This is a genomic window from Polaribacter sp. Hel_I_88, assembly GCF_000687935.1.
GTDB lineage: Bacteria > Bacteroidota > Bacteroidia > Flavobacteriales > Flavobacteriaceae > Polaribacter.
Map to the genome: position 1 here is coordinate 1,730,142 of NZ_JHZZ01000001.1, position 57,671 is coordinate 1,787,812.

The following is a 57,671-nucleotide window of genomic DNA, read 5'->3' on the forward strand; positions in this document are numbered from 1 at the left end:
GCTGGAATTTATTCGTTTAAAAATTTAAATAGTGGCTTTTTACCTATCAATTTTTCATCAAATTATAGAAATCCTGAAACCACAATTACACAAGAAAAACTAGACGAATTTATTGAAGAATTAAAAAGTTACCTTAAAGAAATATATGATTTAGAAACTCCTTTTATAGAACCTGCAGATTTAAAGTATTAAGGTTTTAGTTTTATTTATACACTTCTAACATACTATCTATTTTTGGTCTCCAATAATCGATTTTTGCTTTTCTTGATGAATGGAAATTATAAATACTATCATCAATTTTCAGTAATTCTACGTAAATTCTGTCTCCAATTTTTTCTAAATCAGCATATGATTTGTCATCATTATATTTGACTTTATTGATTTCATGATTAAATTTTCTTGCAAAACTTTCAAATAAATCAAATCGTAATTTTTGTAATTTCATCAGATCTTTAAAATTTGTAGTATCCTTTATCCATGATTTATTTTGGTCAAACAAAGCTCTAACTTCAGCATCTTTTAAATTTGTAGTTTTAAGATAAAATCCATGAAACCATGATTCGTTTAAATCAGAATTTAAATTTGGTTTTGCTTTAAAATCAGATGGTTTTATTTCCAAATTTTCAGACCAAAATATTACATGTTTTTTAAGAAAATAATATTGAATTTGAATCCGTGTATTCCAATAAGTAAATCCAATTATGATAACTGAAATTATGGTTATAATAATTTTTCGGGTTTTGGTCATAATTATACACAACTGATATCTGAGTAGAAAACAAAAAACCACAAACTTTACTGTTTGTGGTTTTTTAAAATTTAATTATTGGTTTAAATCTTTTTCTTCACTTTCTTGAGGAAAAATATGATTAAACAGGCCAAGTGTTTTATTATATTCTTCTTGTATTTCTATGACAAATTCTCGGTCATTATCATATTGCCTAACTTGGTCTACAATACCTCTGTATAAATATCTAAACGTTAAATCGAACTCTTCATAAACCATCTCAAAATCTTCTTCATCAAAAGTGCTAAACCAAACTAACTTCTCTTTAAATAAGCGAATTAAATCTTCGGCAGTTTCTCTTCCTTTTTTCTGATCGCCCAACATGTAATACATTTCTGGGTATTCCATTGATAAACTATAATGATCAAAATCTTCAATTGGCATTTTGTCTATAGATAAATCTAAAATTTCCAAAGCTTTAATAGTATCGCCTTCCATTGCAAAAGCAGATGATAAACGCATTAAACTATTTCTTAAAGAAATGGCATTTCTTTTGGTTTGTTCATCTAAATAAATCTTACCATCGTTAATGTTTCTCCAATTCCATTTTTGAACATTATTGTACATTTTTTCGGTATCAATTCTACCAATATCAAACAAACTTAATTCGCGAATTACCTGTCCATTTTCGTTATAAATTTTGGTTGGAGTTTTAATTGGTACAAATTTAAAAGCAACACCATCTAATTGTAAATAATCTTTTAGCCAAATATATTCGCTATCTGTATTTGAACCACCTGTAAAATAAATTGGTTGTTTCCAATCGAAATTATTTAAAATATCGAGCATTAAAATGGTATTTTTACCAAGAGCTCTATCAATAGTAATATCAATATAAGGCACAATTAAATCTGCATCTTTTTGAGCCACAATTCCATATTTTAAAGCATTTTCTTTATTTACAGGAATTCTTATTTTATTGGTTGGTAATATTTTCTCTGGATTTCCATCTTCATCTAAATCATAGAAAGTACGTTTGCTATCACTTCTAATCCACTTCATAAAATTATCTAATTCTAAAACAGAATCTTTTAACTGAGGAAATATTTCAGGAAAATAATAAGCAACATCTAAGGTTCCATATTTATATTCATCATGTGTTAATTGTGATGGAATTGGAGCTGCTTTATACGTTTTTCGTTTCATTTGGTCTATGTACCAATCTGTTTGAAAAAGACTTGTATTGATCAACTTAACATCGGTTCTAACACCTTCTACCTCTTGCATATACCAAAGAGGAAATGTATCATTATCGCCAATGGTAAACATAATTGCATTAGGATCTGTACTTTCTAAATAGGCTTGCGCATTTAAGTGTGTTGTATATCTGTTAGATCTATCATGATCATCCCAATTTTGATACGCCATTAAAGTTGGTACTGCAAGCAAGCAAGCAATGCTAACTGTCATTGCCATTTGCTTTCTAGAAGCCATATACTTTAAATATTCATACAAGGCAAGTACACCAAAACCAACCCAAATTGCAAAAATGTAAAAACTACCTACCACAGCATAATCACGTTCTCTTGGCTCAAAAGGTTTTGGGTTTGTGTAAAATATAATGGCAAAACCTGTAAAGGCAAAGAATAAAAAGAGTGTAAAAAAGTTCTTTTTATCCCATTTTATCTGAAAGAACAAGCCAATAAGTCCTAATATTAAGGGAAGAAAATAATAGGTGTTTCGCCCTTTATTTAATAAAGCTTGCCAAGGTAGCATTTTTTGTGAACCTAATCTTGCTTCATCAACAACATCAATTCCACTGATCCAGTTTCCATTATAAATGTCTAAATTTCCTTGAATATCATTTTGACGCCCAACAAAATTCCACATAAAATAACGTCCATACATGTAGCCAAATTGATAGCTCATCATAAACTTTATGTTTTCTGCAAACGTTGGTCTTCTTTGGCTATTTTCTGGAATTCCTGCAATTCTTTTGTACATTTTTTCTGATGCAGGGTTCACCATTCTTGGTATAAAACCTTTGTGTTTATCAGAATAATTAGGCAAAACATCTTTGTAAACATTTACAATTACATATTTACCATCTTTTTTCTCATATTTTGGTTTATCATCTCTTGTAGGGTTATTTCTGTTTCTTTCATCACTATACTTATTAGAGTAATAAGTATCATAAAAAACATTGGCATCTCCATATTGTTCACGCTCATAATATGCAAGTAATTCACGCGCACTTGAAGGATTGTTTTCGTTGATGGTTGTGTTGGCATTTGCTCTAATTGGTAACATCATCCAAGAAGAAAAACCAATCATAATAAATAGTAAAGAAAGAATTAAAGTATTTGCAGTTAATTTGTTCTTTTTTCGGGTGTATTTTAATCCGAAGAAAAATAAGGCAACCAAAATAATGGCAGCAATAATACTTCCTGAATTATAAGGTAAACCAACTGTATTTATAAAGAATAATTCTGATGCACTAAAGAATTTTAGTGTAAAAGGAAAAATGAACTTAAAGACCAATACCAATACTAAAACTGAAAATACAGTAGCAATTGCAGAAGTTGTAAAGTTGATGTTTTTATACGTTTTAAAGAAGTACAACATTACTATTGCAGGAATTACCAACAATGAAAGTATGTGAACTCCAAACGATAAACCAACTACAAAACTAATTAAAACCAGCCATTTGTTGCCTCTAGCTGTATATATTTCTCTTTCCCATTTTAAGGCTAACCAAAATAATAATGCCATTAAAAATGATGACATTGCATACACTTCACCTTCTACAGCACTAAACCAAAAACTATCTGAAAATGTATAGGTTAAAGAACCAACCAAGCTACTACCTAAAATAGCAAGTCTCTTTCCTTTAGAAATATTACCAGTTTTAGCGGCTAATTTAGCAGCTAAATTGCTAATGGTCCAAAACATAAATAAAATGGTAAATGCACTAGCCAACGCAGACATGAAGTTAACCATTTTACCAATTTCTGTTACATCTGTTGTAAACATTGCAAAAAATGCACCTAACATTTGAAAAAGAGGTGCTCCTGGAGGATGCCCAACTTCTAACTTTACAGAGGTCGCAATATATTCTCCTACATCCCAAGCACTAACAGTAGGCTCTATTGTAAGCGAGTAGGTAATTAAGGCAATAGCAAATGTAATCCACCCTAAGATGATATTCCATTTTTTAAATTTTTGTGGCGTCATAGAATTAGGTAATAATCTTTGGGCGAATTTACTAATAAATATGATTAAAATTAAGTACTATCTGTTTTTCTAACAATTTATAACTTCATAAATCTTTGTTAACTATAAAATTTGTAAAAAAATGTTTGCAAATTTAAAAGAATGTATTAAATTTGCATCCGCTAAGAAGCACTGGCCCATGGTGTAATTGGTAACACACCGGTTTTTGGTACCGACATTCAAGGTTCGAGTCCTTGTGGGCCAACAAAAGTCCCTTTTAAACATTGATGTTTGAAAGGGATTGTTTTTTAAACACCACTTGTTTATTCCTTATTGGACTTCCTCTAAAGGAAAAATATAACTTTAAAGTTTGTTAAAAAAACAAATATATTGGGTAGATAATTTCTTCTTTTTTCTTCTTTATTATTTTAAAAATCAAATTTATAACCTCAATTTTAAATCTAAATTTTGGGCTTAGATAATGGATATTTAAACTCTCTTTTAAAGAGTTATTATTTGTTAACTTTGTGAAATACGTTTTTATTAGCATAATTAGTTGTTTAAAAATATTAGGACATCTAATTTTAAATAAAAGCATTGTGAATTTTATTTCCACTAAAATTGCGAAGTACCCCAGATTATTATAAACCTAGAAAATTCACTTCAAATAAACAAAGTTCTTTTTAAAAAGAAGCTAAAAATAAAATATCTTAAATGACGGCACAAGTTATAGTATATGAAATAAAAAGCGATGCAGCAAAAAATGCAGAAAAACTTTTTAGTCATAACGATAAATACTTTTATTGGAATGAAGGAAAATTTAAAAACCTCTCTTTAAATGATTATGTTTTTATTGTAAATAAACCTAGTGGATGGGTTTTATTTACAAAATCTAATACTCAAGAAATAGAAACAAATACCCAACAAGGAGATACAATTTTTAAGGATAACATTGATGGTAAGTGGAATTCCATTACCCGATTTGAAATTTTAGAAATACTAAAAATACCACATAATTGGGAATGGAAATCTATCAAAACCAATCAAGCAAAATGTATATATGCGAATGATTTACATATAGCTGATAAAAAAAATGTACTATTAAAGATTAACCAGCTTAAAACACTAAGTAATAAAGAATCTTTTACTAAAATACTTGATACATGTAAGTCAAATATTGAAAGGGAAATAACTGAATTTATCGATAGTAATCAAACTTCTAATACTTTTTTAAATGTAAAAGCTAATTTAGAGCATATAGAAACTTATATAGAACAAAAGGGTTTCAACTTTAAAAAAAGTGAAATCATCAATTTTTATCTATCATTAAAAACCAAACCTTTTGTAATTTTAGCAGGGATATCAGGAACTGGTAAAACACAGCTTCCAAGACTCTTTGCAGAAGCCATTGGTATGCGTAAAGATCAAGTAATTCAAATTCCTGTAAGACCAGATTGGACAGACGCTTCAGATTTAATTGGGTACACCTCTTTAAAAGGAAGTTTTATTTCTAAACCCCTTACAGAAGCCATTATAAAAGCAAAAGAAAATATTACTAAGCCTCATTTTTTTATTCTTGATGAAATGAATTTAGCAAGAGTAGAACATTATTTTGCAGATTTTTTAAGTATTATAGAAACCCGTTTTAGAACAAAAACCAGTGAAGTTAAAACCGATTTTTTACTTTTAAAAAATCAATTAAAAGAAGCCAACAACGCAAATTTATATGATGCGATTTATTGGCCAGAAAACCTATACTTAATAGGAACTGTAAATATGGATGAAACTACCTATCCATTTTCAAGAAAAGTGCTTGATAGAGCAAATTCAATTGAAATGAACACTGTAGAATTAGACTGGATTGACACACAAAAACAAAAAGTTGAAAAGCTTACAGATTTTACAAATGCCAATTTAAAAAGTGAATATATTGCAAGTATAGAACTTACTGAAACAGACAAAGAGCAGGTAGAAGAACCACTTGAAATGTTGAAAAAAATAAATAAAATACTCAAAATTGCAAACCTGCATTTTGCATATAGAGTTAGAGATGAGATTATTTTTTATGTACTTTATGCAAAAAAAGAGCAGTTGCTAACACAAGAAAAAGCTATAGATTTTCAAATTATGCAGAAAATTTTACCTAGAGTTCATGGCAGTTCTAACCGAACTCAAAAAGTAATTATTAGCTTATTAAACCTACTTACTAACGAGGATATAGCAACTTCATATCCAGATTTAGAATACTTAGAGAACAATAAAAAATCAATTCTTAAAAAATCAAGTTATCCGAAATCTACAGAAAAGTTACTATTTATGCTAGAACGTTTTGATGAAGATCGATTTACTTCTTTTTGGGTATGATAAATAATCAAACTAAAAAATATAGTTATGCTGTTAAAAATCATGGAACCTTTGATATTATTACATCCGAAAATGAAAGACTACAAGATTTTAAGACAGTAACAAAAAACTTCGAACTTCGCATTTTAGGACAAAAACAATCTGTTAATAATTCTGAAAAAGTTTATGTATTCGATTGGCAAGAGGTTACTTTTAATGCTATTATAGATCCTCTAAATCATGCAAAAGAATATTCTCTTTGGCTTGATAATAAACTAGTAGCACATTCTAAAACATTAAACAAACAACTACACTCTATAAGAACTCTTAAAACGAAGCTGTCGTTTACGGAAGAAATAGGATGTCATGTAATTAAAATTTTATCTCCTAATGACAAAGTAGTTTTAGAATTAACTTTTGAGGTTTTTCCTGAAAATATACAGTATAAGCAAGAATATAAATTGCTACAACAGGATTGTGTTAGAATAGTTAACAACCTAAGTTTTAAACTGCTTACAAGCTACTATAAAAAAATAAAAAATAAATCTAGTGGTACTACTTCTAATACGAAATGGTGGTTTGTTTTAGATGCTTTATTTGAAGATTTGATAAAAAGTTTAGAGCTCATTCAACGAAACCCAAAACACACTATTATCACAGATGAAGAGGTGAAACAAATAGATAAGGTAAGAAAACCTTCATCAAAAAATAAAATATGGCTCACCAAAAATACTCAGTATATTTCAAATAATAAAGACGAGGGAATTGAATTGATTTCTGGCCACTATTTTTCTCATGCTTTAACACTTAAAAAAAAGATAAGCTACGATAATTATGAGAATAGATTTGTAAAATATATGGCCAATCAAATAATAAGTAGATTAACCGACTTAAAAAAAGATTTGCATAAAAACAGTGTATCTGATAATGAAAATATAGTTCAAAAAATAAAAACGTATACGAGTAGATTACATGGTTTTTTAAATAAAATACCATTTAGTAAAGTTGGTGATTTTGAAAAAGAAACCTACTTTTCTTCAACCTTAACCAAAGCAGCAGGGTATAAAGATTTGTTACAAATTTATTCACTACTAGAAAATGGTTTTGAAATTTTAGAGGATGATTTTAGTTATGTAGATTACAAAAAAATTGATAATCTCTATGGTTATTGGTGTTTTATTAAGATGTTCGATATCATTCAAAATTCTTTAAATTTTACAATAACAAACCAAAATATTTTGGGCTTGCATAATGGAAAATTTAAAGCTAATGTAGGTGTTAATGATCTTACTACTATAAAATTGGCAAGTAAAGAACATAAAGAAATTTCTTTAGAATATAACAAAGAAAAATCTTTAATAACAATGGAGCTTATCACTAAAAAAGAGAACCTTTCTTTATTTCAATTTTATCCAAATTATCAAATTACAAACAATAATAAATACAGTGAAAATTCAAATTATACAGACAGTTCTCTTTTGCTTTTTAAGGAGAATATTGAACAAGAGGAAATTAAAAATGAGATAAAACAAAACAACCCAAAAGATTTAAAATCGATAATTTTATATCCTTCAAATGCAGAAAACACGAATTTTAAAAAATTAAAAAAAGAAGATACTGCTACTAAATACTTTCCATTATTGCCATCAACATCAGGCTTATTGGAAAAATATATAAGAAATATTATTGTCGATGAAACAACAAATAATGTGCAAGCTATTGTTGGAATGCAGTATCAACAATATATAAGTGAAAGAGAAACTTTTGATAAAGGAATACTAATTGGGCGTTTAAAAAAAGAAGCACTTCAAAAACGTTTGACCTATTTAGAGAATGAGAATAGGTATTATTTCCCTTTTGTAAAAAGCAAAAACAGTCGTATTTATAAGGTTTCTTATTTGTTACTTACCAAACCTGAAAGTTCTAAAGCACTATTAAAAAAAGTAAAAAGATGGGAAATACTTAGTAAGAAAGATCTTATAGATACAGGTATAAATTGGAAATTAAACTCAGAACACTACCTTGTTTTTAATTTAGAAAATAAAACAGAAAAAATTGATACTAAAATTGAAATTCCGATTTTTAGTTTTAGATATACCACATTAAGAGGCTTGTATTTTTTTAAAAATCAACTAGAAAATAATGCTTTGTATATTGCAAATGAAACTAGCTACTTATTGTATAAATTTTTAATTAAAAAGAATATAGAATTTACAATTTCGTGGTCTAAAGACGAAAAATATTTTACTAATGTAGTTTTTAAACTATCTAACAATTTAAAGTTAATTTGTTCAAATCGTTTTCCTTATCAACATTATATGGTAAAAAACAAAATAAAACCTTTATCATCTCTCATTGATCAATTTCACTAACTTTTGTGAAGTAAAAACTCATTTTTTAGGGATACAGTTATCATAAATATGTTTTCAGCAAAAAAAAACATACATCATTATTTAGTTTTGTAAAAGAAATAGTAACTTAAAACAAAAAATGATGAAGATACAAGCCTATTTAGCATTTAATGGAAATTGTCAAGAAGCCTTAAATTTTTACGCAGATTTATTTGATGCGCAAGTAGAAAATAGAATTTTCTATAAAGATCAAAAAATAGATGTTCCCAATTCTTATAGAGATAAGTTGCAGCATGCAGAGTTAAAAGGAAAAGGTGTGCATTTTATGGCCTATGATGCTTCTCCAGATACACCCATAAATTCAGGAAACCAAGTGCATATGAGTGTAGATGTGCATGATGAACATAAAGCTAAAGAAGTTTTTAAAACATTAAGCAATCAAGGAATTACACATCATGAATTTAGAGAAAGAGAATGGGGAATGTTTGGTAGATGTACAGATAAATTTGGAATTCATTGGATGGTAAATGCTAAAAAATAATTTCTAAAAAAAATATTAAACTTTATAAAAATGGATTGCATTAGATTGTAATCCATTATTTTTATAAAAAACTTTTAATTCAATTTGAAACTTGTAAAATTCACAAAAAAAGGTATTTATTGTATTCCAGGAAAATTTTATTTAGATCCATGGTATCCTGTGGATTATGCCATTATTTCTCATGGACATGCAGATCATTCAAGGTCAGGAAATAAGCATTATTTGTGTCAGAATGATTCGAAAGCAATTATAAAACATAGACTTGGGCAAGAAATTTCTATTGAAAGTTTAGGCTATAATCAACCTAAAAACATAAATGGAGTTCAAGTAAGTTTTTTTCCAGCAGGTCATGTCATTGGTTCTGCTCAAATTCGTTTGGAGTACAAAGGTTATGTAGTTGTTTTTTCTGGGGATTATAAAACACAACCCGATTTTATTTCCACACCTTATGAACCTGTAAAATGCCACGAATTTATTACAGAAAGTACTTTTGGTTTGCCAATTTACAAGTGGAAAACTGAAGAAGAATTACAAACAGAATTGACAAATTGGGTTTTACAAAATCAAGCAAATAATAGAACCAGTGTTTTTTTAGGGTATAGTTTAGGCAAAGCGCAACGAATTATGAAATTGATTGAAGGTGTAAATGACATTTACGTGCATTCAGCAATCAATAATTTAAACAATGCAATTTCTGGTTCTGGCATTGATTTACCAAAAACAACTTTATTAAATTACGATTTCAAAAAAGCCGATATTCAAAATAAAATTGTCATTTTACCTCCAGCTTTATTAGGCTCAAGAATGATAAAAAAAATACCAAATGCTGCAACTGCAATTTGCTCTGGTTGGATGCACATTCGTGGAAACAGAAGATGGAAAGGTGTTGATGCTGGCTTTTCAATTAGCGATCATGCAGATTGGGATGGATTATTAGAAGCTGTAAAAGCAACTGGAGCAGAAAAAGTGCATGTAACTCATGGTTCGCAAGCAGTTTTTTCTAAATATTTAAATGAAATTGGCATTGAAGCGTATGAATTAAAAACCGAATTTGGTGAAGATGAATTTGCAAAAGATGAAGAAACCAAAACTGAAACTGCGGATTTATGAAAGACTTTTCCAACTTAATTAGCGCTATTGAAATCACCAATAAAACCACTGCAAAAATTGATGCTTTAGTTGAGTATTTTAAAGTTGCCCCAGACAAAGATAAATTATGGTTGATTGCCTTATTCACAGGAAAAAGACCAAGCAGACCTGTAAAATCTAACTTAATGAAAAGTTGGGTGATGGAAATTACACAACTTCCTGAGTGGCTATTTTTAGAAAGTTATTCATCAGTGGGAGATTTAGGAGAAACTATTGCACTTTTATTGCCAAATCCAGAAAATGAAATCGAAAAGCCACTGCATATTTGGATTGATGAGCTCATCAACCTAAAACCAAAAACAGACGAAGAAAAAAAGGAATATGTCTTAGAAGCTTGGAATGGTTTGCAAGCTCAAGAACGTTTAATTTTTAATAAATTAATTGGTGGAAGTTTTAGAATTGGAGTTTCCAAAAAAACCTTGGTAAATGCACTCGCAAAATTATCTGGAATTGATGCAAATCAACTAATGCACAGTATTATTGGAAATTGGACACCAAATTCCATTTCTTTTGATGATTTATTGGGTGGTGAACATATTAATTACGATAATTCAAAACCATATCCTTTTTGCTTGGCATATTCTTTGGAAAAAGAATTGCAAGATTTGGGTGATGAAAAAGATTGGCAAATTGAGTATAAATGGGATGGAATTCGTGGGCAAATCATCAAAAGAAAAGAAGAGGTTTTTATTTGGAGTAGAGGAGAAGAGTTGGTTACAGAACAATTTCCAGAATTGGTGGAATCAGTTTCAAAATTAGAAGGAAGTTTTGTAATTGATGGCGAGATTTTAGCCATAAAAGATAGTGCAGTTCTACTTTTTAACGATTTACAAAAACGCTTAAATCGAAAAAATGTAACCAAAAAATTGTTAGAAGATGTACCTGTTGGTTTGTACATTTATGATATTTTAGAAATTGATGATGAAGATTTACGAGAACAATCGATGGAAATTCGTCGTGAAAAATTAGAACAATTATTTGCTAAAAATACAGCAACAAATTTACATTTATCAGAAGTGATTAAATTTGAGAATTGGAACGAATTAGATGCTTTAAGAAACGCAGCCAGAAGTTTTAATTCTGAAGGTTTAATGTTGAAGAAAAAATCGTCTATATATCATGTTGGAAGAAAAAAAGGCGATTGGTGGAAATGGAAAGTAGATCCTTTAACAATTGATGCTGTAATGATTTATGCTCAGAAAGGAAGTGGAAGAAGAAGTTCTAAATACACAGATTACACGTTTGCAGTTAAAAATGACGATCAATTAGTAACAGTTGCCAAAGCTTATTCAGGTTTAACAGATAAAGAAATTACGGAAATTTCACGTTGGGTAAATAAAAATGCTATCGAAAAATTTGGTCCTGTAAGAACTGTAAAAGCAGAATTGGTTTTCGAAATCGCTTTTGAAGGAATTGCCTACAGCAAACGTCATAAAAGTGGAGTTGCCTTGCGTTTTCCAAGAATGAAGCGTTGGCGAAAAGATAAAACCGTAAAAGATATTGATACGATTGAATCAGTGAAAGCATTAATACAAAATTAGGTTCAAAATTCAATGTTCTAAATTCAAGATTCCAATCTTGAATTTTAAACTTTAAACCCGAAATTAAAGTTGAGCAATTTTAAACAAACCCAAGGCTATCAAATCATCCAAAATTGGATGGCAGAAAAAGGGCACACACCTTTTAGTTTTCAAGATCAAACTTGGGAACGTTACCACAATAATTTTAGTGGAATGGTGGTTGCTCCAACAGGATTTGGTAAAACATTTTCGGTTTTTTTAGGAGTTGTCATTGATTATTTTAATCACCCAGAAAGATATAAAAAAGGATTAAAATTAATATGGATTAGTCCTTTGCGTTCTTTAGCAAAAGATTTGGCAAAAGCCATGAATGAAGTTGTAGATGAAATTGGTTTGGATTGGGAAGTTGCTGTGAGAAATGGAGATACACCAACCAACATCCGAAGAAAACAAGAGCGATTAATGCCAGACGTTTTGCTCACAACTCCAGAAACATTGCACCTTTTATTTTCTCAAAAGAAAAATTCACGTTGGTTTAAAAATGTAAACTGTATTGCTGTTGATGAGTGGCATGAATTGTTAGGTTCTAAAAGAGGTGTTTTAGTAGAATTGGCAATTGCAAGAATTAGAAATTTATCAAAAAAAACCAGTGTTTGGGGAATTACAGCAACCATTGGTAATTTAGAAGAAGCAAAAAATGTTTTGATTCCTTATGATGGTGTAAAAACCACGATGATAAAAGCGAAGGAAAAAAAGAAGATAGAAATTGTTTCGGTTTTACCAGATGAAGTTGAAGAATTGTCTTGGGCAGGACATTTGGGTAAAAAAATGAGCTCAAAAATAATTCCGATTATTTATGAAAATAACACCACTTTAATTTTTACAAATACTAGAAATCAAAGCGAATTATGGTATCAAATTCTCATTGAAGAAGCACCAGATTTAATTGGGCAAATTGCCATTCATCATGGATCTATTGCAAAAGTACAGCGTAATTTTATTGAAGAGGCTATTTCTCAAGGCATTTTAAAAGCAGTCGTTTGTACATCCTCTTTAGATCTGGGAGTCGATTTTAAACCTGTAGATTGTGTGATACAAATTGGTTCAGCTAAAGGAATTGCACGTTTTTTACAAAGAGCAGGTAGAAGTGGACATTCGCCTTTTGAAACCTCAAAAATGTACGCAGTTCCTACACATTCTTTACAATTGATAGAAGTTGCAGCAGTAAAAGAAGCTGTAAAACAAAACGAAATCGAAGCAAGATATCCTTATGTATTAACCTATGATATTTTAGTGCAGTTTTTAGTAACCTTAGCAGTTGGTGAAGGTTTTAAAGCTGATGAAACTTTTGAATTTATCAAAGAAATTCACGCTTTTCATTATTTAACCAAAGAAGATTTTGACTGGTGCATTCATTTTATCACACAAGGTGGAAATACCTTAAAATCTTATGAGGAATTCCACAAAGTGGTTTTAGATGAAGAAGATGGTCTTTACAAAGTAAAAAGCAGGCGAATTGCAATGATGCACAGAATGAATATTGGTGTAATTGTTGGCGAAGTTATGTTGTATGTAAAATTCTTTTCTGGTGGTTATATTGGCATGGTTGAAGAGTATTTTATATCGAAATTAAAAAAAGGTGATGCCTTTGTAATTGGTGGTAGAGTTGTAGAAATGAAACAGATTAAAGATATGACTGTTTTGGTAAAAGCCAGCAAATCTAAAAAAGCAATTACGCCAAGTTGGAATGGTGGACGATTGCCTTTAACCTCTTACTTAACGCATTTTTTACGTTTAAAATTAAGTGATGCTATTGATGCCAATAATAGAGAAAGAGAACTAAAATTTTTACATCCGCTTTTAAAACGTCAACAAGAAAAATCTCACATTCCAAGACATGATGAATTTTTAACAGAACTCATAGAAACCAAAGACGGTTTTCATTTATTTATGTATCCTTTTGAAGGACGATTGGTGCACGAAATTATGGCGTCTTTAATTGCTTATAGAATTAGTCAAATAAAACCCATAACGTTTACAATAGCACAAAATGATTATGGTTTTGAATTGCTTTCTGATCAAGAAATTCCGTTAAACGAAGATAATATAGAACAGATTTTATCCAAAGAAAATTTAATGAAAGACATAATTGCAAGCATCAACGCAAGTGAAATGGCTTCCAGAAAATTTAGAGATATTGCTGTGGTTGCAGGTTTGGTTATTCAATCTCAACCAGGAAACAAAAAATCGAATAAGAGTTTGCAATCTTCCTCTGGTTTAATTTTTAGAGTGCTGAATGATTATGAACCCACCAATTTATTATTAAAACAAGCGTATGATGAGGTTTTTAATTATCAACTAGAAAAAGTGCGTTTACAGAAGGCTTTTGAGCGAATTACAGAGAGTAAAATAATTTTGAAAAGAGCAAAAGATTTTACACCTTTGAGCTTTCCTTTAAAAGTAGATAGTTTGCGAGGCACAATGACTAATGAGGAATTGAGCAAACGAATTCAACGTATTCAAAAACAGGCAGTAAAATGATAAAAACCGTTTCGATTGTAACTCATAAAATAAATTGTAATGATCAAATTTTAGAGTTAACCAATCAACGAGTTATTTTTTGGGAAGCACAAGAAAGCCTTATTTTAAGCGATTTACATATTGGTAAATCTGCCCATTTTCAAAAAAGTGGCATTCCAATTCCCTCTTCAGTTTTAGATGATGATTTAGCAAGATTAAAACAATTAATTACCCATTTTAAAGCCAAAAATTTAATTATTGTGGGCGATTTATTTCATGCAGAATACAACAAAGATTTAGATCAATTTAAGGCTTGGCTTTCCAATTTCGATGAATTAAATTTAAAGCTCATCAAAGGAAATCATGATCGTTTAAAACATACAATTTACGATCAATTTAATATAGAAGTGCATCAACCTTCCTTGGATATAGATTGCGTAAAATTTGTGCACGATTCCATAAAACCCACCGAAAATTGCTTTACCATTTCTGGACATTTGCATCCTGGAGTTTCCATCAAAGGAAAAGGTAGACAGCGAATTAAATTGCCTTGTTTTCAAGTAGCTGAAAATCAACTAATTTTACCTGCTTTTAGTTTATTTACAGGTTTAAATACACAGAAAAACTTTGATAAATGCCAAAATTTCTGTTTTACAGAAGATGGTATTTTTGAAGTATAGAAAAAGTGGTTTTTGAAGCTATTTCCTGCTTTGAATTTATCTTGAGCGAAGTCGAAAGACTATATCTTTTTGCTGAGTTCTCGATACAAATTTGCAAAAAGCAAATTCACTCGAACTAAGCAAAAAGGATGTCGTTTCAATCAGGGCTAAACTTGTTTGTAAGTTTTCAGCCTAAAAAATCTTTTGGAAAGTTTGTTGAATACAATGCAAAGACCTCACAGGTTTTAAAAACCTGTGAGGTCTGAAATAAATTTTATTCGTGAATTCGTAGCAATTTTATTCCATTAAAAAAGCTTTCAAATCTTCATAAGAACTCGCTTTTAAAGCGACTTTCTTATTATTCATTACTTTTTGAATCTGTTCAGGAATTTCCACTTTTACAGGCAACGTTTCTTCAACAACATCTAAAAATTTAACAGGATGTGCAGTTTCTAAAAACACACCAAATTCGTTTTCTTTTAAACCGTATTTTTTCAGTCCTAAATAACCAACTGCTCCATGAGGATCTGCAACATAACCAGAATTTTCGTAGATTTTCTGCATGGTTTCACGAGTTTCATCATCTGTAAAACTGTAAGAAGAAAAAGCGCTTTTTAAAGTTGCTAAATCGTTGTTAAACAATTCTCTAATTCTAATAAAATTACTTGGGTTTCCAACATCCATAGCATTAGAAATAGTTGCTTTCGATGGTTTTGGTGTATAAATCCCATCAACTAAATAATTAGGAACAGTATCATTTACATTGGTAGCAGCTACAAAATGTTTGATGGGTAAACCTAATTTTTGCGCCATAATTCCTGCACAAATATTTCCGAAATTTCCACTTGGCACAGAAAAAACCAATTCTTTATTTTTTGATTTTAATGCTTTATATGCAAAGAAAAAATAGAACATCTGTGGCAACCAACGTGCAACATTAATTGAATTTGCAGAGGTTAATTTCTTGATAATTTCCTCATCTAAAAAAGCTGTTTTTACCATTTCTTGGCAATCGTCAAAAACACCATCAACTTCTAAAGCTGTTATGTTTTGCCCTAAAGTTGTGAGTTGTTTTTCTTGAATATCGCTCACTTTTCCTGAAGGATATAAAATAACTACATTCACACCTTTTGCGCCTAAAAATCCATTGGCAACTGCACCTCCAGTATCTCCAGAAGTGGCTACTAAAACTGTAACTTCTTCCTTATTATCTCTATTAAAATACTCTAAACATTTAGCCATAAATTTTGCACCAACATCTTTAAAAGCCATTGTTGGTCCATGAAACAATTCTAAAGAAGCAATGTTTTCATCAACTTTTACCAAGGGAAAATCGAAAGAAACTGTTTTTTCAATAATTTCTTTTAGTATTTCAGTCGGAATTTCATCACCTACAAATTGTTTTATGGCTTCAAAAGCAATTTCATGATTTGTATAATTTTCTATATTCTTAATAAAATCTTGTGATAATGGCGTAATATTTTCTGGGAAATAAATTCCTCTATCTTTTGCTAAACCTTCTACAACTGCATTTTTAAAAGTTGTGTTAGGCGATTTATGGTGTAAACTGTAGTAGTTCATTTTTTTAGACTTTAGTTTTTGGTTTTTAGACTGTAGTTTTAAGGTCGCTGTAAAACCAACGACTACAAACTAACAACTACTGACTTATAAAATTTTCATTCCTTCTGCATTCACTTTAGATGTAAACATTTCAAAGTCAATTCCAGTATTTTTGTAAGCTTCTTCAATAGCTTTATGTACTTTTTTAGCAATTTTATTGCCTTTGCAAAGCGCAAAAATTGTTGGACCTGAACCAGAAATCCCTGCTCCTAAAGCTCCAGCATTTAGGGCTGCATTTTTTACATCATCAAAATGTGGAATTAATTTTTTACGATGAGGTTCTACAATAATATCAACCAATGAGTTGCTAATTAGCTCGTAATTTTCTGTATATAAACCCGCAATTAATCCACCAACATTTGCCCATTGAGTAACTGCATCTTTTAACGGAATTTCAGTTGGTAAAACAGCTCTTGCATCTTTTGTTTTAACTTCTATTTGAGGATGAATTGCAACAACTCTCAACTTTTTTGGAACAGGTAATTTTACAATTTCTAAAGGATTGTAGCTTCTTACTAAAACAAATCCGCCATAAATTGCTGCTGCAACATTATCTGCAATTTGAGAACCACAAGCAACTTCTTCACCAAACATGGCAAATTTTGTCAATTCAAGTTCAGAATATTTGTTTTTTAAAAACTGATTTACTCCAAATGCAGCACCAGCAGCACTTGCAGCAGAACTACCTAAACCACTTCCAGGAGAAAACCCTTTGTGAATGGTTAATTCAATTCCAAAATTGGCATTTGCTTTAAGCAAAATCTTTTTAACAACAGCACTTGCCACATTTTCGTCTACATTATAGGTTAAATTTGCACCCGTAATTTGAGTGATTTTTACGCCTTTTTCGGCTGTTTTTGTAAATGTCATTTCGTCTCCAACAGCTTCTACAGCAAAACCAAGCGAATCAAATCCACAAGAAACATTGGCAACAGTTGCAGGAGAAAATATTTTTAAATAATCCATTTTTGTAAGTTGGTGGTCTTTAGTTTTTAGACGTTAGAACTATTGTCTAACCACTAGAAACTAACGACTAATTTATTTGTTCGCTATTCTAATCACATCTGCAAAAATACCAGAAGCTGTAACATCTGCTCCAGCTCCAGCTCCTTTTATGATTAAAGGGTTTTCTGGATATCTATCTGTAAAAAATAATACAATATTATCACTTCCTTCTAAATTATAAAAAGGATGTACTGCAGGAATGTGTTGCAAGCCAACATTGGCTTTTCCGTCTACAAATTCAGCAACATATTTTAAACGACAATCTTTATCATTTGCTTCTTTATAGATATTTTGAAAATGATTTTCGTATTTTATTAAAGATGCATAAAAATCATCATTATTTGTGGTTTCCAAACTTTCTTTTGGTAAAAATGCGTTGTTCACAATATCTTCCAATTCCATTTTATAACCACTTTCTCTTGCCAAAATTAAAATTTTTCTGGCAACATCTACACCACTCAAATCGATTTTTGGATCTGGCTCTGTATAACCTTCTTTTTGAGCTTGGGCAACAACATCGTGAAAAGTTGAATCCTCATCAAAATTATTGAATACAAAATTTAAGCTTCCTGATAAAACAGCCTGAATTTTATGCACTCGATCTCCAGAATTAATTAAATTCTTTAAAGTATCTATAATTGGCAAACCTGCACCAACATTGGTTTCAAATAAAAAGGAAGCATTGTATTTCCTTGAAACGTGTTTTAACGTTTTATAATTATCAAAATTAGAAGCACAGGCAATTTTATTACATGTAACAACAGAAATGCTATCTCTTAAATACTTTTCATACACTTCAGAAACTGCTTGATTTGCAGTATTATCAATAAAAACACTATTGATAAGATTGCTTTCTTTTACTTTTTGATGAAACTTTTCTAAACTTGTTGCTTCTCCATTTTCTAAAGCTTCCTTCCAATTTTTTAGGTTAATGCCATCATTGTCAAAAACCATTTTTCTGGAATTAGACATTCCAATTACTCTGATTTTTAACTTTAAATTTTCTTTTAAAAATTTCTTTTGTTGATGAATTTGAGCTAAAAAGCGTTCGCCAACATTACCAACTCCAGTAACAAACAAGTTTAATTGTTTTGTTTTTTCTTCAAAAAACTGTTCGTGTAATGTGTTTAATGCTTTTTTTGCATCATTTTTATTAATAACTGCAGAGATGTTTTTTTCTGATGAACCTTGTGCAATTGCTCTCACATTCACGTTATTTCTACCCAAAGCACTAAACATTTGTCCACTTAAACCTTGGTAGTTTTTCATACTTTCGCCAACAACTGCAATTATTGCTAAATCGCTTTCTACGCTAATTGGTTTTATTTTTTTACGATCAATTTCTGTATTAAACGTTTCATCTAAAAGTAGTTGTGCTTTTTTGGCATCATTTTCATACACACCCACACAAATTGAATGCTCAGAAGAAGCTTGTGTTATAAAAACCACGTTTATTTTTGCCATAGAAAGTGTTTCGAATAAACGCTTTGAAAAACCAGGAATCCCTACCATTCCTCCACCTTCTAAAGTAATTAAACTGATGTTTTCGATATACGAAATACCTTTAACTTCATTACCGTTTTTAGGGTTTTTAGAAATTAAAGTTCCAGCATTTTCTGGAGCAAAAGTATTTTTAATTCTGATAGGAATCTCTTTTCTGAATGCTGGTTGAATGGTTGGTGGATACAAAACTTTTGCGCCAAAATGAGACAATTCCATGGCTTCTTCATAAGAAATTTCTGGGATTGCAAAGGCTTGTTTTACAAGGCTAGGATTTGCTGTATACATCCCTGAAACATCTGTCCAGATTTGTAACTCATCAGCTTGCAAAGCAGCAGCATAAATTGCAGCTGTAAAATCTGAGCCTCCTCTTCCTAAGGTTGTAATTTCTCCTTCAATATTTGTAGAAATAAAACCGCCTAAAAGTGTAACTTTATGATTGTTTTCATCAAAAAAAGAAGTGATATTTTTATTGGTAATTTTAAAATTGACTAGCGCATTCAAATACTCATCATTGGTAATAATTAAATCGCAGCTATTTTTATGAGTGGCATTTAAAGTTTCTTTTGCAGCATTTGCAATAATGTAAGAAGATAATCTTTCTCCAAAACTACATACTTTTGCTAAGGTTTTGTCTGATAATTCTTGTAGTAAAAAAATACCTTCGTAAATTGAATTTAATCTAGCTAATAAAGAAGTAACTTCTTCAGTAACCTCTTTTTTATGGGTTTTGATTAAATCATCAATTACCTGAAAATGTAATTTTCTAATAGTCTCTAATATTTCTTTCGCAATTTTTATATCAACTAAAGCACTATTTGCACCTGTAATTAAATTATTGGTGGTTTTACCAAACGCAGAAACAACTACTGCAATTTTATCTTCTTTAGATGTTTTAGCTACAATGCTTAAAACCTGTTTTATATTTTCTGAATTTGCGACTGATGAGCCTCCGAATTTTAATACTTTCATCTTTAAATTGATACTAATTAGTACTGTTTTATTATGTTGTTTCTTTTTGAAGAAACAATTATGAACCTAAATAATATGAATATTGTACAACCCTTAAAGGGTAATTGTTGAAGTTGTTGTGCGGATAATGGTATCCATAGATATAGAAACTACAGGAGTAGTTTTTAAAGTATTTGTATGGATTTGAAACATTTTCACGTGGCTAAAATAGCAGTATTATTTATTTTGAGCTGTTGAGATATGATTTATTTTGATAAATTCATCAATAAATATCATTTTCATAAAAAATCAATATAAATAAAAGTAATAATTTAATTTTTGTGATGCGTATTTATTTTTTCTTTAATAATAATTGCAATAGGTTTATTTTGGATTTTACTTTCTAACCAAGATAAGATATCTAAGTATAAAAATGCTCTTTTTTCATAAGGATGATTTTCAAACTTTTTCAATTTGGTATGAATTTTTTTAAATTCATTTTTAATTTCATGAGGAAAAACATCACTTAAATCACGAATAGAAGTCAGGAATATTTTTTGAACTTCTTGCAAGTTTTCCATCTTTAAAAGGAACTTATAAGTATCTACAAACTGTCTTTCCAAATCGTAATCTAAACCACATTCATAATGTGCAATTAGATTTAAAATTCTAGCAAAACATTGCAAATCTTCAGCAGAAGTAAGGTTTTTAGACTTTATAATTTTTTGTAAATAAACAATACAAAGTTCATTTTTACCCATACCAAAATACAAACACGCAATTTTATAGTACAACATTACAATATAATGACTGTCTAACCTGTTTTTATAGTTTTGTATTTTTTTGTTGATAATTGCCACTAAATATTCACCTTCAGAAAACGTGGCTTCTAAAAAGTGTAAATGCAATTTATTAGCATATAAATGCTGAAAAATTAAAAGTTCTGTATTGGTGTTTAAAGGAATAATTTTTTGTTCAACTTCTTCTTCAAAAGCGGCTAACTCTTTTTTGAAAGTTTTTGTTTTTTGAACAAAAAAGCAAGCTTCCAATAGATAGTTTATCCCCTTTAAATAAAAAACAGGATGTTGTACAATATGCTTTTTATCCTCTTTAAATAATTCTACCCATTTTCTGGCATATTTGTAACTCTGTAAAAAGTCTTGTGTTAAAAAACTAAACCATAAATGAGATTTGTAGAGCCATAGTTTTTCTCTAAAACCAAAATTTTCAAACTTGTATTTTGGTAATTTGCTGTAAAAATAATCGTTTATAAACTCTAACTCTTCGTTGTTTTTTACATATCCATTTTGTAATAAATGGCTGTATAATTGTAATGATAAGTTAGATAGTTTGCTTGCAGTTACATTTTGCTGACTCAGCATTTTTGCTTGCAGAGAAAGTTGGTCTGCTCTGTTGCTTAAACTTCTTGTTATGTATTGCGTTTCAATTACTTTTTCGAGTTCAACAATTTCATAGGCAATATTTTTTTCTTCGTTTTCTAAAGCTAAATTTTTAGCTTTATCAAGGAGTTTTAAACTCTGTTTGTATAATCCTTTTTGATAGAGAACTGTTGCAAAATCTAGCTGTTCGCGAATTTGAATTCTAATATTTTTATGAGCAGGATTTAAACGTAAACTAATTAAAATCTGCTTGTATAAATGTGCTTTTAAGTTTGATAATTGCTGTTTAGAAACAATGCCACTTTTAATAATTACCTTTTCATCATACGCTTTTAGTTTCTCTAAAAATTTAAAAAGCGAGAAAAATTTAGCATCAATATTACCTCCAAGTCGCCCAACATATAAATTAAATTGTCGTTTTTCAGACTTTGTTAACGACTTAATTAATACAAAAAGAGCGTCATTTTGATTATTGGCTGATGTAACACTTTTACTCATAAGTTGCTTATAATGAAATACTTGTAATTTTATAAAGGATCATAGAAATCGTACAAAGTGGTAAAAGTACCATTTATTTTAAACTCACTATTATACATTTGAGTAAATATAAAGATAATCTTTACAAATTATGCAAGATAACAAAGTCCAAATTTTTGACACAACTTTAAGAGATGGAGAGCAGGTTCCTGGCTGTAAATTAGATACCAAACAGAAACTAGTAATTGCAGAACGATTAGATTTATTAGGAGTAAATGTAATTGAAGCTGGTTTTCCTGTGTCTAGTCCTGGAGATTTCAAATCTGTATCAGAAATTGCCAAAATTGTAAAAAATGCAACTGTTTGTGGTTTAACAAGAGCTGTAGAAAATGATATAAAAGTAGCTGCAGAAGCTTTGAAATATGCAAAATATCCAAGAATTCATACAGGAATTGGTACAAGCGATTCTCATATAAAATTTAAATTTAATTCAACCAGAGAACAAGTTATAGAAAGAGCTGTAAATGCTGTAAAATACTCAAAATCTTTTGTAGAAGATGTAGAATTTTATGCAGAAGATGCAGGGAGAACAGACAATGAATATTTAGCAAGAGTTTGTGAAGCCGTTATTAAAGCTGGTGCAACTGTTTTAAATATTCCTGATACAACAGGGTATTGTTTACCAGAAGAATATGGTGCAAAAATGAAGTATTTGCGTGAAAACGTAAAAGGAATCGAAAATGTAATTCTTTCTTGTCATTGTCATAACGATTTAGGAATGGCAACTGCCAACTCAATTGCTGGTGTTATTAATGGAGCTCGTCAAATAGAGTGTACAATTAACGGAATTGGAGAACGTGCAGGAAACACAGCTTTAGAAGAAGTTGTAATGATTTTAAAACAACATCCTTATTTAAATTTAGAAACATCCATCAACACAAAATTATTATATGATACTAGTATGATGGTTCGTGAAAAAATGGGAATGCCTGTGCAACCTAACAAAGCTATTGTTGGTGCAAATGCGTTTGCTCACAGTTCAGGAATTCATCAAGATGGAGTTATAAAAAACAGAGAAACATACGAAATTATGGATCCTGAAGATGTTGGTGTTACAGAAAGTGCCATTGTTTTAACTGCCAGAAGTGGAAGAGCTGCTTTAGCTTATAGATCTAAAAAAATTGGGTATGAATTAACGAAAGTTCAGTTAGATAAAGCTTACGCTTCTTTTTTAGAAACAGCAGATAAGCAAAAGGAAGTTAAAGACGAAGACATTCATTTGATTATGAAAGATATAAATAAAGTATCAAAAGTAGAAGTTGCTTAAAAAAGAGGCGATAAATTTTGTCTTAATTGTTTATTTGATTATCATTGGCGTGTTTAAAAACTAAGAATTTTCTTATATGAAATTTACAATCGCAGTAATTCCAGGAGATGGTATTGGTCCAGAAGTTATAACGCAAGCAAAGAAAGCATTAGATGCTGTTGCAGAAGCTTACGATCATATTTTTTTATACAAAGAGGCTCAATTGGGCTCTTGTGCCATTGATGCTACAGGAGGTCCTTTGCCAAAAAAAACAATTGAGATTTGTAAAAAAGCAGATGCCATTTTATTTGGTGCAGTTGGTGATCCTAAATACGATAATGATCCATCAGCAAAAGTGCGTCCAGAACAAGGTTTATTACAATTACGAAAAGAGTTAGATTTATATTGTGGAGTAAGACCTTTAAAGGCTTACAATAACTTAATTGCAAATTCGCCTTTAAAAAGAGAACTTATAAAAAACACAGATTTTATCATTTTTAGAGAATTAACGGGTGGCATTTATTTCGGAAAAAAAGAGCTGAGTGAAGACATGCAAACAGCTTCCGATCTTTCTACATATACTGTAAGCGAGATTACTAGAGTTGCCCATTTGGCATTTCAATCAGCCTTGCAAAGAAAGAAAAAAGTTACGTTGGTAGACAAAGCAAATGTGTTAGAAACTTCACGTTTATGGAGAAAGACTGTAACTGAAATCGCAAAAGAATATAAAGATGTAGAATTAGAATATTTGTTTGTAGATAATGCTGCCATGAAAATGATTTTAAATCCAAAACATTTTGATGTGATCTTAACAGAAAACCTTTTTGGAGATATGATTTCCGATGTTGCAAGCGCATTATGTGGTTCCATTGGTTTAATGGCTTCCTCATCAATAGGAAACAATAACGGACTTTTTGAACCTATTCATGGTTCTTACAATCAAGCAGCAGGTAAGGATATTGCAAATCCATTGGCATCGATTTTATCAGCAGGAATGTTACTAAAATATTTAGGCTTGCATGAAGAGGCAGATGCTATTGAAAGAGCTGTAGATAAATCTTTAGCCTTAGGAATTACCACAGAAGATATTAAAAGAAAAATTCAGAGTTCAACTTCTACCTCAAAAGTTGGCGATTTTATTGCAGATTATATCACCAATCAAGATGATAGCAATATGAATTTCAAAAACATTCACATGGGGCAAAGTACTATTATTTAAAATATTTTTTTGAAGCTATTTCCAGCTTTCAGCACTCGCTTTTTTTGCCTAAAAAGGCAAAAAAGATCTCAAACAAATGCTTCAATCTGGGCTAGACTAGTTTGCCAAAACCAGTAATTAATTAAAATTGATTGTTTATTTAAATAAAATTTACAATATTTGAAATATGAAAAAACAAGTAGTAAATATCATTTCTATTATTATTGTCGTTGTAATTATTACGACATGATAGGAAAGTGATATTTATATTTTTTTATAATAGAACCTTCCAATAAAATGGAAGGTTTTTTTTATGAATTTATTTAAAGTATTGAATATCATTTTAAAAACTAGTTAAAGTGTTTTAAATCAGATATGTAATATGCTTTTTAAATACCTGAATTTAAAGAATAGAGTTGCATTTTACGCAACAAAAACATAGAAAATTAATAATTTAGACAAAGAATTGAATAAAACAGTACATGGAATTAAATAAACACAGCAAAAGATTAACACAAGATGAATCTCAACCAGCATCTCAAGCAATGTTGTATGCAGTTGGTTTATCTGATGAAGATATGAGCAAAGCTCAAGTTGGTATTGCAAGTACAGGTTATGATGGTAATCCATGTAACATGCACTTAAACAATTTGGCTGCAGAAGTAAAAGTGGAATCTAAAATTGCTGGTTTAGTGGGTTTAGGTTTTAATACAATTGGTGTTTCAGACGGAATTTCTATGGGAACTTCTGGAATGAATTACTCATTAGCATCAAGAGATATTATTGCAGATTCTATAGAAACTGTTATGAATGCGCAAAGTTATGATGCTTTAGTTTCAGTTGTTGGTTGTGATAAAAATATGCCAGGAGCTGTGATTGCAATGTTGCGTTTAAATCGTCCATCAATTATGATGTATGGAGGAACCATTGCATCAGGAAATTACAAAGGAAAAAAACTAAATATTGTTTCTGCTTTTGAAGCTTTAGGACAAAAAGTAGCAGGAGAAATAGAGGAAGATGAATACAGAGAAATTATAAAAAGAGCAATTCCAGGAGCAGGAGCTTGTGGAGGAATGTACACTGCAAACACAATGGCTTCTGCTATTGAATGTATGGGTTTTGCTTTGCCTTACAATTCATCAATTCCTGCAGAAAATCCTAATAAATTATCAGAAGCAGAAAGAACAGCTTTAGCAATCAAAAATTTATTAGAATTAGATTTAAAACCTTTAGATATTATTTCTAAAAAATCGTTAGAAAATGCCATTGCAATAGTAAACGCTTTAGGAGGTTCTACAAATGCAGTATTACACTTTTTAGCAATTGCACATGCAGCAGATATCGATTTTACCTTAGAAGATTTTCAAAAAGTATCAGACAGAACTCCACTAATTGCAGATTTAAAACCATCAGGAAAATACTTAATGGAAGATGTGCATGGAGTTGGAGGAACACCTGCAATCATGAAATATTTATTGCAAGAAGGTTTTTTACATGGAGATTGTATGACTGTTACTGGTAAAACATTAGCAGAAAATTTAGCAGATGTTAATGCTATGGAATTTGAAGAGCAAGATGTTATTTTTCCAAAAGATAAAGCATTAAAATCATCAGGAAATATTCAAATAATTTACGGAAATCTAGCTACTGAAGGAGCTGTCGCAAAAATTTCTGGAAACGAAGGTTTACTTTTTGAAGGTAAAGCTGTGGTTTATGATGGTGAACAAGCTGCAAATACAGGAATATCTAATGGAGAAGTAGAAAGAGGAGATGTAGTCGTCATTAGATATGTGGGTCCAAAAGGTGGCCCAGGAATGCCAGAAATGTTAAAGCCAACGTCTTTAATTATGGGAGCAGGTTTAGGAAAATCGGTTGCTTTAATTACTGATGGCCGTTTTTCAGGAGGAACTCATGGTTTTGTAGTGGGGCATATTACACCAGAAGCACAATCTGGAGGAACAATCGGAATTTTAGAAACTGGAGATAAAATTAGAATTAGTGCAGAAGACAACTCTATAAATGTTTTACTTTCTGATGAAGAAATTGCAGAAAGAAAAGCAAAATGGGTTGCTCCAGCATTAAAACACACAAAAGGGATTTTATACAAATATGCAAAAACAGTAGCATCAGCATCTAAAGGATGTGTTACTGATTTATAGACTAATATTGAATCAAGATAAGAAAGAGACAAGACTTCCTGCAAGGTTTCAAAAACCTTGTAGGTATTTTAAATAGACATTTAAATTCTTTTGTCAGAATATAAAATAGAATACTATGGAAACTCAAACCATAACAAACACAGAAACTGCTAAAAAAGTTACAGAAAGAATTTCTGGTAGCGAAGCAATTGTTAGATGTTTAATAGCAGAAGATGTAAAGATAATTTACGGTTATCCAGGAGGTGCAATCATGCCAGTTTATGATGAATTGTATAAATATCAAGATAAAATTCATCATGTTTTAACTAGGCATGAACAAGGTGCTACTCATGCTGCACAAGGTTTTGCAAGAATTTCTGGTCAAGTTGGTGTTGCAATTGCAACTTCTGGGCCAGGAGCAACCAATTTAATTACAGGAATTGCAGATGCTCAGATAGATTCTACACCAATGGTTTGTATAACTGGTCAAGTTCCTTCTCATTTATTAGGTTCTGATGCTTTTCAAGAAACCGATATTGTAGGTATTTCTACGCCAGTTACAAAATGGAATTGTCAAGTTACAAAAGCAGCAGATATTCCTGCAGCTTTAGCTAAAGCATTTTACATAGCAAAAAGTGGAAGACCAGGTCCTGTTTTAGTAGATATAACAAAAGATGCACAGTTTGAGGAATTTGATTTTGTCTATGAGAAATGTGAAAAAGTTAGAAGCTATTTACCAATTCCAAAAACAGTTGCAGGTTCCTTAGAGGCTGCTGCAAAAATTATCAACGAAGCAAAAAAACCTTTTATTATTTGGGGACAAGGAGTTGTTTTAAGTGAAGCAGAACAAGAGTTAATTGCAGTTGTAGAAAAAGCAGGAATTCCTGCTGCTTGGACAATTTTAGGAGCATCAGCAATAGCAACTTCTCATCCATTAAATGTAGGTATGTTAGGAATGCATGGAAATTATGCACCTAATAAATTAACCAACGAATGTGATGTTTTAATCGCAATTGGAATGCGTTTTGACGATAGAGTTACAGGCGATTTAAATAAATATGCAAAACAGGCAAAAGTTATTCATTTTGAAATTGATCCTGCAGAAGTTGATAAAAATGTAAAAACAGATGTTGCAGTTTTAGGTGATGCAAAAGATACATTAGCAAAGTTGCTGCCATTATTAAATGCAAATTCACACATAGATTGGCATCAACAATTTAAAGATTTATACAAAATTGAATATAACAAAGTAATTAAAAATGATATTTATCCAACGAAAGAAGGATTAACAATGGGTGAAGTGATTCATCAAATTAATGTTGAAAGTAAAGGTGAAGCTGCTATTGTAACAGATGTTGGGCAACATCAAATGATTGCTTGTAGATATGCAGATTTCAACAAAACAAAAAGTAATATTACTTCTGGTGGTTTAGGAACTATGGGTTTTGGCTTGCCAGCAGCAATTGGTGCAAAAATGGCAGCTCCAGAACGTGAAGTAGTTTCTATTTCTGGTGATGGAGGTTACCAAATGACTATTCAAGAATTAGGAACTATTTTTCAGCAAAAAGCAGCTGTAAAAATTGTTGTTTTAAATAACGAGTTTTTAGGAATGGTTCGTCAGTGGCAACAGTTGTTTTTTGACAGACGTTATGCGTCTACAGAAATGACAAACCCTAATTTTGTAGCCATTGCAGAAGGGTATTACATCAAAGCAAAAAAAGTTACCAAAAGATCAGAACTTGCAGATGCTGTTAAAGAAATGATGGAAAGCAAGGAAGCTTACTTCTTGGAGGTTTGTGTAGAAAAAGAAGGTAATGTTTTCCCAATGGTGCCTTCTGGAGCAAGTGTTTCAGATATTAGGTTGGAGTAGGTTAAAGTTGGAAGTTGGGAGTTGGGAGTGTGAAGTTTGAAGTTGGAAGAAGATCAACTTTTATAAAATTTAAAGAAATTATTTAGAAAAAAGAATACAAAACAAAGATGAAAGACGAAGAGTGAGAACTTTAAATCTTGAATCTTTAAACCTTGAACTTACGAGTATGAGTACAGAAAAAGAACAATTATATGCAGTATCTATTTATACTGAAAATAATATTGGGTTGTTGAATAGAATTTCAGCAATTTTTCAAAGAAGGCATATCAATATAGAGAGTTTAAATACATCTCCATCAGAAATTGAAGGTGTTTCTAAGTTTACTATTGTTGTGAATATGAATGAGGTTAATATCAAAAAAATTATTGGTCAAATAGAAAAGCAAGTGGAGGTTATCAAAGCTTACTATCATAGTTTAGATGATATTATTTATCAAATTTCTGGGTTGTTTAAAATCAAGTCTGAACTATTATTCGAAGAACGCCAAATTCAGAATATCATTAAAGAAAGTAATGCAAGAATTGTAACTGTTAATAAAGAATTTTTTGTGCTTGAAAAATCAGGTAAAAAAGAGGAAATAGTAACCTTATACAATAAATTAAGTGTCTTTGGGATTATGCAATATACCAGATCAGGGTTGATTGCAATTACCAAAGAAGAAATGAAAATATCAGAATTATTAGAAACATATAGTAACTAAAATTAAAAAAAGAGCCTAGAAAAAGGAAGATAGAGTATAGACTGAAGTTCTTAAATTAGAATTTCTCTATTCTCTTTTTTCTATCAACTTTTAAAACAAACAAAAATAAAAAATGTCAAATTATTTCAACACATTAACATTAAGAGAAAAGTTAGAGCAATTAGGAAAATGTAGATTTATGGACGCTTCAGAATTTGAAGACGGAATAAACGCATTAAAAGAAAAGAAAATTGTTATTGTGGGTTGTGGAGCACAAGGTTTAAACCAAGGTTTAAATATGAGAGATTCTGGTTTAGAAATTTCTTATGCTTTGCGTCAAGCAGCAATCGACCAAAAAAGAGATTCTTTTAAAAATGCAAGTTCTAACGATTTTAAAGTGGGTACTTACGAAGAATTGTTGCCAACTGCAGATTTGGTCATCAACCTAACTCCAGATAAACAACATACAAATGTGGTAAAAACGGTAATGCCTTTAATGAAAAAAGGAGCAACTTTATCGTATTCTCATGGTTTTAATATTGTGGAAGAAGGGATGCAAATTCGTGAAGATTTGACTGTAATTATGGTGGCACCTAAATGCCCAGGTTCTGAAGTTCGAGAAGAATATAAAAGAGGATTTGGAGTACCAACATTAATTGCAGTGCATCCAGAAAATGATCCAGAAAATAAAGGTTGGGATCAAGCAAAAGCATATGCAGTAGCAACTGGAGGTCATAAAGCAGGTGTTTTAGCATCTTCTTTTGTAGCCGAGGTAAAGTCGGATTTAATGGGAGAACAAACCATTTTATGTGGATTATTACAAACTGGTGCAATTTTATCTTTTGATAAAATGGTTGCAGAGGGAATTGACGCTGGTTATGCAGCTAAGTTAATTCAATATGGTTGGGAGACTGTTACAGAAGCCCTAAAACATGGAGGAATTACAAACATGATGGACAGATTGTCTAATCCTGCAAAAGTGGAAGCATTTCGTTTATCAGAAGAATTAAAAGACATTATGCGTCCATTGTTTCAAAAACATATGGATGATATTATGACTGGTCACTTCTCTAAAACCATGATGGAAGATTGGGCTAATGACGATAAAAACTTACTAACTTGGAGAGAAGCAACAGGAAATACAGCTTTCGAAAAACAAAAAGTTACGCACCAAGAGATTTCTGAACAAGAGTATTTTGATCATGGAACTTTATTAGTCGCTTTTGTAAGAGCTGGAGTAGAATTGGCTTTTGAAGCAATGACAGAATCTGGAATTATTGATGCTTCTGCATACTATGAGTCTTTACATGAAACGCCTTTAATTGCCAATACAATTGCACGTAAAAAATTATACGAAATGAATCGTGTAATTTCTGATACAGCAGAATATGGTTGTTATTTATTTGATCATGCTTGTAAACCTTTGTTGACTGATTTTATGAAAACAGTTTCTACAAATGTAATTGGACAAAAATTTTCAGAGTCTAATGATGTTGACAATCAAGAATTGATTAGAATTAATGCCATTATTAGAAATCATCCTGTAGAAAAAGTAGGTGCAAAATTAAGAGCTTCTATGACAGCTATGAAAGTTATAAAATCTGCTTAAAAAAATTTCCTCCATTATTATAACAAACCTGTCAAACTACTAAATTTTGACAGGTTTTTTTTTGCATTTAAACCATTAATCAATTTTTTTGATTTTTTAGTTTCGTTAAAATTTATAATGATATATGTTTTTATATATATCTTTATCAAATGTTTAACCAAATCAGTCACCAAATGAAAAAACTTAAATTTAATTTATTTCCAGTAGTTGCTTTGTTTCTATTATTAGGATTCAACGCTTGTAAAGAAGAAGTCAAAGAAGACAAACTTTCTGTAGAGTTTGAAAAATACGAATTAGAAAACGGCTTACAAGTTGTTTTACATCAAGATAAATCAGATCCAATTGTGTCTGTGGCAATTCAATATGGAGTTGGTTCTAACAGAGAAAAAACGGGTAGAACAGGTTTTGCACACTTATTTGAACACATGTTGTTTCAAGAGTCAGAAAATGTTCCTCAAGATCAATTTTTTAAGACAATTCAGGATTTAGGGGGGACTTTAAATGGTGGAACTTGGAAAGATGGAACTATTTATTACGAAGTTGTGCCAAAAAACGCACTAGAAACTGTAATGTGGTTGGAAAGCGATAGAATGGGTTTTTTAATAAACACAGTTACAGAATCTGCTTTTTATAATCAACAAGAAGTTGTACAAAATGAAAAAAGACAACGAGTTGATAACAATCCTTATGGTCATACAAGTTGGGTTTTAGACAAGGCAATTTATCCAGAAGATCATCCTTATAACTGGCAAGTTATTGGAGAATTGGTAGATTTACAAAGTGCAACTGTAGAAGATGTTAAAGAATTTTACGACATGTATTATGGTCCAAATAATGCAACTTTAGTACTTGCAGGAGATTTTGAAAAAGAAGATGCAAAAGCGTTGGTTGAAAAATATTTTGGAGAAATTAAAAAGCGTCAAGAAGTTGCGCCTCTAGAGCCTCAAAGAGTTACGCTAGCAGAAACTAAAAGGTTGTATCATGAAGATAATTTTGCAAGAGCGCCACAATTACACATGGTTTGGCCAACTTTAGAGCAATATACAGAAGATGCATATGCGTTAGATTTTTTATCTCAGCTATTATCAGATGGAAAAAAAGCGCCAATGTATAAAGTGTTGGTGAAAGAAAAAGAATTGACTTCTAGAGTTTCTGCCTATAATAATTCGCAAGAATTGGCTGGAGAATTTCATGTGGTAGTTACTGCAAATTCTGGTAAAAATTTAGCAGAAGTAGAAACAGCAATTAAGGAATCTTTCCAAAGATTTGAAGAAGAAGGAGTTTCAGAAAAAGATGTAGAACGTATTAAAGCAAGTTTAGAAACTGGTTTTTACAATTCAATTAGTAGTGTTTTAGGAAAGTCTTTTCAGTTAGCTAGGTATAATGTTTTTACGGGAGATCCTTCTTTTATCACTCAAGATATAGAAAATATTAAAAAGGTTACAAAAGATGATATTATGCGTGTTTACAATACGTATATAAAAAACAAACCTTATGTAATTACAAGTTTTGTTCCTAAAGGAAGTTTAGATTTAATTGCAGAAAATTCTACGAAAGCAAATATTGTAGAAGAAGAAATCAAAGAAAATGTAGCTGTTGAAATCGAAGAAAAAAATGATGAAGTTGTAAAAACACCCTCAAATTTTGATAGATCTAAAGCTCCAGATATGGGCGAATCTCCAAAATTAAATATTCCAGAATCTTGGGCTGTTATTTTAGAGAACGACATGAAAGTTTTAGGAATTGAGCAAACAGAATTGCCAATTGTAAACTTTAGTATTGTTTTGGATGGTGGTCATTTACTAGATGATATTAATAAAAATGGTGTTGCAAACATCATGACTGATATTTTGATGGAAGGAACTGCCACTAAAACTCCAGAGCAATTAGAAGAAGAAATTGAATTGTTGGGAGCATCTATTAATATGTATACAGGTGATGAAGCAATTACAATTAGTGGAAATACATTGGTTCGTAACTTTGATGCCACTATGAAATTAGTAGAAGAAATTTTACTAAATCCAAGATGGGATGAAGAAGAATTAGCAAGAATTAAAACGAGTACTATCAATAGTATTAATCGTTCTTCTGCAAATCCAAATGTGGTAGCAAACAATATATCAAACAAAATTTTATATGGTAAAGATCACATTTTTGCATATCCAGCAAGTGGAACAGCTGAATCTGTAGAATCGATTACGATGCAAGATTTAAAAGATTTTTATGCAAAAAACTTTTCACCATCAGTAGCAAAATTTCATATTGTTGGTAATATTAAAAAGGATAAAGTAGTAGAAGTTTTAGCTAGTTTAGAAGAAAACTGGAAAAGTAAAGAAGTTACAATTCCTACATATGCTTTAAATTCTGAAAGAGATAAATCGTCTTTATATTTTGTTGATATTCCAGATGCTAAACAATCTATCATTAATATTGGTTACTTATCGATGGCAAAAACAGATCCAGATTATTTTCCTGCAACTGTTATGAATTATAAATTAGGAGGTTCTTTCTCTGGAAACGTAAATTTAATTTTAAGAGAAGAAAAAGGCTATACATATGGAGCTAGAACAGGTTTTAGTGGTTCTAAAATTCCTGGAACTTTCTCAGCATCATCTAGTGTAAGAACAAATACAACAGCAGAATCTGTAGGTATTTTTAGAGAAGAAATAGAAAAGTATAAAGAAGGTATCTCTGAGGATGATTTACAGTTTACTAAAAATGCGTTGATAAAATCGAATGCAAGACGTTTCGAATCTCAATTTGCTCTTTTAGGAATGTTACAAGACATTAGCAATTATGATATGTCCAAAAGCTACATCGCAGACGAAGAAAAAATTGTGAGAGAAATGACTTTAGAGCGTCACAAAGAATTGGCAAATAAATATTTAGATGCTAAAAAAATGGGCTATTTAGTAGTTGGTGATGCAGCTACTCAGTATGAAAAAGTCAAAGAATTAGGTTTTGATGAAGTAATTTTAATGGATAAGGATGGCAATGAAATTAAGCCAGTAAAACAGTAGTTTTTTGTCAATTTGATAGATTACATTTTGTAGTGTAATTATTTTGAAAATAAATTATTAAAAAGTGCGATGAAAATCGCACTTTTTTATTTGCAAAAAGGTAACAGGTAACATATCAATTTTTCGTAAATTTAGGGTTTATAATTTAATCAATTTATCAATGGAAATTCCAAACGAATTTAAAATAACATCACTCTTACATCAAAAAACGTATTTGGTTGGTGGCGAATTAAAAGAATGGAAAGGCGAAAATGCTGAAGTATATTCTACAATTTCATCAACCAAAGAATACAAACCAACTTTACTGGGTTCTGTGCCAGATTTAACTGGAGATGAAGCTATAGAAGCTTTAAATGCAGCAGTAAAAGCCTATGACAGAGGGCAAGGTTTATGGCCAACTATGAAAGTAGAAGGTAGAATTGCAGCTATGGAAAAGTTTGTGATTCAGATGAAAACCAAAAGAGAAGAAATTGTAAAATTATTAATGTGGGAAATTGGTAAAACCTTACCAGATTCGCAAAAAGAATTCGATAGAACTGTAGAATATATTTACGATACTATTGAAGATTACAAGCAAATGGATAGAGATTCTGCTAAGTTTGAAAAAAACAGCGGAGTTCATGCACATATTAGAAGAGGTCCTTTAGGCGTAGTTTTATGTTTAGGGCCTTATAATTACCCTTTAAATGAAACTTTTGCTTTGTTAATTCCTGCTTTAATGATGGGAAATACAGCTATTTTTAAACCAGCAAAACATGGTGTTTTGTTATTATCACCACTATTAGAAGCTTTTCAAACTAGTTTTCCTGCAGGTGTTGTAAATATTATTTATGGAAGAGGTAGAACTTTAGCAACCCCAATCATGAAAACTGGTTTAGTTGATGTTTTAGCATTGATTGGAAATAGCAAATCTGCCAATGCAATTCAGGCAAATCATCCGCAGAAAAACAGATTACGATTAGTGTTAGGTTTAGAAGCTAAAAACCCAGGAATTGTTTTACCAGATGCAGATTTAGATTTGGCGATTGAAGAATGTATTTCTGGAGCAACTTCTTTTAATGGGCAAAGATGTACAGCTTTAAAAATATTATATGTTCACGAGCATATTGTAGATGAATTTAATAAACGTTTTGCAGCAAAAGTAGATGGGTTAAAATTTGGAAATCCTTGGGAAGAAGGTGTAAAGTTAACACCATTACCAGAACCAGGAAAACCAGCATATATTCAAGAATTAATTGATGATGCTATTGAAAAAGGAGCGAAAATCATCAATAAAAAAGGAGGAGAAACTAACGAAAATTATATTTTCCCAGCAGTTTTATATCCTGTTTCTAAAGATGCAAGAGTTTTTGAGGAAGAGCAATTTGGACCTGTAATTCCTGTAGTTTCGTTTAAAAACATACAAGAACCTTTAGATGATATGGCTGCCTCAAATTACGGACAGCAAGTAAGTGTTTTTGGAAGCGAAGTAAAAACGTTAGCACCTTTAATTGATACTTTAGTAAACTTGGTTTGTAGAGTAAATTTAAACAGTGCAGCACAAAGAGGGCCAGATGTGTATCCTTTTACTGGTAGAAAAGATTCTGCAGTAGCAACATTAAGTGTGCATGATGCTTTACGTTCTTTTTCTATTAGAACCTTTGTAGCATCAAAAGATACACCATATAATAATGCTATTTTGCAAGAGTTGTTAGATAAAAAAGCATCTAATTTTATCAGTACAGATTATATTTTATAATTCTTATTTTTGTGATGATTTTAAACGTATGCAATTTTATGAAAAATTTTAAATTATTTATTATAACAGTAGCATCTGTACTTTTATTAATTAGTTGTGCAGGTGATAAAAAAGAAAAAAAGAACAGTTCTGTTGAAGTTGAAAAAGAAGTTGTAAAAAAGTCATCTGAAAATGATGTTTACAAAGTTGTTGTTACTGGCGACGATTTTATGAAATTTAATAGAAACAAAATTACTGTAAGTGTAGGTCAAAAAATTGAGTTGACGCTAAAGCATACTGGTAAATTACCAAAAGCTGCAATGGGTCATAATATTGTGATATTAAAACAAGGAACTGATGTAGCAACATTTGCACAAAAAGCAATAGCAGCAAGTGAAAATGATTATATTCCAGAAGACGATACTGATGTTATTGTGAACACTAAAATGTTAGGTGGTGGAGAAAGTGATACGATTACTTTTACAGCGCCAACAGAAAAAGGAGAATACGATTTTATTTGTAGTTTTCCTGGTCATTATGCAATGATGAGAGGAAAGTTTGTTGTTGAATAAACGGATTGTTTTATATAAATTAAAAACCATTTTTTAGAAATTCTAAAAAATGGTTTTTGTGTTTTTACGAAGTTTTGTGGTATAAGAATTAACGGATTTTTTTATTGAATATTTCTTTTTGATATGATTTAGATTATAATTTCAAAATTAGAAACTTTCAATACTATAAAATACTATATGTCAGTTTTTTATGTTTATTTTCCTAAAGGAATAACAATCAATCCAGAAAATTTTTCTGAAAAATTCACGACTGCTTTGTCTGCTTCTAGTTTTGTTTTATAATTACCAACTTGCACTTTCCAATAGGGTTGATCGTAATCAAGTTTTGTGTACACGTTTGGGAAATTAATTTTGAATTTACTCTCTGTGCTTCTGGCTTTAGTTTCGTCTCCATAATAAACTTGTATACGATAACCATAACCATATTGTTTGTTAAAAGATCTTTTTTTATCGATTAAAGCTTTCACTTCATTACTCGTGTTTGTTTTATTTTGAGAATATAAATTGCTAGTTCCTAGTGCTATAATAAAAAAAATAATAGGTAAAAATGCTTGCTGTTTCATAAAAAAATATTTCTACAAAAGTAACGTGTATAAATAGAATATATTGAGAAAACACGTTATTTAGAATTATTATAAATTGATATTTATCATTCCTTTCCTTTTCCAAAATTTAGCAATATGTAGTACTTTTGTCAGACTGTTCAAAAAGCGTTTTTTGAGCTATTTTATACACGATACTAAAAATAGTTTGTAAATATGAAAAGTGTAGCATTACACAGCCTACTAAAAAGAGCTCTTTCTAAGAGTTTTTTAATAGTCCTGTTTTTTACAATAAGCTTATCTTCTTATTCCCAAGATGTGGATGCAGCTCGCCAAAGTGAAGGGCGAAAGTTGTATAAATCTCTTTGTGCTTCATGTCACAAATTAGATAGAAAACTAGTTGGTCCAGCTTTAGGAAATGTAGAGGAAAGAAGAGAGAATGAGTGGTTATTGGCTTGGATTAAGAACAATGCAGAGTTAAGAGCTTCTGGAGATAGAGACGCAATTGCTATTTATGAAGAATACAATGGTGCTGCAATGTCCGCTTTTCCTCAATTAAGCGATGATCAAATTAATGATATTTTATACTATACCACTGTTGGTGATCCAGTTAAAACTCCTGTTGTTGGAATTGATGGAGCTGCTGATGGAGGTGAAGGTCAAGGAAGTTCTCCTCAGTGGATTATCTATCTTTTAGCAGGTGCTATCGTTGTTGCTTTTTTAATGATTGCTAGTTTATTAAAACAAGTAAATGAGTTAAAAGGAAATACAGCTCCAGGTTCAAAATCGAATTTAAAAAGAGATTTACATGAGCTTTGGGAAGGTGTTAAAGGAAATACTTTCTTGCATGTAGTAACTACTATTTTTGTATTGTTGATGGGTGCATATATAGCTTTCGGAACTTTATTCAAGGTAGGTGTTAACGAAGGTTATATGCCTTTACAGCCAATTGCTTTTTCTCATAAAATCCACTCTGGTGAAAATAAGATTGAATGTCAGTATTGTCATTCTTCTGCAAAACATAGTAAACATTCAGGAATACCGTCTGTAAACGTTTGTATGAACTGTCATATGAATATTGCTGAGGTTGCAGAAGGAACTCAAGTTGAGTGGGATGGAGTTACTTATGGTAAAGCTGAGTTAGATAAAGAAATTGCAAAAATTTACGAAGCATCAGGTTGGGATCCAGAAGCTTTAGAATATACTGGAGAAGAGAAACCTATTAAATGGATTAGAATCCACAACTTGCCAGATTTCGCATATTTTAACCACTCACAACACGTAACTGTTGGTGGAATAGAATGTCAAAAATGTCATGGACCAGTAGAAGAGTATGATGAAATGCGTCAATTCTCACCTTTAACAATGGGTTGGTGTATCAATTGTCATAGAGAGACAAATGTAGATTTAAAAGGAAATGAATACTATGAGAAAATTCATAAAGAATTAGCTCAGAAGTATGGGGTTGAGCAGGTTACAATTGCGCAACTTGGTGGTTTAGAGTGTGGTAAATGTCACTATTAATTAAAGAAGAAAGATAGTTTTGTTTTAATGAAAATTAAAATGAATAACTAACAACTAATAACAATAAAGTAAATGGCTTCAAACAAAAAATACTGGAAAAGTGTTGAGGAACTAAAAGATAGTTCTATTGTTGAAACGTTAAGTAAAAATGAATTTGTGGAAGAAATTTCTACAGATGCATTTTTAGGTGATAAAGAAACATTAGAGAAATCATCTACTTCACGAAGAGATTTCTTGAAATATGTTGGCTTTACTACTGCTGCAGCTTCTTTAGCTGCTTGTGAAGGACCTGTAAGAAAATCGATTCCTTATGTAGTAAAACCAAATGATATTATAGCAGGTGTTGCAGATTGGTACGCAACTTCTATGGCAGATGGGTATGATTTTGCAAATGTTTTGGTAAAAACAAGAGAAGGTCGTCCAATTCAAATCATGCCAAATAAAGAGGCGAATGGAACTACAAGTGCAAGAGTTCAAGCTGCTGTTTTATCCTTATATGATGAAAAATTACGTTTAAAAAATCCAACGAAAGCTGGAGAATCAATTTCTTGGAATGATGCTGATAAAGAAATTGGAGCAAAATTAAATGCCTTAAACGCTGCTGGTAAACCTGTTGTTCTATTAACAGGAACTTTAGCAAGTCCTTCAACAAGTAAAATTATTGAAGAATTTATTGCTGCTTATCCAAATACAAAACATGTAGTTTATGATGCGGTTTCAGAATCTGGTGCTGCAGATGCAATGATGGCTATGTATGGTAAACGTGTTTTGCCTAAATATCATTTAAATAAAGCAAAAACAATTGTTTCTTTTGGTGCAGATTTTTTAGGAGATTTCCATGGAGGATTTGAAAAAGCATATATAGAAGGTAGACAGCCAAAAACTGGCAATATGTCTTACCATGTTCAGTTTGAAAGCAATATGTCTTTAACAGGTGCAAATGCTGATAAAAGAGTGGTTGTAAAACCATCTGATCAAGTTTTTGCATTGTTAAACTTATACGCAGCTATTACTGGTACTAATCTTTCTTCAAAAGCAACTCCAGTTGATGCAGAAGTTAAAAGAATGGCGAATGAACTTAGAAAAGCAGGTTCAAAAGGTGTTGTTTTAACAGGTTTAAATGATGTAAATGCGCAATTAATTACATTAGCAATTAATAAAGCATTAAATAGTGAAATCGTTGATACAACCAATACATTAAACATCCGTCAAGGGAATGATGCAGAAGTTGCTCAATTAATTTCAGATATGAAAGCTGGTAGCGTTGGAGGATTAATTTCTTACAACGTAAATCCTGCTTACAGTTTAGCGAATGTTGCTGATTTTACTGAAGGATTAAATAAGGTAGATTTAAAAGTTGCTTTGTCAACAGAAAATAGCGAAACAGTTGATGCAATGGAGTATGCATTGCCAACATCGCACTTTTTAGAATCTTGGGGAGATACACAATTTGATGCTGAAACTTATGGTTTAATGCAACCAACGATTCAGCTGTTATTTGATACGCGTCAAGTTCAAGATGTTTTATTAAAGTGGTCTGGAAGCTCAACTAATTATTACGATTATTTAAAAACCTTTGCAACTTCAACTGTTTTAGGTGGTAGTTCTTGGAATACAGCTTTACATAATGGTTTCTTTAAAAGAGAAATTGTAAGTAATGGATCTATTTTAAATAATGAAACCGAAGTTGTTTTTGAAAGTACAGTTTCTATAGGAGCTGCTGCAAATGCACTTTCTAGTGAGGCTAAAAAAGCATCAGGTTTTGAGTTAAACTTATATACAAAAACTGGTTTAGGAGATGGTAAACAAGCGAACAATCCTTGGTTACAAGAATTCCCTGATCCAATTACCAGAACTTCTTGGGATAATTACCTAACAATGTCTATAGCTGATGCTAAAGAGTTAGGTTTTTCAAATCCTGTAAAAGATAATGGTGCTATTGATGGAGACTACGCAAAGGTTTCTGTGAATGGAAAAGAAGTTACTGTTCCAGTAATGGTACAACCAGGTCAGGCAAAAGGATCTGTTGGGTTATCACTTGGTTTTGGTAGAACTTTCGGATTAAAAGAAGAAATGCAAGTGGGTGTTAATGCGTATCCTTTATATCAAGGAAGCAATAACATTCAATACAATGTAACAATTGAAAAAGTTGCAGGAACTCATAAGTTTGCTTGTACACAAGTACAAAAAACAATTGCAGGTCGTCACGATATTTTAAAAGTAGCATCTCTTAAAGAGTATAAAACAGTTGATCCTAAAGATCATCATCATGGTTGGAACAAACCAGCGTATGTATCTTATGATCATCAAGAAGTAGAAGCAAACACAATTGATATTTGGGATGAGCATAATAGAGAATTAGGGCATCACTTTAATTTATCTATAGATTTAACATCTTGTACAGGTTGTGGAGCTTGTGTGGTTGCATGTCACGCAGAAAACAACGTTCCAGTTGTTGGTAAAAACGAAGTTAGAATAGGTAGAGATATGCACTGGTTGCGTATTGATAGATATTATTCGTCAGAGGTAGAAACAAGAGAAGATGCTAAAGAATTAGGTTTAGGAATTGCTGCTACTTATGAAGGTTTAGAAACTGAAGCAGAAAACCCTGAAGTTACTTTTCAACCAATGATGTGTCAACATTGTAATCATGCTCCTTGTGAGACTGTTTGTCCTGTTGCTGCAACAACTCATGGTCGTCAAGGACAAAACCAAATGACGTATAACAGATGTGTGGGTACAAGATATTGTGCAAACAACTGTCCTTATAGAGTTCGTAGATTCAACTGGTTTGAATATGCAAACAACAATGAATTCGATTTCAATATGAATAACGAATATGGTAAAATGGTATTGAATCCAGATGTTGTTGTTCGTGGAAGAGGAGTTATGGAAAAATGTTCTATGTGTATTCAAATGACACAAGCAACAATTTTAAAAGCGAAAAAAGAAGGCAGAGCAGTAAATACAGATGAATTTGAAACAGCATGTTCATCAGCATGTAGTACTGGAGCATTAGTTTTTGGTGATGTTAATAATAAAGAAGATCAAGTAGCTGCTTTGGCAGAAGATAATAGAGCTTATAACGTATTAGATTACTTACAAACGAAACCTAATGTAATCTATCAAGTTAAAATAAGAAACACAAACGAAGCGTAATTAAATTTAAGGTATAAAATATGTCTCATTACGAAGCACCCATAAGGGAACCTTTAGTATTAGGTGATAAAACTTATCACGATATTACCGAAGACATTGCGAAACCTATTGAAGGGAAAGCAAATAAGAATTGGTACATCGCATTTTATATTTCTTTAGCAGCAATGCTTTGGGGATTTGGATGTATCTTTTACACTGTAGGAACAGGTATTGGAGTTTGGGGATTGAACAAGAACATTGGATGGGCTTGGGATATTACTAACTTTGTTTGGTGGGTAGGTATTGGTCACGCAGGAACATTAATTTCTGCTGTACTATTATTATTCCGTCAAAAATGGAGAATGGCCATAAACCGTTCTGCAGAAGCAATGACAATTTTTGCCGTTTTTCAAGCAGGATTATTCCCAATTATTCACATGGGGCGTCCTTGGAATGCGTTTTGGGTGTTACCACTTCCGAACCAATTTGGTTCTTTATGGGTAAACTTTAACTCACCATTATTATGGGATGTATTTGCAATCTCAACATATTTATCTGTATCCTTAGTTTTCTGGTGGACAGGTTTATTACCAGATTTTGCAATGATTCGTGATAGAGCTGTAAAGCCTTTTCAAAAGAATATATATGCTTTATTAAGTTTCGGTTGGTCTGGTAGAGCAAAAGATTGGCAACGTTTTGAAGAAGTATCTTTGGTACTTGCAGGTTTAGCAACTCCACTTGTACTTTCTGTACATACAATTGTATCAATGGATTTTGCTACATCAATCAATCCAGGTTGGCACTCAACAATATTTCCACCTTATTTCGTAGCTGGAGCAATCTTTTCAGGATTTGCAATGGTACAAACGTTATTAGGTATTATGAGAAAAGTTACAAACTTAGAAGATTATATTACACGTATGCACGTAGAATATATGAACATTGTAATTATTCTTACTGGTGGTATTGTAGCTGTAGCGTATGCAACTGAATTTTTTATTGCATGGTATACTGGTTCACCTTACGAAAATTATACATATTTATCTGTAGGTGCTGCAACAGGACCATATGCTTGGGCATTCTATTCGCTTTTATTCTTTAATATCTTAACGCCTCAATTATTATGGTTTAAGAAAATAAGAAGAAGTTTTATTTGGACTTTTATTATATCAATCTTTATAAATATTGGTATGTGGTTCGAACGTTTTGATATTATTGCAATTGTATTAAGTAAAGGTCATTTACCATCAACTTGGTGGCGTTTTGAGCCAACGTTTGTAGATGTTGGGATCTTTATAGGAACTATTGGATTTTTCTTTGTATTATTCTTATTATATGCAAGAACTTTCCCAGTAATTGCACAAGCAGAAGTAAAAACAATATTGAAATCTTCTGGTGAATTTTACAAGAAGAGAAGAGAACAAGGGATTCCTACAAAACCAACGATTGTATTGGTTGATCAAACAATTAAGGAAGTAAACCCTGATAAAAATAAAAAAGGATAATTATGGAATCATCAAAAGTTATTCACGCATTTTATAATGATGATGAAATTCTGATGGATGCAGTGAAAGCTGTAAAAGCAGAACATCATCACATAGAGGAAGTTTTTTGTCCATTTCCTGTTCATGGTTTAGATAAAGCCATGGGATTAGCACCAACAAGATTAGCAATTACAGCTTTCTTTTATGGTATTACAGGTTTAGCATTTGCTATTTGGATGACAAATTATATGATGATTCAAGATTGGCCACAAGATATTGGTGGGAAACCAAGTTTTTCTTGGATCGAAAACATGCCAGCATTTGTGCCAATTATGTTTGAATTAACGGTATTTTTTGCAGCACATTTAATGGTAATCACTTTTTACATGAGAAGTAGAATATGGCCATTCAAAAAAGCTGAAAATCCTGATCCAAGAACTACAGATGACCATTTTTTAATGGAAATTCCTGTACATAATAATGTGGATGAATTAACTGCATTACTAACAAAGACAGGTGCTGTAGAAATTAATGTAGTAGATAAGCACTAATAAATAGATAATGAAAAATTTAAAATTAATTATCGGTTTAGCAATCCTTACAGGTTTTATTTCTTGTAATGATAAAAGAAAGCCTCAACTTGAGTACATGCCAGATATGTATGTTTCTATTCCTTATGATGCTGATGATGCTGAGGGTTTAAATGGTAAGCCAGTAAATAGTAAGCCAGTTGCAGGAACTATTCCAGTAGGAGGACATCCTGCTTACGATATTCCTAATACTCCAGAAGGTTATGAAAAAGCAAAGGCAGAAGTAACAAACCCTATAGAGGCAACTGAAGAAAATTTAGAGAATGGAAAAGCCATGTATGAAATATATTGTATTTCTTGTCATGGAAAAAAAGGAGATGGTAATGGATATTTGTCTCAAGCAGAAAAGTTTGAAGGAATACCTAGTTATAAAGATAGGGATATCAATGCAGGAAGTATTTATCATGTGTTAATTCACGGTAAAAACTTAATGGGTTCTCATTCAGGTCAATTAACATATAACGAACGTTGGCAAGTTATTCATTATGTTGAACAATTGCGTTCAGACTTATTAAAATAATTACATTAAGAAAGAATTCGAAAGATATGTATCAATTCTCGGGTAAATTAAAAACATTTTCATTAGCACTAATTTTATTAGGGGTTATAGGAATCGCATACAGTTTCCTTACAGCACCTTCTACAATTCAAGAAGCTAAAGATATTATTGCGCTCCAATCATCTCATGGAAGTGATCATGGAGATTCTCATGGAGGAGAACACGAAGATAATGCTCATACCAAAAATTACGAAAGTACTTCAGGTGAGCACAATTCTAGTGAACACATAGATCAAGAAATGAGTGCTCATGGTGCACATAATGATGATAGCCATGCAGAACATGTTTTACATCAACTACAAAATAGACCTTGGTCAGCTTTCTATGTAGCCTTATTTTTCTTTTTAGGAACTACATTATTAGTTCTGGCATTTTATGCATCTCAAAGAGTTGCACAATCAGGTTGGTCTGTGGTATTATTTAGAGTGATGGAATCCATTACTGCTAATTTGGTACCAACATCAGTAATCATGTTGATCATCATTATTTTATCAGCAATGCATATGAATCACTTATTCCCTTGGATGGCAGAAGGTACTTTTGATCCTTCAAGTGAGAATTATGATGCCATTGTAGATGGTAAATCTTGGTGGATTAATATACCAGGTTGGACAATTAGAAGTATTATTTATTTAGCACTTTGGAATGCTTATAGATTTTTTATCCGTAAAAATTCAATTAAAGAAGATACAGCTAATGATGGAGGAAAAACATACAAGTTAAACTATAACGTATCTGTTGGTTTCATTTTTGTATTTATGCTTACAGAAACTATGATGTCTTGGGACTGGATTATGGGATTAGATCCTCACTGGTTTTCTACATTATTTGGTTGGTATGTACTTGCTAGTTTGTTGGTAACTGCTTTAACTGTAATAGCATTTGTAACGATATATTTACGATCTAAAGGGGCTTTACCTGGTGTTAATGACAGTCATATTCACGATTTAGCAAAGTTTATGTTTGGTTTTTCGGTATTCTGGACGTATTTATGGTTTGCTCAATTTATGTTAATTTGGTATGCAAACATTCCAGAAGAAACAACTTATTTTGCAGCTAGATTTAACGAATATAAATTACCATTTTTAGCAATGGTTGTAATGAACTTTGTTTTCCCAATATTGTTACTTTTAAATAGTGATTACAAGAGCATTCCTTGGTTTGTTGTACTTGGAGGTATTGTAATTTTAGGAGGTCATTATTTAGATATATTTGTAATGATTATGCCTGGAACTGTTGGAGGTCAATGGTATTTTGGAATCCCAGAATTAAGTGCTTTATTGTTCTTTATAGGAATATTTATATTTACTGTCTTTAGTTCATTTGCAAAAGCAAACCCAATACCAAAAGCGAATCCGTTTTTAGAAGAAAGTGAACATTTCCATTACTATAATATTGAACATAGAGGAGAAGGTTCAGAGAATCATCATTAAATTAATTAAGAATTAAATAATAAAGAAAAGATATATATGCTAGCTCTATTTTATATTTTTATAGGTGTTGCAATAGGTGTAAGTTTTTGGCAGATAACTAGAATTTTAAATTTTAGAGGTGTTATAGCGAACGATCAAGACAATGCAAAACAAGGAAAGTATTCATTATATTTCTTAGTTTATTTTTACGCAATAATGATTTATTGCCTTATTGCCATGAATGTTATTATGTTACCAGAATCAGCTTCTATTGAAGGTGAGCATGATGACAGATTATTCGATATTACTTTTTGGTTGATTGGTATTGTTCAGTTTTTCATGCAATTTTTAATTTTCTATTTTACTTTTAAGTATAAAGGAAATAAAAACAATAAAGCTAAATTTTATGCAGATAGCCACAAATTAGAAATGATTTGGACTATTATTCCAGCAGTTGTTTTAGTTGTTTTAATCGGTTATGGTTTATGGCAATGGAACAATGTAATGGATTTAGATGATGAAGAAGCTGTTGTTATAGAAGTATATTCTTATCAATGGGGTTGGCATGCAAGATATGCAGGAGAAGACAATACTTTAGGTCAAGGAAACGTGAATTTTATTGAAGGTATAAACACAATGGGTGTTAATATGGCTGATAAAAATTCTCAAGATGATAAACAAGTAACTGAACTTTATTTGCCAAAAGGTAAGAAAGTACATTTCAAGTTCCGTTCTCAAGATGTATTGCATTCAGCTTACATGCCTCATTTTAGAGCACAAATGAATTGTGTTCCAGGGATGGTTACAGAATTTGGTTTTACACCAAAATATACTACAGAAGAAATGAGAATGCAATCTGAAGTAGTAGAAAAAACAAAAGGAATTAATTTAGTAAGAGCTGCTAAAGGAGAAGAATTATACGAATTTAATTATTTACTACTATGTAATAAAATTTGTGGAACATCTCACTACAGCATGCAAATGAAAATTACAGTTGTTGAGCCAGAAGAATATGAAAAATGGCTAGAAGAACAACCAACTTTAGCAACAGTTATCAATAAATAAAAATTAAAAGACTCTACAAATAAATAGATTATGTCAGAACATCATCATAAAGAAACATTTGTAACAAAATATATTTTTAGTCAGGATCACAAAATGATTTCTAAACAATTCTTAGTTACAGGAATGTTTATGGGGATTATTGCAGTTCTAATGTCAATGTTATTTCGTTTACAATTAGCTTGGCCAGATACATCATTTACCATTATCGAAGCTTTTTTAGGAAGACATCAAACAGATGGTATTATGAGTCCAGATATATATTTGGCTTTAGTAACCATTCATGGTACAATCATGGTATTTTTTGTATTAACAGCTGGTTTGAGTGGTACATTTTCGAACTTATTAATTCCATTGCAAATTGGAGCTAGAGATATGGCTTCTGGTTTTTTAAATATGGTATCTTATTGGTTATTCTTTTTATCAAGTATAATCATGGTAATTTCCTTATTTGTAGAAGCAGGACCAGCATCTGCAGGTTGGACGATTTATCCTCCATTAAGTGCATTACCACAAGCTATTCCTGGTTCAGGAGCAGGTATGACACTTTGGTTGGTTTCTATGTCAATTTTTATTGCTTCTTCTTTAATCGGTGCCTTAAACTACATTGTTACTGTACTTAATTTAAGAACAAAAGGAATGAAAATGACAAGATTGCCTTTAACTATTTGGGCTTTCTTTATTACTGCTATTATTGGAGTTGTTTCATTTCCAGTTTTATTATCAGCAGCGTTATTATTAGTTTTTGATAGAAGTTTTGGAACATCCTTTTATTTATCAGATATATTTATTTCAGGAGAAGTCTTACATTATCAAGGAGGATCTCCAGTTTTATTTGAACATTTATTCTGGTTTTTAGGACATCCAGAGGTATATATTGTATTATTACCGGCATTAGGAATTACATCTGAAGTTATATCAACAAATGCAAGAAAACCAATTTTTGGATACAGAGCAATGGTCATGTCAATTATGGCAATTGCCTTCTTATCTACAATTGTTTGGGGTCACCATATGTTTATTTCAGGAATGAATCCATTTTTAGGTTCAGTCTTTACATTTACAACGTTGTTAATTGCAATTCCATCTGCAGTAAAAGCATTTAATTATGTGACTACTTTATGGAAAGGAAATTTGCAATTGAACCCAGCTATGTTATTTTCTATTGGATTAGTATCAACTTTTGTTACAGGAGGTTTAACAGGTCTAGTATTAGGAGATTCAGCTTTAGATATTAATATACATGATACCTACTTTGTTGTAGCGCATTTCCACTTAGTAATGGGTGTTTCTGCTATATTTGGTATGTATGCAGGTATTTATCACTGGTTCCCGAAAATGTATGGTAGAATGATGAATAAAACATTAGGTTATTGGCATTTCTGGATTACGATAGTTTGTGCTTACGGAGTATTTTGGCCAATGCACTTTATTGGATTAGCTGGTTTACCAAGAAGATATTATTCAAACACAGCGTTTCCAATGTTCGATGATTTAGCTGATATCAATGTAGTAATTACAATATTTGCTTTGGTAGGTGGTGCAGCTCAAATTATATTTTTAGCGAATTATTTTATTTCAATTTATAGAGGAGAAAAAGCAACGCAAAATCCTTGGAAATCTAACACATTAGAATGGACAACTCCAGTAGAACACATACATGGAAACTGGCCAGGAAAATTACCTGAGGTTCATAGATGGGCTTATGATTATAGTAAGAGAGTAGATCCAAATGATGACGATAGTGATTATTTACATGGTCAAGACTATGTACTACAAACAACTCCACTTTTAGAAGGAGAAGAAGAATCTTAATATCATAAAATTTATTTGAAAGCCTTTCCTATTTGGAAAGGCTTTTTTATTTTTATGAAAATCATTTTTTTATATAAGGTTTTTAAAACCTTATCGATATAAAATGCAAATTCATTTATCTTTGTAACTATGAACGAAAACTTGAATCCTGAAAACACGAACTTCTCAAACGAAGATTTAGATGTAGAAAAAAAATTACGTCCACTTTCTTTTGAAGATTTTGCAGGTCAAGATCAAGCAATCGATAATCTTAAAATATTTGTTGAAGCAGCCAATCAAAGAGGTGAAGCTTTAGATCACACTTTGTTTCATGGACCTCCAGGTTTAGGAAAAACTACGTTGGCACATATTTTAGCAAATGAATTACAAGTTGGAATTAAAGTAACCTCTGGTCCTGTTTTAGATAAACCAGGAGATTTAGCAGGTTTATTAACAAATCTCGATGAAAGGGATGTACTGTTCATTGATGAAATCCACAGATTAAGTCCAATAGTAGAAGAGTATTTATATTCTGCAATGGAAGATTACAAGATTGATATTATGATTGAGTCTGGCCCAAATGCCAGAACTGTTCAAATCAATTTAGAACCCTTTACTTTAATTGGTGCCACTACAAGGTCTGGTTTGCTAACTGCACCTATGAGAGCTCGTTTCGGAATTAGTAGCAGATTGCATTATTACACAACTGAATTACTTACGACCATTATTCAAAGAAGCTCACATATTTTGGGCGTTCCAATATCAATGGAAGCAGCTATAGAAATAGCTGGTAGAAGCAGAGGAACACCAAGAATTGCAAATGCTTTATTAAGAAGAGTTCGTGATTTTGCGCAAATAAAAGGCGATGGAAATATTACCATACAAATAGCCAAATATGCTCTAAAAGCTCTAAATGTTGATGCTCATGGTTTAGATGAGATGGATAATAAAATATTGGCAACAATTATTGATAAATTTAAAGGAGGTCCTGTAGGTTTAAGTACCATTGCAACAGCAGTTTCAGAAAATACAGAAACTATTGAAGAAGTGTATGAGCCTTTTTTAATTCAGCAAGGTTTTATTATGAGAACCCCAAGAGGAAGAGAAGTTACAGAATTAGCTTATACACACTTAGGTAGAGTAAAAGGGAGAAGTCAAGGGGAATTGTTTTAGTTTTTAAGAAATAAGAAATAAGAAACAAGAGAAGAGAAAAGATAAAAAGAATTTGGACTTATGATAAAATAGACTTATTGCTGAAGATATGTTTACATTATTAAAAGATAATAAGAAAATTTAAACAGAAACACACAACAGTAGGAGTCCCTTCCCTTTGGGAAGGTTAGGATGGGAAACACACAACAGTAAGAGTTCCTTCCCTTTGGGAAGGTTAGGATGGGCTTATGAATATAAAAAAAGTAATACCAATTTTAGAATGGTTACCAAACTACAACAAAACCCTTTTTAAAGGCGATTTAGTTGCAGGGATAACTGTTGGTATTATTTTAATTCCACAAGGTATTGCATACGCTCTTATTGCAGGCTTGCCACCAATTTATGGTTTGTATTGTGCTTTAGTTCCACAGATTATGTATGCGATATTTGGGTCTTCAAGACAAGTGGCAATTGGACCAGTTGCAATGGATTCTTTAATTGTAGCAACAGGAGTTTCTACATTGGCATTAGCAGGCTCAGAAAGTTATATTTCAATTGCAATTTTATTGGCTCTTTTAGTAGGTTCTATCCAATTTATTCTGGGTATTTTTAGTTTAGGTTTTATTGTCAATTTTCTATCAAAACCTGTAATAACCGGATTTACATCTGCTGTTGCCTTGACAATTGGTGTAAATCAATTTAGAAATTTATTAGGAGTAGATTTTATCCAAAGTGATCAAATTCAGCATCTTGTAGAGGATATTTGGTTGCAAATTCATAATTTTGATAACGCTACAACTGTAATAGGATTACTTTCTGTAATCATAATTATAATCTTTAGAAAAATCAATAAAAAAATTCCTAGCGCTTTAATTGTTGTAATTCTTGGTATTTTAGTCATGAAATACTTTGGAAATTCTTTTGTTGATGTTTCCATTGTAAAAGATATACCCTCTGGATTACCCTTTTTTGGAGTGCCAGAATTCGATTTAGACCAAGTTAAAGAATTGTTACCAATTGCATTTACGTTGGTTATGGTTGGGTATTTAGAAACGATTTCCATAGGTAAATCTTTAGAAGCAAAACAAGACGAATACAGAATAAGACCAAATCAAGAATTAATTGCTCTAGGTTTGGCAAACATGGTTGGATCTTTATTTAAAGCTTACCCAACAACCTCTAGTTTTTCAAGATCTGCTATTAATCAAGAAAGTGGTGGGAAAACAGGAATGGCTGCCTTAATTTCTGTGGTTATGGTAATTATAACCTTACTTTTTTTAACGCCATTATTTTATCATTTACCAAAAACAGTTTTAGCAGCCATAATTATTGTAGCGGTTTTTAACTTAATCAATTTTAAAGAAGCTGCTTTTTTATGGAAAGCAAATAATTTAGATTTTTGGTTAATGTTAGCAACCTTTTTAGCAACACTATTATTGGGCATCGAATATGGGATAATGGTTGGAGTAGGTTTATCCTTAATTGTTTTAATTTACAGAACGTCTAAACCTTATATTACAGAGTTAGGAAAAGTACCAGACTCTAATTTTTATAGAAATAAAAATCGTTTTGAAGAAGTAATTATAGACGATGATATTTTAGTTTTTAGATTTGACGCGCAAATTTTTTATGCCAATTCAAATTATTTTAGAGATCATTTAGATTTAATGGCTGATAAAAAAGGGAAAGCTTTAAAATTGATAGTATTAGATGCAGAAAGCATCAACAGAGTAGATAGTACAGGTGTAGAAATGTTGAAAGAACGTATTAAGTATTATAAAAAGAAAGGTGTAAATTTTTATTTTGCAGGAGTAAAAGGTCCTGTTAGAGACGATTTGTTTAGAAGTGGAATTTTAGATATTATAACGATCAATCACTTTTTTATGAGAGCAAATCAAGCTGTAAAATTTTATAAAACAGGCGATAGAAAACATCAAGAAAAGTACGCAAAATACATCCATCAAGCATATAAATAAGTAATTTTAACCTGCAAGGTCTTTTTCTTGACCTTGTAGGTTTTTATAAATAATAATTTTTTAATAAATACCTACAAGGTTCTTTTGCTGAACTAGATCCAGTATCAAACATTGCAGGAAAACAACAATAGTATGATTATAGAACAAATTTACACAGGCTGTTTAGCACAAGGTGCCTATTATATAGAAAGTAATGGCGAAGTTGCTATCATAGATCCTTTAAGAGAAGTACAAGATTACATTGATAGAGCATCAAAAAACAATAGCAAAATTAAATATATTTTCGAAACACATTTTCATGCAGATTTTGTAAGCGGTCATGTAACTTTAGCCGAAAAAACAGGAGCAAAAATTGTTTTTGGGCCTACAGCAAAAACTAATTTTGATGCTATTATTGCAGAAGATAATCAAGTTTTTAAAGTTGGTGATCTTACAATAAAAGTGTTGCATACTCCAGGACATACAATGGAAAGTTCTTGTTACCTGTTAAAAGATAAAAACGGCAAAGACCATGCTCTTTTTAGTGGAGATACGTTGTTTTTAGGTGATGTTGGAAGACCAGATTTAGCCCAAAAAGGCACTTTAACCCAAGAAGATTTAGCAGGTTTATTGTTTGATAGTTTACGCTATAAAGTAATGCCTTTGGCAGATGATGTAATTGTATATCCTGCACATGGAGCTGGTTCTGCTTGTGGTAAAAACTTAAGCAAAGAAACTGTGGGTACCATTGGCAATCAAAAAGAAACCAATTATGCTTTAAGAGCAAACATGACCAAAACTGAATTTATCAAAGAAGTTACAGATGGTTTATTGCCTCCACCAGCTTATTTTCCTTTAAATGTTCAAATGAATAAAGAAGGTTATCAGTCAATTGATGAAGTGATTAAAAATAGCGCAAAACCTTTATCTGTTAAAGATTTTGAATTGGTTGCGAATACAACTGATGCTATAATTTTAGATGTTCGTCATCAAACAGAATTTATAAAAGGCTTTATTCCACAATCTATTTTTATTGGTATTGATGGTGGTTTTGCACCTTGGGTGGGTGCTTTGATTAAAGATACAAAACAACCAATTTTATTGGTAGCTCCAGAAGGTAGAGAAGAAGACACTATTACACGTTTGTCTAGAGTTGGCTTCGATAATGTTTTGGGTTATTTAGAAGGTAGTTTTGCTTCTTGGCAAAATGCAAATAAAGAAATAGATACTTTAAAATCTGTTTCTGCAACTGTTTTAGGCGATAAAATTGAAGAAAATGCTATCGTTTTTGATGTTAGAAAACCTGGCGAATACGAAAGTGAACATGTAGAAAATGTGCCAAGTACACCTTTATCTTTTTTAAATGATCACATTACAGAATTTCCTAAAAAAGATGATTTTTATGTGTATTGTGGAGGAGGCTATCGCTCAGTAATTGCATCCTCCATCTTAAAAGCAAGAGGTTTTCATAACGTAATTGATGTTGCAGGAGGTTATGCTGCCATCAGAAATACAAACATCAAGAGAACTGATACAGCAGTTTGTCCATCCACTTTAAAATAAGAGAATGAAACCTATACTTTTTTTTTGTTCATGAGCATTTTTTTTATCAATTGTGATAAAAAACAGCATGTTGAAAGTATTACAACTTTAGAGTTAAAGGAATTGTTGGCTACTAAAGATATTCAATTGATGGATGTTAGAACACCAGAGGAAATAAATGAAGGTTTTATAGAAACTGCAATTTTTGCTGATTATTTTGATGAAAATTTTAAAACGAAAGCAAGCAATCAATTAGATAAAAGTAAAAAAGTATATCTGTATTGTAGATCTGGAAATAGAAGCGAAAAAGCAGGTGTTATTTTAAAAGAAGCAGGTTTTAATGTGATTCATGTTTCTGGTGGTTTTAACCAATGGAAAAAAGAAAATTAGAACTAAATATTTTATACTGTATAAAGTTTTGGTTGGTTTTTATGTTGAATCAAATTCGGAATAGTTTTTGATTCAAAAGTTAAAATCAACTAAACTATTTTATGAGAAAATTACTCTTTTACTTTGCATTTTTATTAGTATTTCAAATCTCATCACAAGAAAAATTAGGAAGACCTTTTTTTACAGGAACATTTAATTTTACTTTAGGCATCAACGAAAATTATACTTTAGAGCCAGATGATGGAGAGGCCTTAATAGTACCTGCAGCAATTTTTTTTAGAGTTGGTGTTGGGTATGAATTTAAAAAACGATTGGCAATTAGTTTACATGCAGGTTATGACTTTCATTGGAATTATGCAGTAGATGCTTTCCCTACATACACAACTTTAAGATATAATGTTTCTGAAAGAGAAGATGATACTTTTTTTATAGAAACAAGCTATGGAAAAATGTGGAGACCAACCAATAATTATTCAGATGGTAATTATTATGGATTTGGAATGGGTGCTCAAATTGCAGGTGAAAAAAGATGGAACACCATTGTAAGATTAGATTTTCATAGAAAAGGTCTTATTGGCTTTGATAATAATAGGTTAGATAGTGTTTCTTTTGGAATTGGTTTTTCTTTCTTTTAAAACCAAAATTGAATAGAAATAGTGTTATTCAATTGGTTGATTTTTTGGCATAATTATCAATGGGCATTTTTTTATATTTTCGATAATTTTGACTGTATTTGATGCATATTTACTAAAACATGTTTCTTTTTTAGATTTTGTAGCCATTATAATGAAGTCTAATTTGAGGTTTTCAATTGTTTTTTGAATTCCTTTTATCAAACTTTCACATTCAGATACTGCATAAAATTTATGATTACTTTCCTTATAAATTGCTGAATATTTATCAACTAAAAGGGCTAAACCTCTTTCAGATTTTTGTTTCGGTTTTTCTAGCCAGTCTCTACTAGCCTTTAAAAAGTTTAAAGCTTGTAAGCCAGCAATATTTAAAGAATATATATTTAAAAGATAAAAAACACAAGCTTCGTTTTTATGTAAATGAACAGCATATTCTATAACGTGATCATTGTTATTTTCAAATTCTATAGGGATTAAAATTTTTTTCATGATACTTTTTAACTTTTTTAATAGTTATATTTAGTCATTATTATCTAGGTTAAGTTGTTTATTTACATCAACATAAAATTGATCTTTTAGCTTTATATAACGATCCATATGCTGTAAATAATTCTTTTTGTGTATTTTATGTTCATTCAAATAAGTAGTATCACATTGCGTGTCTTCACATTCTGCAATATGTTCTCTAATACTCATATATTTATGCAAAATACTTAATAAATGATTATTTTCTTGGTTCATTTTTTCAAATTCTAACAATATTTCTTCATCATTTACATGGTTACTATTTAAAGAATTGCTACACAATTTAATTAAACTTGTTAGTTCTTCTTTTGTAAACCTTAATTGCATTAACCAATTAGAAAGTTCTTTAGTATTTAGTTTATGAGATTTATCTACTTCTGTGTCGTGCTTAAATATATTGGTGTTTAGTAAGTTCATAATTTAATTTTTAAAGTAATACTTCTATTCGTTTATGGTTTTCATCTTGTGTTACAGCAACAATTTTAATTTTACTTTGTCCACCAGGAAAATCCCAAACTAGTTCATCATTTTCTGAATATCCAAAAAGGGCAATTCCCATAGGCGATAAAACAGATATCTTATGTTCTTTTATGTTTTTTTCTGATGGAACAACAACCTTTAAAGTATTTTCCCATCCATGTTCTGCAGCTACTTTAACAGAGCTATTAAATCGAATTACATCTTTTGGCATTTCTATTTCATCTACAATTTGTGCTGTTTTTAATTCTCCTAATAATCTTTGTATAGAACTTTTTGTATTGGAATTATCAGTGTATGTATTCATATTTAAAAGTCGTTTTAAATACACATATTCTTTTTTTTCTAGTATAATATTTCCGTATTTCATGTTGATGTAATTTTCAATAAATGATTTTTTTTTCTTTACTATAATTTAAGTTGATAAACATTTTTAATCAGATGCGTAAGCAAAATCTGGTTCGGTATTTTTATGCTTATAAATAGTTGTTGATTCTTCAAAATCGCAACAGGACCAAACTTTTTCTTTAGTATCTGTAAGAACGCAAGCAGTATTATGAATGCAAATACTGCATATGTTTAAAAAATTTGTTTTCATAAATATTCTTTTAGTATTAATACTATTAATGGCAAGCTGTATGCCAGTAAGTTTTACAAATAAACGATATGCTGTAAAACCTTTATCTACAATGGTTTTGTTGAGAAATTCTTTATAATTGATAAATTTTAAATTGAGTATTAATTACGCAACTGGGTAATAATGATGCTTTTCTAAAAATTAATACTTATAAAAAAACCTTAACAGATAAACTGTTAAGGTTTCACAAACTAAAAAAATAACACTAACTACTAACTTAACTAACTATCTTTTTTAACTCTAATTTCTCCAGATTTTATAGCTTCTTCGAAATTGATGGTCACACTTTTTATTACTTTATAAAATCCAGATCCATCAGTTGGTTTTACTTTTATTTTTGTAGAACCCTTTTTTTTCTTGATAACTTTAGTAACAATTACTTCTTTACCATTAACAGTTTGGTTGGTTAAAACACCACCTCTTTTAAGGATAATATTTTTTCTAGGAAAATTTATATGTTTGTAACTGTTTCCAGAAGGTTTAACTATTTCATAAATATCTCCTTTTTTTACTTCGATATTTTTTTCTTGTGCATTTAAAGTCAAACTTCCTAAAACAATGAATATTGCCATTACATAGTTTTTCATCTACTAAATTTTAAATTAAACATTCTTACTCTTTATAGTACAATCTACATGCCAAAACAATGTTTTTAACGTGTAAAATTTTTAACATGTTGATATATAGGGTTCTGTGAAAATTAAGTAAATTTATCGATATTTAAAAATTGTGTAATAATTACTCGCTAGTGTAAATTATACGCAACTAATTATCTAATTTTTGACTCAATGTTTTTCTGGTAATTCCTAAAATTTCTGCTGCTTTTGTTTTGTTATTATTGGTAGAATTTAAAACTTTTTGAATGTATTTTTTTTCAAACTCTTTTAATGAAACTAAAGTATCATCAGGAAAATTTATGCTGTGTTTTAAAGCATCTGGTAAATGCTGAACTTCAATAATTTTATCGCACATAATTACAGCACGTTGAATTACATTTTCTAATTCTCTAATGTTTCCTGGCCAATCATAGCGTTCTAAAATCTGTAAAGCTGCTGGATTAATTTTTATAAATCGATCTTTATATTCAATGCCATATGTAAATAAAAATTTGTCTACTAAAGGTTTAATATCTTCTTTACGCTCTCTTAAAGGAGCAATATGTATTTCAACAACGGTTAATCTATAAAATAAATCTTCTCTAAAAGTGTTTTTTGAAATCATCGCTTTTAAATCGCTATTGGTTGCTGCAATAATCCGAACATCAATTTTTTCTGGTTTTTGAGCACCAACTTTTACAACTTCTTTCTCCTGTAAAACTCGTAATAATCTCGCTTGCACATTTAAAGGAGCATTGCCAATTTCATCTAAAAAAATAGTACCTCCATTTGCTGCTTGAAAAAAACCATTTCTATCTTTATCTGCGCCAGTAAAAGCCCCTTTTGTATAGCCAAATAATTCTGCTTCTAGCAAATTTTCTGGAATTCCACCACAATTTACAGCAATAAATGGAGCTTTTGCAAACTTACCTTTATAATGAACAGCTCTTGCAATAAGTTCTTTACCAGTGCCACTTTCGCCTTTGATAAAAATAGTTGCTTTGTTGTTTTTTACGCGTTCAATTATTTGAATAACTTCATTTATTTTTTCTGAACTTCCAATAATTTCTCCATAACTTTTACCTTTATTTTCTTTGGATGAATTTGCGTCAATACTATTAGAAATTTTATTTTTTAATGAAGTAATCACAGCAGATTCCAACTCATTTTTTGTAAACGGTTTTGTTAAATATGCAACAACCCCTTTTTTTATAGCCGTTAAAGAATCTTGCACAGAAGGATACCCAGTAACTACTAATTTTGGTAAGTTAGGATAATGCTCTGTAACGAATTTTATCAACTCAAAACCATCTATTTCTGGCATTTTTAAATCTGTAATTAACAAATCTATTTGTGTATCTTTTAAAATACTAACAGCTTCTTTTACAGAAATTGCTTTGTAGGTATGATAATTCCAAGAATGTAAATGACGTTGTAATAATTCTAAAATATGTACATCATCATCCACAATTAAAATATTTTCTTTTCTTAATTGCATATGTTTAAGATTTTGGTAATTGAACAGTAAAACAAGCGCCTTTTAATTTGTTATTTTTTGCTTTTATAGTTCCTTGA

43 protein-coding genes and 1 tRNA gene (2 of these 44 cut by a window edge) are annotated in these 57,671 nt (G+C 30.8%); 31 read left to right on the forward strand and 13 right to left on the reverse strand.

Features of this window, described 5'->3' with window-relative positions; all coding sequences use genetic code 11:
* A protein-coding gene (locus tag P161_RS0107800) for a PD-(D/E)XK nuclease family protein (RefSeq protein ID WP_026776458.1) crosses the window boundary here: on the forward strand, positions 1-192 show its 3' portion. Its footprint begins 2,547 nt before the window's first position; only the last 192 of its 2,739 coding nucleotides appear in the window; the start codon falls outside the window, past its left edge; the stop codon is at positions 190-192.
* Between the two features lie 10 nt (positions 193-202).
* On the opposite strand, the gene P161_RS0107805 is transcribed toward P161_RS0107800, so the two are convergent.
* Together P161_RS0107805 and P161_RS0107810 are read right to left on the reverse strand one after the other, a co-directional pair.
* On the reverse strand, positions 203-619 hold the full coding sequence (locus P161_RS0107805; protein WP_155810443.1) for a hypothetical protein: 417 nt from the start codon (positions 617-619) through the stop codon (positions 203-205).
* Positions 620-823: 204 nt separating this feature from the next.
* Positions 824-3,961 (reverse strand): DUF2723 domain-containing protein, encoded by a 3,138-nt coding sequence (locus P161_RS0107810; RefSeq protein ID WP_026776460.1) that lies wholly within the window; start codon positions 3,959-3,961, stop codon positions 824-826.
* A gap of 172 nt (positions 3,962-4,133) precedes the next feature.
* On the opposite strand from P161_RS0107810, the gene P161_RS0107815 reads away from it, so the two are divergent.
* The 8 genes from P161_RS0107815 to pdeM all read left to right on the forward strand — a co-directional run bounded on the left by P161_RS0107815 (position 4,134) and on the right by pdeM (position 15,044).
* Positions 4,134-4,205: transfer RNA gene (locus tag P161_RS0107815), tRNA-Gln, on the forward strand.
* Between the two features lie 449 nt (positions 4,206-4,654).
* Entirely contained in the window at positions 4,655-6,304 is a 1,650-nt protein-coding gene (locus tag P161_RS18245; RefSeq protein ID WP_051605699.1) for an McrB family protein, read from the forward strand.
* The gene (locus tag P161_RS0107825) at positions 6,301-8,655 is read left to right on the forward strand and encodes a DUF2357 domain-containing protein (protein ID WP_026776461.1); all 2,355 of its coding nucleotides are present in this window, start codon (positions 6,301-6,303) and stop codon (positions 8,653-8,655) included. Before P161_RS18245 ends, P161_RS0107825 begins: the two co-directional genes overlap by 4 nt.
* A gap of 118 nt (positions 8,656-8,773) precedes the next feature.
* Positions 8,774-9,175, forward strand: a complete 402-nt coding sequence (locus tag P161_RS0107830) for a VOC family protein (RefSeq protein ID WP_368086206.1) — start codon at positions 8,774-8,776, stop codon at positions 9,173-9,175.
* Between the two features lie 84 nt (positions 9,176-9,259).
* Entirely contained in the window at positions 9,260-10,285 is a 1,026-nt protein-coding gene (locus P161_RS0107835) for a ligase-associated DNA damage response exonuclease (RefSeq protein WP_026776463.1), read from the forward strand.
* Positions 10,282-11,865, forward strand: coding sequence for an ATP-dependent DNA ligase (locus P161_RS0107840; protein ID WP_026776464.1), 1,584 nt, complete (start codon positions 10,282-10,284; stop codon positions 11,863-11,865). The genes P161_RS0107835 and P161_RS0107840 overlap by 4 nt, the downstream gene beginning before the upstream one ends.
* Before the next feature lie 69 nt (positions 11,866-11,934).
* The gene (locus P161_RS0107845) at positions 11,935-14,385 is read left to right on the forward strand and encodes a ligase-associated DNA damage response DEXH box helicase (protein WP_026776465.1); all 2,451 of its coding nucleotides are present in this window, start codon (positions 11,935-11,937) and stop codon (positions 14,383-14,385) included.
* On the forward strand, positions 14,382-15,044 hold the full coding sequence (gene pdeM / locus P161_RS0107850) for a ligase-associated DNA damage response endonuclease PdeM (RefSeq protein ID WP_026776466.1): 663 nt from the start codon (positions 14,382-14,384) through the stop codon (positions 15,042-15,044). Before P161_RS0107845 ends, pdeM begins: the two co-directional genes overlap by 4 nt.
* A gap of 276 nt (positions 15,045-15,320) precedes the next feature.
* Here pdeM and thrC read toward each other — a convergent pair whose 3' ends face one another.
* The 4 genes from thrC to P161_RS0107875 all read right to left on the reverse strand — a co-directional run bounded on the left by thrC (position 15,321) and on the right by P161_RS0107875 (position 21,997).
* Positions 15,321-16,604, reverse strand: a complete 1,284-nt coding sequence (gene thrC, locus P161_RS0107860) for a threonine synthase (RefSeq protein ID WP_026776467.1) — start codon at positions 16,602-16,604, stop codon at positions 15,321-15,323.
* An 84-nt stretch (positions 16,605-16,688) separates the two neighbouring features.
* Positions 16,689-17,609: a homoserine kinase gene (locus tag P161_RS0107865; RefSeq protein WP_026776468.1), complete on the reverse strand. Its 921-nt coding sequence runs from the start codon at positions 17,607-17,609 to the stop codon at positions 16,689-16,691.
* A 72-nt stretch (positions 17,610-17,681) separates the two neighbouring features.
* Complete coding sequence (gene thrA, locus P161_RS0107870; RefSeq protein ID WP_026776469.1) at positions 17,682-20,120, reverse strand: bifunctional aspartate kinase/homoserine dehydrogenase I; 2,439 nt, start codon at positions 20,118-20,120, stop codon at positions 17,682-17,684.
* 311 nt (positions 20,121-20,431) lie between these two features.
* Positions 20,432-21,997, reverse strand: coding sequence for a hypothetical protein (locus tag P161_RS0107875; RefSeq protein ID WP_026776470.1), 1,566 nt, complete (start codon positions 21,995-21,997; stop codon positions 20,432-20,434).
* A 130-nt stretch (positions 21,998-22,127) separates the two neighbouring features.
* On the opposite strand from P161_RS0107875, the gene P161_RS18250 reads away from it, so the two are divergent.
* The 9 genes from P161_RS18250 to azu all read left to right on the forward strand — a co-directional run bounded on the left by P161_RS18250 (position 22,128) and on the right by azu (position 36,085).
* Entirely contained in the window at positions 22,128-23,303 is a 1,176-nt protein-coding gene (locus P161_RS18250) for a 2-isopropylmalate synthase (protein WP_081817006.1), read from the forward strand.
* Positions 23,304-23,379: 76 nt separating this feature from the next.
* Positions 23,380-24,501, forward strand: a complete 1,122-nt coding sequence (gene leuB / locus P161_RS0107885; protein ID WP_026776471.1) for a 3-isopropylmalate dehydrogenase — start codon at positions 23,380-23,382, stop codon at positions 24,499-24,501.
* Between the two features lie 461 nt (positions 24,502-24,962).
* Positions 24,963-26,639 (forward strand): dihydroxy-acid dehydratase, encoded by a 1,677-nt coding sequence (gene ilvD / locus P161_RS0107890; RefSeq protein WP_026776472.1) that lies wholly within the window; start codon positions 24,963-24,965, stop codon positions 26,637-26,639.
* A 115-nt stretch (positions 26,640-26,754) separates the two neighbouring features.
* Positions 26,755-28,488, forward strand: a complete 1,734-nt coding sequence (gene ilvB, locus P161_RS0107895; protein ID WP_026776473.1) for a biosynthetic-type acetolactate synthase large subunit — start codon at positions 26,755-26,757, stop codon at positions 28,486-28,488.
* Between the two features lie 166 nt (positions 28,489-28,654).
* Positions 28,655-29,188, forward strand: coding sequence for an acetolactate synthase small subunit (ilvN, locus tag P161_RS0107900; RefSeq protein ID WP_026776474.1), 534 nt, complete (start codon positions 28,655-28,657; stop codon positions 29,186-29,188).
* A 112-nt stretch (positions 29,189-29,300) separates the two neighbouring features.
* The gene (gene ilvC, locus P161_RS0107905; protein ID WP_026776475.1) at positions 29,301-30,776 is read left to right on the forward strand and encodes a ketol-acid reductoisomerase; all 1,476 of its coding nucleotides are present in this window, start codon (positions 29,301-29,303) and stop codon (positions 30,774-30,776) included.
* A 173-nt stretch (positions 30,777-30,949) separates the two neighbouring features.
* Positions 30,950-33,796 carry a pitrilysin family protein gene (locus P161_RS0107910; RefSeq protein ID WP_026776476.1) on the forward strand — a complete coding sequence of 949 codons (2,847 nt, stop codon included), beginning with the start codon at positions 30,950-30,952 and terminating at the stop codon, positions 33,794-33,796.
* Between the two features lie 160 nt (positions 33,797-33,956).
* Complete coding sequence (locus P161_RS0107915; protein WP_026776477.1) at positions 33,957-35,534, forward strand: NADP-dependent glyceraldehyde-3-phosphate dehydrogenase; 1,578 nt, start codon at positions 33,957-33,959, stop codon at positions 35,532-35,534.
* A gap of 38 nt (positions 35,535-35,572) precedes the next feature.
* Positions 35,573-36,085 carry an azurin gene (azu, locus tag P161_RS0107920; protein ID WP_026776478.1) on the forward strand — a complete coding sequence of 171 codons (513 nt, stop codon included), beginning with the start codon at positions 35,573-35,575 and terminating at the stop codon, positions 36,083-36,085.
* Between the two features lie 194 nt (positions 36,086-36,279).
* Here the strand turns inward: azu and P161_RS0107925 are convergent, their stop codons facing one another.
* Complete coding sequence (locus P161_RS0107925; protein ID WP_026776479.1) at positions 36,280-36,648, reverse strand: SPOR domain-containing protein; 369 nt, start codon at positions 36,646-36,648, stop codon at positions 36,280-36,282.
* 195 nt (positions 36,649-36,843) lie between these two features.
* On the opposite strand from P161_RS0107925, the gene P161_RS0107930 reads away from it, so the two are divergent.
* The 13 genes from P161_RS0107930 (at position 36,844) to P161_RS0107990 (ending at position 53,864) form a co-directional block, all read left to right on the forward strand.
* Positions 36,844-38,151, forward strand: a complete 1,308-nt coding sequence (locus P161_RS0107930) for a c-type cytochrome (RefSeq protein ID WP_026776480.1) — start codon at positions 36,844-36,846, stop codon at positions 38,149-38,151.
* A gap of 72 nt (positions 38,152-38,223) precedes the next feature.
* The gene (locus tag P161_RS0107935) at positions 38,224-41,310 is read left to right on the forward strand and encodes a TAT-variant-translocated molybdopterin oxidoreductase (protein ID WP_026776481.1); all 3,087 of its coding nucleotides are present in this window, start codon (positions 38,224-38,226) and stop codon (positions 41,308-41,310) included.
* A 20-nt stretch (positions 41,311-41,330) separates the two neighbouring features.
* Positions 41,331-42,794 (forward strand): NrfD/PsrC family molybdoenzyme membrane anchor subunit, encoded by a 1,464-nt coding sequence (nrfD, locus tag P161_RS0107940; protein WP_026776482.1) that lies wholly within the window; start codon positions 41,331-41,333, stop codon positions 42,792-42,794.
* 2 nt (positions 42,795-42,796) lie between these two features.
* The gene (locus P161_RS0107945) at positions 42,797-43,324 is read left to right on the forward strand and encodes a DUF3341 domain-containing protein (RefSeq protein WP_026776483.1); all 528 of its coding nucleotides are present in this window, start codon (positions 42,797-42,799) and stop codon (positions 43,322-43,324) included.
* 10 nt (positions 43,325-43,334) lie between these two features.
* Positions 43,335-43,883, forward strand: a complete 549-nt coding sequence (locus P161_RS0107950; RefSeq protein WP_026776484.1) for a cytochrome c — start codon at positions 43,335-43,337, stop codon at positions 43,881-43,883.
* 26 nt (positions 43,884-43,909) lie between these two features.
* Positions 43,910-45,355, forward strand: a complete 1,446-nt coding sequence (locus P161_RS0107955; RefSeq protein WP_026776485.1) for a hypothetical protein — start codon at positions 43,910-43,912, stop codon at positions 45,353-45,355.
* Between the two features lie 36 nt (positions 45,356-45,391).
* Positions 45,392-46,399 (forward strand): cytochrome c oxidase subunit II, encoded by a 1,008-nt coding sequence (locus P161_RS0107960; protein ID WP_026776486.1) that lies wholly within the window; start codon positions 45,392-45,394, stop codon positions 46,397-46,399.
* A gap of 30 nt (positions 46,400-46,429) precedes the next feature.
* Positions 46,430-48,211, forward strand: a complete 1,782-nt coding sequence (locus P161_RS0107965; protein WP_026776487.1) for a cbb3-type cytochrome c oxidase subunit I — start codon at positions 46,430-46,432, stop codon at positions 48,209-48,211.
* A 129-nt stretch (positions 48,212-48,340) separates the two neighbouring features.
* Positions 48,341-49,363 (forward strand): Holliday junction branch migration DNA helicase RuvB, encoded by a 1,023-nt coding sequence (gene ruvB, locus P161_RS0107970; protein ID WP_026776488.1) that lies wholly within the window; start codon positions 48,341-48,343, stop codon positions 49,361-49,363.
* A gap of 227 nt (positions 49,364-49,590) precedes the next feature.
* Positions 49,591-51,318, forward strand: coding sequence for a SulP family inorganic anion transporter (locus P161_RS0107975; RefSeq protein WP_026776489.1), 1,728 nt, complete (start codon positions 49,591-49,593; stop codon positions 51,316-51,318).
* A gap of 132 nt (positions 51,319-51,450) precedes the next feature.
* Positions 51,451-52,860 (forward strand): rhodanese-like domain-containing protein, encoded by a 1,410-nt coding sequence (locus tag P161_RS0107980; RefSeq protein WP_026776490.1) that lies wholly within the window; start codon positions 51,451-51,453, stop codon positions 52,858-52,860.
* A gap of 30 nt (positions 52,861-52,890) precedes the next feature.
* On the forward strand, positions 52,891-53,229 hold the full coding sequence (locus P161_RS0107985; RefSeq protein ID WP_026776491.1) for a rhodanese-like domain-containing protein: 339 nt from the start codon (positions 52,891-52,893) through the stop codon (positions 53,227-53,229).
* A gap of 101 nt (positions 53,230-53,330) precedes the next feature.
* Positions 53,331-53,864, forward strand: a complete 534-nt coding sequence (locus P161_RS0107990; protein WP_026776492.1) for a hypothetical protein — start codon at positions 53,331-53,333, stop codon at positions 53,862-53,864.
* Between the two features lie 24 nt (positions 53,865-53,888).
* Here the strand turns inward: P161_RS0107990 and P161_RS0107995 are convergent, their stop codons facing one another.
* The 6 genes from P161_RS0107995 to P161_RS0108030 form a co-directional block, all read right to left on the reverse strand.
* Entirely contained in the window at positions 53,889-54,350 is a 462-nt protein-coding gene (locus P161_RS0107995; RefSeq protein WP_026776493.1) for a universal stress protein, read from the reverse strand.
* A 30-nt stretch (positions 54,351-54,380) separates the two neighbouring features.
* Positions 54,381-54,803: a hypothetical protein gene (locus P161_RS0108000; protein ID WP_026776494.1), complete on the reverse strand. Its 423-nt coding sequence runs from the start codon at positions 54,801-54,803 to the stop codon at positions 54,381-54,383.
* A 10-nt stretch (positions 54,804-54,813) separates the two neighbouring features.
* Complete coding sequence (locus tag P161_RS0108005) at positions 54,814-55,233, reverse strand: GreA/GreB family elongation factor (protein ID WP_026776495.1); 420 nt, start codon at positions 55,231-55,233, stop codon at positions 54,814-54,816.
* A 488-nt stretch (positions 55,234-55,721) separates the two neighbouring features.
* The gene (locus tag P161_RS0108020) at positions 55,722-56,072 is read right to left on the reverse strand and encodes a hypothetical protein (protein WP_155810444.1); all 351 of its coding nucleotides are present in this window, start codon (positions 56,070-56,072) and stop codon (positions 55,722-55,724) included.
* 193 nt (positions 56,073-56,265) lie between these two features.
* A complete protein-coding gene (locus tag P161_RS0108025; RefSeq protein WP_026776497.1) occupies positions 56,266-57,594 on the reverse strand; it encodes a sigma-54 dependent transcriptional regulator in 1,329 nt (442 codons plus the stop codon).
* A gap of 4 nt (positions 57,595-57,598) precedes the next feature.
* A protein-coding gene (locus P161_RS0108030) for a sensor histidine kinase (RefSeq protein WP_026776498.1) crosses the window boundary here: on the reverse strand, positions 57,599-57,671 show its 3' portion. 1,007 nt of this gene lie beyond the right edge of the window; only the last 73 of its 1,080 coding nucleotides appear in the window; the start codon falls outside the window, past its right edge; it ends in the stop codon at positions 57,599-57,601.

Bases quoted from the DNA above. Each gene is read 5' to 3' on its own strand.
- P161_RS0107810 (WP_026776460.1), bottom strand. From the start codon at position 3,961: ATGACGCCACAAAAATTTAAAAAATGGAATATCATCTTAGGGTGGATT.
- P161_RS18245 (WP_051605699.1), top strand. From the start codon at position 4,655: ATGACGGCACAAGTTATAGTATATGAAATAAAAAGCGATGCAGCAAAA.
- P161_RS0107825 (WP_026776461.1), top strand. From the start codon at position 6,301: ATGATAAATAATCAAACTAAAAAATATAGTTATGCTGTTAAAAATCAT.
- P161_RS0107830 (WP_368086206.1), top strand. From the start codon at position 8,774: ATGATGAAGATACAAGCCTATTTAGCATTTAATGGAAATTGTCAAGAA.
- P161_RS0107840 (WP_026776464.1), top strand. From the start codon at position 10,282: ATGAAAGACTTTTCCAACTTAATTAGCGCTATTGAAATCACCAATAAA.
- pdeM (WP_026776466.1), top strand. From the start codon at position 14,382: ATGATAAAAACCGTTTCGATTGTAACTCATAAAATAAATTGTAATGAT.
- thrC (WP_026776467.1), bottom strand. From the start codon at position 16,604: ATGAACTACTACAGTTTACACCATAAATCGCCTAACACAACTTTTAAA.
- P161_RS0107865 (WP_026776468.1), bottom strand. From the start codon at position 17,609: ATGGATTATTTAAAAATATTTTCTCCTGCAACTGTTGCCAATGTTTCT.
- thrA (WP_026776469.1), bottom strand. From the start codon at position 20,120: ATGAAAGTATTAAAATTCGGAGGCTCATCAGTCGCAAATTCAGAAAAT.
- P161_RS0107875 (WP_026776470.1), bottom strand. From the start codon at position 21,997: ATGAGTAAAAGTGTTACATCAGCCAATAATCAAAATGACGCTCTTTTT.
- P161_RS18250 (WP_081817006.1), top strand. From the start codon at position 22,128: ATGCAAGATAACAAAGTCCAAATTTTTGACACAACTTTAAGAGATGGA.
- leuB (WP_026776471.1), top strand. From the start codon at position 23,380: ATGAAATTTACAATCGCAGTAATTCCAGGAGATGGTATTGGTCCAGAA.
- ilvD (WP_026776472.1), top strand. From the start codon at position 24,963: ATGGAATTAAATAAACACAGCAAAAGATTAACACAAGATGAATCTCAA.
- ilvB (WP_026776473.1), top strand. From the start codon at position 26,755: ATGGAAACTCAAACCATAACAAACACAGAAACTGCTAAAAAAGTTACA.
- ilvN (WP_026776474.1), top strand. From the start codon at position 28,655: ATGAGTACAGAAAAAGAACAATTATATGCAGTATCTATTTATACTGAA.
- ilvC (WP_026776475.1), top strand. From the start codon at position 29,301: ATGTCAAATTATTTCAACACATTAACATTAAGAGAAAAGTTAGAGCAA.
- P161_RS0107910 (WP_026776476.1), top strand. From the start codon at position 30,950: ATGAAAAAACTTAAATTTAATTTATTTCCAGTAGTTGCTTTGTTTCTA.
- P161_RS0107915 (WP_026776477.1), top strand. From the start codon at position 33,957: ATGGAAATTCCAAACGAATTTAAAATAACATCACTCTTACATCAAAAA.
- azu (WP_026776478.1), top strand. From the start codon at position 35,573: ATGAAAAATTTTAAATTATTTATTATAACAGTAGCATCTGTACTTTTA.
- P161_RS0107925 (WP_026776479.1), bottom strand. From the start codon at position 36,648: ATGAAACAGCAAGCATTTTTACCTATTATTTTTTTTATTATAGCACTA.
- P161_RS0107930 (WP_026776480.1), top strand. From the start codon at position 36,844: ATGAAAAGTGTAGCATTACACAGCCTACTAAAAAGAGCTCTTTCTAAG.
- P161_RS0107935 (WP_026776481.1), top strand. From the start codon at position 38,224: ATGGCTTCAAACAAAAAATACTGGAAAAGTGTTGAGGAACTAAAAGAT.
- nrfD (WP_026776482.1), top strand. From the start codon at position 41,331: ATGTCTCATTACGAAGCACCCATAAGGGAACCTTTAGTATTAGGTGAT.
- P161_RS0107945 (WP_026776483.1), top strand. From the start codon at position 42,797: ATGGAATCATCAAAAGTTATTCACGCATTTTATAATGATGATGAAATT.
- P161_RS0107950 (WP_026776484.1), top strand. From the start codon at position 43,335: ATGAAAAATTTAAAATTAATTATCGGTTTAGCAATCCTTACAGGTTTT.
- P161_RS0107955 (WP_026776485.1), top strand. From the start codon at position 43,910: ATGTATCAATTCTCGGGTAAATTAAAAACATTTTCATTAGCACTAATT.
- P161_RS0107960 (WP_026776486.1), top strand. From the start codon at position 45,392: ATGCTAGCTCTATTTTATATTTTTATAGGTGTTGCAATAGGTGTAAGT.
- P161_RS0107965 (WP_026776487.1), top strand. From the start codon at position 46,430: ATGTCAGAACATCATCATAAAGAAACATTTGTAACAAAATATATTTTT.
- ruvB (WP_026776488.1), top strand. From the start codon at position 48,341: ATGAACGAAAACTTGAATCCTGAAAACACGAACTTCTCAAACGAAGAT.
- P161_RS0107975 (WP_026776489.1), top strand. From the start codon at position 49,591: ATGAATATAAAAAAAGTAATACCAATTTTAGAATGGTTACCAAACTAC.
- P161_RS0107980 (WP_026776490.1), top strand. From the start codon at position 51,451: ATGATTATAGAACAAATTTACACAGGCTGTTTAGCACAAGGTGCCTAT.
- P161_RS0107985 (WP_026776491.1), top strand. From the start codon at position 52,891: ATGAGCATTTTTTTTATCAATTGTGATAAAAAACAGCATGTTGAAAGT.
- P161_RS0107990 (WP_026776492.1), top strand. From the start codon at position 53,331: ATGAGAAAATTACTCTTTTACTTTGCATTTTTATTAGTATTTCAAATC.
- P161_RS0107995 (WP_026776493.1), bottom strand. From the start codon at position 54,350: ATGAAAAAAATTTTAATCCCTATAGAATTTGAAAATAACAATGATCAC.
- P161_RS0108000 (WP_026776494.1), bottom strand. From the start codon at position 54,803: ATGAACTTACTAAACACCAATATATTTAAGCACGACACAGAAGTAGAT.
- P161_RS0108005 (WP_026776495.1), bottom strand. From the start codon at position 55,233: ATGAAATACGGAAATATTATACTAGAAAAAAAAGAATATGTGTATTTA.
- P161_RS0108020 (WP_155810444.1), bottom strand. From the start codon at position 56,072: ATGGCAATATTCATTGTTTTAGGAAGTTTGACTTTAAATGCACAAGAA.
- P161_RS0108025 (WP_026776497.1), bottom strand. From the start codon at position 57,594: ATGCAATTAAGAAAAGAAAATATTTTAATTGTGGATGATGATGTACAT.